Consider the following 57,671-nt stretch of genomic DNA (forward strand, 5'->3'; position numbering starts at 1 on the left):
CCCGTGAACGTCTCCACCCACACCGGCTCAGCCCTCAACACCCCACCCATACAGGCAAAATGCCCGCCGCAAAGCCTTCTGCAACACCCTTTAGGTTCTGTCTCTTTGGCTTCGCTCGGTGAGACGGAGGTTGGTCGGCGGCTCGGCGTGGTTGACCGCGTGAGCCCCGATGGATGATGTTCCGCATGATGATGCGACCTCCTCGCCGAGGCATAGATCCTGTCGTGCCCCCGGTCGCGACGTCCTGGCGCCGCATCGACGCCTGGTTGTCCCGACATGCGTCGAAGGCTCTGGCAGACCTCAGGCCCCCGGCTTCGTGGCAGTCCATTCGGGAAGCCGAGGCACGCTTGGGGTTCCCGCTTCCTGCGGATCTCCGCGAGTCGCTGCGGTGCCACGACGGAGATACATCCCTGCTGGGTGTGCTCCCCTGCCGGAGGCTGTATTCGGTGTCGGAGATCATCGAGATCCGGGAGATGCGGATGGAGATATGGGAACCGGACGACCCGGACCAGGCGCAGACGCCCTGGTGGGGTACAAGGTGGGTCCCCATCTCCGGAGGTGACGGAGACGACCACTTCATCGATGCCGGGGAAGGGATGTGGCGCAACCACCTCGGCGATGCTGTTCACGATGACCAGGCATGTTTCCTGGGGTGGCCCAGTCTGGGTTCATGGCTCCACGAAGTGGCGCAAGCCATGGAGCATCACGGTCAGTCGTCCTGGTTCGGCGCGGTGACCGCCCCCACGGTCGACAGCAGTGGAGACATCGACTGGTGGAACTGAGTCCTGCCTCATTGATCACCTTCGCGTCCAGATGAGGATGCCCGCGAGGTGGAGCGCGGCCTGGTAAGCGATCGCGAGCTTGTCGGTTCGCATGGCCAGGCCGCGCCACTGCTTGAAGCGGTTGATGCATCGTTCGACTGTGTTGCGCTGCTTGTATGCCTCAGCGTCGAAAGTGGGCGGTCGGCCGCCGGCCCGGCCGCGCCGGCGACGGTGGCCGGCCTGGTCGCTGGGCTGAGGGAGGACAGCAGGTATGCCGCGCCGGCGAAGGTGGTTCCTGATCGCGCGGGATGAATACGCGCGGTCGGCCAGGACGGCATCCGGCCGCGTCCTTGGTCTCCCGGGCCCACTTCGCGGAACGCGGATGCCGGCCATGACGGCCTCAAAGGCCGGTGCGTCACCTGCCTGCCCCGCGGTGACGCGGACGGCCAGCGGCCGCGCATGACTGTCGCTGGCCAAGTGGACCTTCGTGCTCAGGCCGCCTCGGGAGCGTCCCAGCGCATGGTCTTCGGGTTCGGCCCGACCTGACGCCCCCTTTTCCAGGCACCGGCAGCGTGCTGGTGGGCTCGGCAGACGGTGGAGTCCACCGACACCGTCCAGCCGATGTCGTCAACGTCATCGGCCGCCGCCAGGAGCGCGACGAGGATCCGCTCCCAGGTGCCGTCCACGGCCCACCTGAGCAGCCATTTGTGAGCGGTCTGGAATGAGCCGAGCTCGTCCGGCAAGTCCCGCCAGGGTGAGCCGGTGCGGTACTTCCACGCGATGGCTTCAAGGGTTCGGCGGTGGTCGGCCCACCGCCGTCCCCGGACCGGATCGGCCGGCATCAGCGGCTCGATCCGGTCCCACATCGCATCAGTGAGGGTTTTCAGCACAGCCACTGATCGGGTGACGCTGGTGGTGTGCGCAACGCACGAGGCTCCCGTGCCGTTGGGGGAGGTGTTCGAAGTCTCAACCCACAGGCACAGGAGCCGCGTTGGTTCCGTATTCTGCCGCACTCGACCTGCCCCATGCCCTGGTCGAGTGGGTCACCATACTCATCGTCACCCGCGAGGGTGACCGCCGCTGCAAACTACCGCCGCACCAGCGTGCGCTGGTCGGCCTGGTGTACCTGCGCAAGCACGACACCCTCGCCCAGATCGCTGCCGGTTTCGGTATCTCCGTCGGCACCGCCCACGCCTACACCACAGCGGTCATCGACCTGCTCGCCGACCGAGCGCCCGGCCTGCTGCGTGCCTTGCGCGAAGCCGATCCCGGCTACGTCCTGCTCGACGGCACCCTCGCGGAGTGCGACCGGGTCCGCGACAGCCGGGCCGACTACTCCCACAAGCACCGCCGACACGGAGTGAACGTGCAGGTGGTGACCGATCCGGCCGGACGGCTGCTGTGGATCTCGCCCGCCTTGCCCGGCCGCGCCCATGATCTGACCGCGGCCCGCACTCACCGGATCAGCCGGATCTGCGAACGCCAGGGCGTCCCACTCCTCGCTGACCGGGCCTACATGGGCGCCGGCTCGTGGGTGACGACACCCCTCAGCCGCCCACCGGGCCGCGAGCTCACACCGACTCAGCAAACCGTCAACCGCGCGCTGTCCGCAGCCCGGGCCCCGGTCGAGCGTGGCGTCGCACGCCTGAAGTCGTGGCGGATCTTCCGCCGCTCCCGATGCAGCCCGAATCGAATGACGTCAATCGCCGCCGCCGTCCTCACCCTGGAGCGGCAACGCTGAAAGAGCTCAGTGACCTTTGCCCGTATTGCGGGCCCGCAGTCCGCTACGGGCCCGTGACGCGGTCAGTGCCGCGTCTCCCACCACAGGATCAGCAGCGTTATGGCGCCGCTGCCCAGCTTGTGGGCCACGCCTGAGGGAAGTGGTGCTGAAAAGGTGAAGGCGAATGGATGACAGCCATCTGTTAACCGGAGGTGGATGTTTGTCTCGTGAATTCATGCTTTTAGCCATTACGCTTCACATGCCACGGGCATGACACTTGACCCGTTCTACTACCAAAGCCTTCCAGGCGGTCGAGTGGGATCCTCACGCACCTGGGTGCTCAGCTGCACCGCCGCGTTGCGGGTCATTCAATCGGCTGCGGAGACTGAGGATGAACGGTGGCATCCCAGAAAGGCTTGCGGCGATGGGCGAATATGTGGAGCTTCCCGGCGTAAAGACGTGGTACGAGGTGGAGGGCGCTGGCAACCCGCTACTCCTCCTTCACGGCGGCTTCTGTACGAACGAGACCTGGGGGGCCCAGCGGGCCGATCTCGCCGCAAGGTACCGCCTTTTCCTCCCCGAGCGCCGCGGCCACGGGCATACACCCGACGTTGAGGGATCACTCTCGTACCAGGACATGGCCGACGACACTATCGCCTTCATCGAGTCGGTCGTCGGAGGCCCGGCCCACCTCGTCGGATGGAGCGATGGCGGGATCGTCGCCCTGCTCGTCGCCATCGCTCGCCCCGACCTGGTTCGGAAGGTTGTGGCCATGGGAGCCAACTTCCTCCCTGGTCCGGAAAGCTCTGTGGTGCCGGCGATGCTGGACCACATGTCGGCGGATGCTCCCGATATGGCAGCGTTCCGTGGGATGTACGAAGCCGCGTCGCCAGACGGCGCCGACCACTGGCCGATCATCGTGAACAAGATGGTCGACATGATCCGCACGCAGCCGACGATCTCCACCGACGACCTGGCCCGTATCAGCGCGCCCACACTCGTCCTCGTCGGTGACGACGACCTGATGACACTCGAACACACGATTGCCCTGTATCGCGCGATCCCGAACTCCGAACTGGCCGTAGTCCCGGGAACCTCTCACGCACTGCCGATGGAGAAGCCTGAGCAGGTCAACCGGCTCATTCTCGACTTCCTCACGAACGACCCGGTCCCAACGATGTTGCCCATCCGGCGCGCCACGGGGAGGCCATCAGACGGCAGTCCGGCATAACGCCAGGGGAGCCAACGGACGACGCCGTCCCGCTAGGGTCCGCCACCCCGAAGGCAACAGCAGTCTGGTGTCCGAGTCCTCGAGGTCTGGCATGGCGAGCCCGCCTGTCAGGGCGGGGCGCCCCTGGTGACTCCGCTCCTGCTGTGAGGGGCGAAGCCGGTTGTGCGGGGTGTCGGGGTGTGGCTGGGGTCCGGTGGTTGGAGGTGCGGGTTCCGCTGCTTCACCGGGCCCCAGCTATGGGACCTAGTGCCCGGGAAGGTGGTGATTACGCCGTTTGCCCGGGAGATGCCTTGAGGCCGGACATGCCTGTGGGCCCCGGGTGTTCCCGGGGCCCACAGGCTGGTGGCTGTGTGCTGGCGTTACCAGCGATACCAGCGGCCCTTGCGGCCGCCTGTGTCCGCGCTGCGCAGCACGAAGCCCAGCAGCCAGACGACCAGCCTCCAGCAGCGGCCGCAGGCCGGTGGCGATCTCATACAACCGTGCGGTCTCCAGCAGAGCTGGCTGCGCCTGGCGAAAAGGGCGTTGGGCCGCTGCGGGGACGGGCCGCGCAGGTGGCTGCCCGTGCGGGGCTACAGCCCTCGTCGTCGGGTCCTGCCGCTGTGAGGACCGGACAGACTTTTGTTTCTGCGCCCGGCTGGCAGACGGCGGCTGGGGCAGCGCAGCGGTGGTTCGGCCACGGCGCGACGGGGATGCTGACGGGCGGATGAGGACGCCTGGAGCCGCTCTGCCTCCTGCCACCGGTGGGAGGAGAGGATTTCCTTGTAGGACTGCAGGAGCGCCCGCTGCTGCCTGGTCTCACTGGGTGGCGCCCCTGCCGCTTGCTGCCAGGCCAGCGCGTCTGCGATGGAGATCGCCACGGTGCGCCGCATGCTGAACCACACGCTGACGGAGCTGAAGCGGGCCATCGATGGGCACTCCGTCGCGGCTGCGGCGCGGCGCACGGCCGGTAGTGCGGCGGCGGAAGTCCGCCTGCCAGTCGGCGCCGCCGCTCAGGCGCACCCGGTTCCTCGTCACCTTCACCCCCTCAACGCCCCCTGGAAGATGGGACATCCGTGTACGACTGCGCCGCAACGGCCTCTAGCCGGATGCGAGAGCCCTGACATACCCGAGGCCGGCCGGGGCCAATCCACACCTACCCAGCCCGCATACCTGTACAGAGATCGCACAGGCAGCCCGCTCTCGTCCGCAGTCACGCCGGGCCGGGCTGCACGCACCCGGTCATGTCCGGGCAGGTCCCGGCGACCGGGGGTGGTCGCCACGACGTGCGGACAGTACGCCCGCCGAGAGGGAGGGGAGGTGATCACTCCCCGTAGCGGTCCGCCTCTGTCGGGGCCGGGCGCTGTGCCGCCGTGCTCCCACCCGGCAGCATCCAGCGCCGACTGTGGCGCAGCTGTCACCCCCACCGCGTGGTAACGGCTGTTACCATGACGGTATGGCGAAGACACAGCTGGGCGCGCGCGTGGATGAGGACGTGGCGGAACTCGCGAAGAAGCGCGCCGCCGACCTAGGGCTGAGCATCGGGGACTACCTCGCCAGGCTGGTACAGGACGATGCCAGCGGCCTGCGCGCCCGAGCGGTGGACGCGGCCGCCAGCTTCCTGGCCGAACACCAGGCGGTCTTTGACGAGGCCGAACAAGCCCAGCAAACGCCCAGGGGAGCACGCGCGGCCTGATGAATCTGCACATCGACGTTCCCTGGATCCTGCAAGTCGCCGAGGCCGCCGGGGCGGACGATCCGGCCCCCGACGACTACGGCGTACCCGTCTCGGCGGTCGCCCGCCACCGCGCCGAACTGTTCGAGCAGCCCGTCTACGGCGGCCCCTACGCCAAAGCCGCCGCCCTGGTGCACACGCTGGGCCGGTGCCGCTGGCTGGAGCGCTCCAACATGGCCGTCGCCGCCGCGTCCGGTGTCATGTATCTCGAAGCTGCCGGAATCTCCGTCAAGCCCGGCCGTGAGGACGCCGTCGCCCTGAAGGACCTGCTCCTTGACCCCGCCTGCACCGCCGGGAAGATCGCCGCTCTGTTGCGGACCTGGCCCACCACCACCTGACGCCGCAGATCCTCCACCGTCCTCCGGGGCCGGTCGGCGGAAGCAGGTCGCTCGCCCAGGGCGGTGAGCGGCCTTTGCCCTGACGTGCTCGGCTGCGGGCCGAGGCGTCCTCCGGAGGAAACGTGTAGTTCACCGTCCTGCCCGCTCGCGCCCGGTGTCTGCTTGGCCGGGGCCGCGTTCTGGCGTTTCGGACGTGGCCACCGCCAGTCGCTGCTGGACGCGATCGGCAATGCCCGCAGGGACGCCTATTTCGCCCGCCGACGGCAGGCCGCCCGGGAAGAGGAGCGGCTCCGTGAGGGATGGGGAGCCGCGGAGCGGGAGGCGCGGCATCGCGATCTGTGCGTCCTCGTGGGCCCGGCGGATCTGATGGGTCAAGCGGCTTTGTCCCAGTGTCGGGGTGGGGCGTCGTCGTGGTCGGATTGCTGAGCGGCTTTCTCGCGGGCGCGCAGGAGTGCCCAGAGCGGGATGGCCAGGCCGGTGAGGTACCAGGGGATGAGCCAGAGCGCGGTCCACCAGGTGGTCTGTGGTTCGAGAATCAGGTCGGTGGCGGCTGTTGCCATACCGGTGGCCAGGCTCCAGCACGTGAGGTGGCCGGCGTGCTGGACGCCTCGGGTGAGCCGGTCGGAGGCGGGGTGGGTGAGGGAGGAGGGCAGGGTTCTGCCCGGTTCGCTCATCGCGGGGGAGTCCTTCGCAAGGGGATGGACAGCATCGGAAGGTGCCGGACGCCGTCAGTGTGCATGGGAGTGCAGTTGTGCCCACAGCACCCCCGCCAGCTAGCCACTGGCTCTGAGACAAGTTGTGCCGCTGTGGATTCGCGCTCAAAAGCTGGTAAGCGCTCTCTGCGCACTCATCGGCTAGGTCTGAACCTGACCGAAAAGTAGTCAGTTGCCGGTCGGGACGCACTGATTGATATGCAGTCGAAGTATTTCGGTCAGTGTGCTCGTCCGAATTAGTAACGGAATGGGCAATTCACTCGTCGAGTGCTGGCGGGTTGCTCCACCGTGTCCACATTCGCCCGGTCGAAGCGGTGGGGCTGATTCCAGCCCGCATGAGGCAGGTGTTGCGGGGCATAGCTGGTCGGTTTGTGTGCGTCTTGTGACAGGTTGTGTGGCTGAGGTGACCGTGTGGGTCACCGGTTCTGACTGTCTGTCTGATTTCCTGTGGGGGGAAGCTGATGCATTTACGTGCTGAGAGCACGTCGTTTCGGCGTGCTCGGAGAACGCACAGAACCGTTCTTACCGCGGCGATCACCACGGCCGCCGTGGTGATCGCCGCGGCGCCTGGTCTGGCGGCTGCGCCGAAGCTGCCGGAGCCGGAGAGCCCGTGGACGAAGCCGACCAAGGTGGAAGCTCCCGCAACACCGGCCGGGTCGGTCAAAGCACCGGACTCGGAGGCTGAGGCCAAGCCGTCCGCCGAAGTGGCGGCCTGGCGGGCAGCGCAGAAGATTCGCGCGACCAGCGGGAAAGCCAAGAATTCCGCCTCCCGCGCGGCGACCGCAGCCGAGGCCACGCCCTACACCCCGGAAGGGCAGGGCGAGGTGCCGTGGCACCGCATCATCGACACGCGCTTGAACGATGCGCTGGTGGCGCGGGTGAACGTCTCCAATGGCAATCTCATGCTGGCGGGCACCGATTTCGATATCGCCGGTGTCGGTCACAAGCTCCAGCTCACCCGCACCTACAACTCCCTGGAAGCGCCGTGGGGGAAGGTGTCGCAGCGCTGGTGGCAGGCCTACGAGCGGTACCTCCAGGCCGGTGACGGTGAGGTGGTCGTCTTCGACGCCACCGGCGCCGCCCTGCGGTTCAAAGAGACGAGTGCCGGTGGCTACACCACGCCGACCGGCTACTCCAAGGACCTGAAGAAGAACGCGGACGGCACCTACACCCTCACCGACCGCAAGTCCGGCAGCCGGGACACCTACGACGAGCACGGCACACTGACGAAGGTCACGGACAGAAACGACGGCACGATCACCGTCGACCAGCACGACGAGGGCGGCGAGCACAAGGGCTTCAAGCTGACCGAGACCCGCTCGGGCCGCTGGATCGACCTCGTGAAGACGAACGCCAGCCAGTGGCAGGCCAAGGACCACACGGGCCGCACGGCCGTGTTCGACCTGGACCCGGCGGGCAACCTGGCGAAGGTCACCGACACCGATGGCAAGGCCACGGCCTACGGGTACGACTCCTCACGCCGCCTGACGAAGGTGACCACGCCCGAGGGCACGATCACCCTGTTCACTTACGACGCCCACAACCGCGTCAGGTCCCTGCAGCGTGCCACCGAGGTGACGAGCGACGGCCACGTCGGTCCGACCTGGCGCTACGACTACACAGCCGCCGCCCCCTCCGACGCGGGCACCACGACGGTCACCGACCCCGACGGCGACGCCACGAAGTACCTGCACAACGCGGACGGCGAGGTCACCAAGGTCACCGACCCCCTCGATCACTCGCGCCACGCCACGTACACGGGCCACCTGGTGCAGAGCGCGATCGACGCGATGGGCACGGGAGCGGACGGCACCGGCGGCAACACCACGACCTACGGCTGGGACGGCCGCAACAACGCCGTCTCCCAGAAGCTCCCGCTCGGTGCGACGGCGTCCGTGACGGCGTACCAGACGATCGCCGGCACCGATCTGCCCAACGACTTCACCAGCGCGGACGGGCGTAAGGACACCTTCAAGTACGACACCAACGGCAACACGATGTCGGTGACCACCTCGGGCACGGCCGGCGGCACACGCGAGTACACCTACAACAAGGACACCCCGACCTGCGGCGGCTTCGAGGGCCAGCGCTGCACCGCCAAGGACGCAAACGGCAAGGTCACCTCCTTCGAGTACGACGCCAAGGGCAGCCTCAAGACGGTCACCCCGCCGGCGCCGCTGGGCAAAACGGACTACACCTACGACGCGCTGGGCCGGGTGGAGACCGTCACCGACGGACGCGGCATCAAGACGGTCTACGCCTACGACAACCGCGACCGCGTGACGAAGGTGTCCTCCACCAACGCCACGGTCACCTACTCCTACGACGGCGACGGCAACGTCAAGACCCGCACCGACGCCTCCGGCACCACTGGCTGGGACTACGACAAGCTCAACCGCGAAAGCATCCGCACCCTGCAAAACGGCGCCCAGACCGCCCTCGCCTACACCCCGGGCGGCGACATCGACTACTACACCGACCCGACCGGCAAGACCGACTACACCTGGGACAAAGCCGGCCGCTTGGACTACCTGACCGCCCCGGACGGCAAGAAGACCGACTTCGACTACAACGAGAACGACAAGCGCACCAAGACCGTCTACCCCGGCGGCACGACACAAGCCGTCGGCATCGACGACAACGGCCGCCCCGAAGCCGTCAAAACCACCTCCGGGACGACGACGCTGATCGACCTGGCCTACAGCTACAAGAACACCGCGGGCAAGGACACCACCAAGATCCGCACCCGCACCGACAACCTCACCAAGAACAAAACCACCTACGACTACGACTCCCAGGACCGCCTGCGCTACGCCCAGGAAGCCGACTCCGCCGGTGCCCGCAAGGCGTCGTGGCTGTACTGCTGGGACAAGGCCGGCAACCTCACCAGCCAGGACGGCAGCAAGAACGCCTGCCCCGGCGGCACCACCTACACCTACGACGACGCCAGCGAACTGACCGCCAAGAACGGCTCCACCACCGGCTGGTCCTACGACAAGCTCGGCAACGAGACGGCAGGCGCGAGCACCACCGCCCGCACGAACGAGACGTGGACGGACTACAGCCAGCTCTCCGGCATCACCGCGGGCGGCAAGAGCTACGACCTGGTCCACGCGGGCACCAGCAACTCCGAGCGCACCAAGCTGGGTTCGACCTGGTTCCACCACACCGCGCTCGGTCTGGCCTCCACGACGACGAACGGCGTGGACACCGGATTCATCCGCGAACCGGCGGGCACCTTGAACTCCATGACGACTGGGGGGAAGTCCTACTACTACCTCACCGACGCCACGGGCAACGTCCTCGGCCTCGTCGACGACACGGGCAAGCGCACCCACACCTACGCCTACGGCCCCACCGGCCTGCCCCGCGGCACCACCGCCGAGGCCACCCCCCAGCCCCACCGCTACACCGGCGCCTACCTCGACCCCACCGGCCTGTACAAGATGGGACACCGCTACTACGACCCCACCCTCGGCCGCTTCACCCAACCCGACCCGTCGGGACAGGAGACCAACCCCTACCTCTATGCCGCTGGCGACCCCATCAACCGGACGGACCCCACGGGACTGGGGTTCCTGGACAGCGTGTCGGGTGCTCTTGATAGCGCGAACGACTGGGTGGGAGCGGCCGTAGGGTGCATCGGCGCCGTCGGAATTGCAGCTGACACCGGAGTCATCGCCTACGCCAGCGCCGTCGGCGGTGCGGCCGGAGCAGGAGTCGGGGCGGCTGTAGGCGCTACTGCCGCTGTTGTAGGCAGCTGCGCGGTTGGAGCAGTCGCCGGGTACAACAACACGGACATCCTCCACTACGGGTAACACAGTGTCGTTGAGCTAGAGGTGTTGTTGGGTCAGGGAATAGGTCCCTGGCCCAACAATCCTTGTTCAGCTCAGGCAAGGTGGCGCTGCGATGAATGCAACCGAAAGGGAAATAGGTGAATGAGGCAATAAAGAAGACGCTGATCTTCTCTGTGGTTTTGATTGCAGGAGGACTGTGCGGGTGTGTCGCTGGAGCTGTCAAAGGGGACTCGCCATCGATCGTGTTCGGAGCAGTCGGCGCAGCATGCGGAGTCATTCTGGCGACCCTTTCCGTACTGGCTCGCCGGAAAACCCGCCCTTAGTACTCCAGCAGCGGTTCGTGTCCTGAGGTGCGTTTTCGGTAGTGGCAGCGGCGGGCGACGGCCTGGCGGTGTCTTCTCCAGGCGGACCGGTTCAGTGCGTGGGTGACGGGATTGCGGTCGGCTCGTGGACGGGGCAGGAGAGCGTCCAGGAGTCGCCGGATCTCTGCCACGGTGAGCGGGACGGGGGCTGATCCGTTTCTGCAGCCCCCTTTGCCTCGCCGTCGGCCTGGGCTTGTGCTGCGAGTGCGGTCAGGACGGCGTGGGCGAGCATGGCGAGGGTGATGTGCCGGTACCAGCCGATGTAGCGGCGGACCTCGTACTCGTCCAGACCGCACTCGTTCTTCGCGGCCTGGAAGCACTCCTCGATCGCCCAGCGGGAGCCGGCGATACGGACCAGCTCGCCGATCTCGACACCCACGGGTGCGTAGGCCAGGTAGTAGGCCACATCTTCGGGGTCGGACAGGCTGCGGCGGGCCATCACCCACCGGTGATGGGTCGGCCGGATCCGGATCGAAGATGATGTTGGTGGGCAGCTTGGCCCCGGCCCAGTCGTAGATCCGCGGGCCCTACGCCCCCTCACCGCAGGACAGCCGCTGCCAGGCATCATCGGGTGCTTCGTCGATGAGCTGGTCGATGCGCCAGATCCCGGCCAGGGATTTGATCTGCTGGGACTTGGGCACCGCCACCACGTAGCCGACGCCCGTCTGCTCGTAGCAGGCGCCGGAAGTGCCAGTCCTGCCCGTAGGCCTCATCTCCGGTCACCCACGACGCCTGGCAGGCCGGCGGCCATGCAGCGGCGGACGATGTCCCGGGCCAGTTCACCCTTGGTCGCGAAGCCTCGCTCGTCGGGGATCTTGGCCGCCCGGCAGCGGTCACGGTCGGACGTCCAGGCTTTGGGCAGGTAGAACTCCCGGTCCACCAGGGCCCCGCCTGAGCTGGTGGCGTAGGCGGCGAACACTCCGATCTGGCAGTTGTCGATCTTTCCTGAGGTGCCGGTGTACTGGCGGCCGACCCCGGCCGAGGTGGTGCCCTTCTTGATGAACCCGGTGTCGTCGATGATCAGCACACCGCCCGGTCCGAGCCGTTCAGCTACGTAATCACGCACATCGTCACGCACGGCGTCTGCGTCCCAGACGCTGCTATTCAACAGCCGCTGGAAGCCGTCAGGGGTGTGGTGACCCGCCCATTCCGCGAGTTGCCAGCCGTTCTTGCGGGTCGCTCGCCCCAGCAGATCACGGACGTAGTCCCGCATCCGCCACCGCAGATCTGCCCGAGCGAACCTGCCCGCCACCCGAGCAAACACCGACTCCAACTCGGGAGCCCAGCAAGCGACTTCAGTCATCCCCTCCATACCAGGACAACGACAACCGCCAGCTCAGGACACGAACCGCTGTTGGAGTATTAGACGTTGTCTCACGTGGCAAGTTCCTCGGCTTCTTGTGGCAGCTCAGGGCACTGGCCATGGCCAGACTTCGGCTCTTCCGGTTGTTGCAGTCCACGCACGGGATCTTGAGGCCGCGAGTAGCTCATGGCAGGCTCATGCCGCATGATCGATGAATTCGCGAAGGACAACCTGCACGGGAGACTGCGGCGGGACCGCGAGGCGCTGCTCTGGAAGCTCGACGGCTTGTCTGAATACGACGCCCGCCGACCGTTGACAGTGACCGGGAGCAACCTCCTCGGCCTGGTCAAACACGTGGCCAGCGTCGAGGCCAGGTACTTTGGCGAGGTCTTCGACCGCCCTTTCCCGGAACCGCTGCCCCGGTGGCAGGACCACGACGGCAGCGATCTGTGGGCGACTGAGGGCGAGACCCGCGATCAGATCATCGAGTTCTACCGGCGCACGTGGGAACACTCGGACGCGACGATCAACGAGCTTCCCCTCGATGCCCCCGGCCACGTGCCCTGGTGGCCGGATCCCCATTCCAACACGAACCTGTTCGCCGTCATGGTCCACGTCCTCGGCGAGACCAACCGGCATGCCGGGCACGCCGACATCCTGCGCGAAGGCGTCGACGGCCGAACCGGGATGCGCCCTGAACATGGGATGCAGATCGATGAGGAAGCCCGCGACGCCTACTACGCGAAGATCGAGCAGGCCGCCAGATCGGCCGCATCGGCCAGAGCATAGAGGTCTGTGCCACGTGACTTGAGGTTCGAGCGGCATGATGGCGGCTGTGAGGGCTGATCTGGCGAAGCGTCTGGTTCCTGATGAGCTCTGGGAGCTGGTCGCCCCGCTACTGCCGTCGTTCGCGGCTCGACCGCAAGGTGGCGGGACCGCTCTGCGTGATCGAGCGGGCGGTGTTCACGGCTGTGGCGTACATACTGACGAGTGGGTGTGCGTGGCGGTATCTGCCGGAGTCGTTCGGTGTATCGCCGGCCGGCGCGCACCGTCGGTTCAGCGTGTGGACCGAGGCCGGGCCGTGGCGCAGACTGCACCGGGCGGTGCTGGACGAACTCGGCGCCAGGGGTGAGTTGGACTGGTCGTCCGTGATCGTCGATGCCGCGTCGGTGCGCAAAAAAGGGGTACTGCTTGAGGCTCTTGCCCTCGCGGCGGCAGCAGCACGCACGCCTTCCATCTCATCCTCGGTGAACGAAGCCGCCGCCCGGCTGGCCGTCAAGCTCCAAGACGGCAAGCGGGAGCGCGCCGTCGCCCGTCCCGGCACGCTGCGCGACGGCCGGAAGAAAAGCCGCTGTCGTCCGGGGCGTGCCGCTGGGAGACTGCGGGGATGACCACGCAGCGGCTGCCGTTCCCGGTCCCGGACGAACGCGCCCACCTCTTCGTCGACAGCTACGCCGACATGCACGACCTCGTTGAGGACCTGGTCGTGCCCGCCGCCGCTCCCGAGGCCGCAGCGACCGTCCTGCGCACGGCCCGCGAACTGCTGCGCCAGTCGTACTACTGCTACGAGTTCTCCACCGTGGCGGTCATGCACTCCCTGATCGCGGTGGAGATCGTGCTGCGCGACCGCATCCCGGAGGCGGGCAAGAAGCCGCTGCACCAGCTCATCAAACAGGGCGCGGCCGATGGGATCCTGACGGCCCGGCAGGCGGAGTACCTCGACTATGGCCGGCAGATCCGCAACGGGATGGCGCACGGCCAGACCACGCACGCGGTGATGCCACCGGCCATGGCGGTGCCGATGGTGACGACCTCGTTCGCGATCGTCTCCGAGCTCTGCGCGGCTGTCCTCTGACAATGATGCTGGATCGTTTGCCGTCGGAGTTGGACCGCTGGTGCCGGGCGATGAGGAGCCGGAGGCTATGCGCGGTGCCCGGTGGCGAAGCGGACGAAGCCGGCGATGCGCGGGCTGAACGTCAGCGCGCACTCCTCGCTGAGAGCCGAACGCACGCCCGCCACCACATCAGCGTCCGGCGCACCAAACACCTCGAAGCGCTCCACCTGGCAGTGCTTCATCACCTCTTGGATGTACGGATCCGCCAGCTTCCAGTGGAGGCGGACCGCGTCGGAGTCCTGATAGAGCTGGAAGCTGTGGGCGACCATCCGCTCCTCGTCCACGAAGGTCTCCACCATCAGCTGAGGACCGTGCTGCTCTGCGAACGCAACTGCCCTGGTGACGGCGTCGCGGAAGCCCTCCAGGTGACCTTCGGTGATGCGCATGGTGTTCCGGAAGAGGAGACTCGTCGAGTCGTGAGTAGTCATAACTCGACACTCGCCCCTCAACCTGGGTTGAGGTCAAGCATGGATTTCCCCCAGCATCCTCCTCGACCTCGTAGGCATCGCTCAGGTCAGGCCAGGTGCCGACAGTGACGCCACCGCTGTGGCCTCTCAGCTCCCGGTCCAACTTCGCTGTCACGCACCGAGTGGCGGTCCAACTTCGTTGGCAAACCGTCCAGGTTCAACGGCAGAGGACAGCGGCGCCCACCGGATGATCACGGCTCGGTGACGGCGCTCGGTGGAGTGTCACACCGTTGACTTTCGCCACACCTCTAGCAAGTGACGGCGGGCTTTTGTCCGGAGTCCCGCGCCACTGCGTGAGGAGTCTCGTCATGACGTACGCCAGTAGCGCCCGGAAGTCCGAGCCGGAGCCGCGACCGACCTGGACAAGGGATGCCGAGCGGCCTTTGGGCGGCCAGGAATCCAGTGCCGTGAACGGTGCCGCGAACGATTCCAACGTCGTGCCCATCACCGCAGCTCATACCGCACGCCAGGGGGCCTCCCGGCACGCTGACACCTCTCTCTCTCTTCCCCTGAGAGGTCGGGGAAGGGGAAGAAGTCCACTCCGGCCGGGACGGTGCGTGCCGATGCGCTGCGGATGCTGGGGTGCGTTCGGATAGCCACGGTCCGGCAGATGGCTCAGGTGATCACGGCGGAGGATGCCGACGGCCGGTCGTATGTGCGCAGGGCGATGAACAAGCTGGCGGAACTGGGACTGGCGGAGACGAACGGCAAGGACAGACGGCACCCGATCCGGAACCTGACCTCGGCAGGGCAGAAGGCTCTGGCCGACGGCAACGAGCTGCCTGCCCGCCCGAAGGCCGGCACCGGAGCGAAGGCGGTGAAGGCCGGGTTCGGTCCGCACGGCGTCGCGGTGACGGACACGATCCTCGCCTACGGAGGCCGCAAGCACCTGACCGACTGGCAGGTAGAGGTCAACCATGCCATCAAGGAGACCTGCCTCAGCTTCAACACCGACGCCGTCCTCGCACTGCCGACCAAGACCAGCAAGGTGCGCCTTTTCGAGCTCGACAACGGCACCATGTCCCAGGCCTGCCTCGCGAAGGAGGTCTGGGACTACGAGCGCTACGCCGGGCACCGCGTCCGGGAAGGCGCCCGCGGCACGATCGGCACGACGTACCCCTCTGGCAGCGCCACCGCTACACCCGCTCCCAGACCTTCCCGCGGCTGCACGTCGTCCTGGCAGGCAAAGAGGAGCACCTGCTCGACAACCGCCTGAAGGCCCTTGCCGACGACGTGAAGGGCATCGCCGTCGACGTCTGGGTGAACACCCTGCCCCGGCTACAGCGCGGTGAGCCCTGGTACGAGACAGGCGTCGACGACCCGTCCCGCGCAGGGAGCGCCACCCGGAGCCGATCGGCCGCTGACCCGGCAGTCCCATGGCCCGGGCCCGGCCCTCCCGCTGGAGGACCGGGCCCGGTGTCTGTCCGCCTCGGCGACGGCCCCGCTGCCGCACACCCAGCAGCCCGCCCCCAGCACACACCGGGCCGGACCCCAGGAGGAGTCGCATGAGCACCCCGGAAGAACGCCCCAACCCCGACGACGCACTCGCACGCGCCCATGCGGCCCGCGCGAAGATGGCCGCCGCGCTCAACGAGGACCAGGAGCCGAGCCCGATGAGCCCCTGGGATGGCAGCCGATCTGGAAGCGCTCCCGGAAGCTGAAGTCCAAGGCGGCGAAGAAGCAGGAGCTGCGCAAGCAGAGGCGGCGACTCCAGGACGCCGGGCGGCGCCGACTCGCCGCCGGGCAGTCGCGCCGACCCCGGTCCCGGCAGAACCGGATCGGCAACGCGGCCGCGCGCCGCGACGCCCGCGCCCTGTCCCGGATGCGGCACTCCAACGCCTGGCTGTGGTGACGATGCCGGACACCGTCCACTCGATGGAGCCCACTCGATGGACTCCACCGAGTGGAGCCCACTGAGTGGATCCCACCCGATGGGTTCCACAGAGTGGACTCCACTCTGGTGCGCACCACTCGACGATGCCCAGCACTTTGGCGCGCACCGGCACCCCTTCTCCAGGTGCGGCCGGGTTCGCGCATGACCCCTTGTCCAGGTCTGCTACCTTGGCGCGCGCCCCCTTGTCCACCTCTGCTACCCGGCCCATTTCTCCTTGCCGCAGCGCCTTCCGGCCGCCGTCCGGCGCGCGCACTACACGACAGTGAGGCGTGCCGGGTGCGAGCCGGCCGGTGCGGAGTGTGCACCGAGGGCCTGGCCCACGCGAGCGGTGGACGGACGGCATCCGGGCGGTGGGACGGACAGTCCGCCACGTCGGCCCGAGAGCGCCGCGGCGGCGGGAGGCAGGCGCACAGGTCGGCCGTCTCACAGGGTGCTCAGCGCCTCGCTCGGGGTCATCCGGGACGCGGTGATCGAGGGATAGACACCCGCCGCAATCCCCACCAGCACGGCGCCCCCGCAGCCGCCCAGCACCGCACCGGGCGGCACCGCGGGCGGCCAGCCCTGGGAGAGGGCGTAGCCCACCACGACGAGGACGCCGAGCAGGCTGCCGGCCGCGCCGCCGAACGCCGACAGGGCCACAGCCTCCACCAAGAACTGGTTGCGGATCTGGCCCCTGCTGGCGCCCAGCGCACGGCGCAGTCCGATCTCCCGGCGGCGCTCCAGCACGGAGATGAACATGGTGTTGGCGACACCGACACCCCCCACGAGCAGGGCCACGGCGGCTAGTCCGAGGAAGAGCGCCGAAGCGTTGTTCTCGGAGGCGCGCTTCGCGGCGAGCACGTCGGAGGGGCGGCTGACCCGGACGGCCTGCGGGAGCGCCGGGTTGACGGTGGCGGGCAGTACGGCCCGGACGTCCTCCAGGGCCTCCTCCCGGGCGTTGACGTAGATCACCGTGGGATGCCCGTCGAAGCGGAGCCGGTCACGGGCCGTCTCCCAGCCGACCAGCGCCGCCCGGTCCAGTTCGGGAGCGAGCGGAACGGGATCGAGGATGCCGACGACGGTGAACCACGTGCCGTTGACGGTGACCATTGGCGTGCCGAGGCCGGCGCCGAGCCGGGGCACGCCGAGCCGTGAGGCGGCCGTCGAGCCGAGGACGACGGTCGGGAGCCGGTCGGACGCCGGACCGAGGAAACGGCCGTGGCGGAGATCGCCGTGCACCGCCTTGAGCAGGTTGTGCTTGGCGGCCAGGACGGTGATGCCAAGGTAGTCGTCGGCGTCCGCGCGGTCGGAGCGCCGTATGACCGTGTTGGTGTTGGCGACCGCGCTGGCCACGGTCACCGGACCGATACGGTCCGCCATGTCCACCGACTTCTCGGGCAGCCGCACGGGCGGGTTCTGGTCGGGCAGGGGGACCACTTGCAGCATGTTGGTGCCCAGGGCGGACAGCTCGCGCATCAGCGCCTTGTGCCCAGACGCCGGGATGCCGGTCACCACGATCATGGTGGCGATGCCGAGGGAGATGCCCAGGGCGGAGAGCACGGACCGCAATCTGCGGGAGCGGACGCCGGCGACGGCAAGCATGACCACATCGGCCGGGGTCAGCCGCACCGGCCTGCTGAGCGCAGCGATGCCTCCCGCCTTTGGCCGGGCGTCACCCCGGGTGCCGCCGGGACGTTCGTCCGCGGTGCGCGTGGGGGTGCGGGTGAGTGGGGTCCTCATCGCGGGCCCTCCGTCGCGGTGTCGGCGGCCAGACGGCCGTCGAGGATCTCGACCCGCCGGGGCAGCGATGCGGCGATGTCCCGGTCGTGGGTGATGATCGCGATCGTGGTGCCTTCGCGGTGGAGCGTGTGCAGCAGTTCCAGCACGGCGTTTCCGTTCGCGGTGTCCAGCGCCCCGGTCGGCTCGTCGGCCAGGACCAGAGCGGGTTCGTTGACCAGGGCGCGGGCGATGGCCACCCGCTGCTGCTCGCCTCCCGACAACTGGTGCGGAAGATGGCCGGCGCGCTCCGCGAGGCCCACCCGGTGCAGTGCTTCGAGGGCCAGAGCGGGTCGCCTGCGGCGCGGCACCCCGGCGTAGAGCAGGCCGGTGGTCACGTTGTCCGCGGCGGTCAGGCCGGGGGTGAGGTGGAACTGCTGGAAGACGAACCCGAGCCAGCGGCCCCGCAGAGCTGAGAGGCGGCGGTCGGGCAGACGCGCGATGTCCTGCCCGCCGATCTCCACCGTGCCGCTGGTGGGCCGGTCCAGTGTCCCCATGATGTTCAGCAGCGTGGACTTGCCCGATCCGGACGGGCCCACGATGGCGAGGAGTTCCCCCCGGTGCACGGTCAGGGACACCGCTTCCAGGGCGGTGACCCCGCCCGGGTAGACCATGCCGGCGTCGCGCACGGTGAGTACCGGGACGTTCAAGAGGTCGCCACCACTTTCATGCCCTCCCTCACGCCCGGCCCGCTGATCTCGGCCATGCCCCTGGCCAGCAGACCCGTCCTGACGGCCACGAGGGAGCCGCCGGGACGCTGCAAGCCGTAGCCGCCCTCGGCCAGCGCGAGCAGCGCGCTGACCGGTACGGCGAGGACGTTCTTCCGTACGCGGCCGGTGAATTCCACCTGGACCGTGGAGGAGGACAGACGCCGTACCGTCCCGGCGTCGTCGACCTCGATCGTGACGTCCATGCGGCGTGCCGTGCCGTCGCTCTCGCCGCCCTGCGGATTGGTGACCACGCTGCTGATCTGGGTGACCTCGCCTTGGGCCGAGGACTGGTCGGGGAGCGTCACCCGCACCCGGGCGCCGCGGGTGATGGCTCCGATGTCGCGGGCGTCCACCGGAACCGTCACCACCTTGCGGGTCGCCGTCACCGAGAGCAGGTTGCCGGCCGCCTCGTCACCGGTCTGAGCCTGCACGGCGCTGACCCGCACCGCGGACGTGGTGACCACCACGTCGCCTGGGCCGAGAACGCCGGTCGCGGGGAGGTTGGCGGATGCCTGCCAGCGCTTGACCACGGCGATCAGCGCGTCCGTGAGCACGGCGTCGCCCTCCTCGACGCGCTGCGACGCGGGGGTCGAGGAGCCGGGGCCGGGCGGGGCGCTCTTCGGCGGGTCCGAAGACCGCCGCGCGGCTGCACCGCTCGGGGACGCGGCGTCGGCCGCAGTCCCACTGCCGGATGGTTGCGGCTGCTCGGGCGGGGGCGGCGAGGCGGCGGGCTGCCGGACGACGGTGCCGACCGAGGGCTGGCGTCCGATGTCGTATCCGAGAGCTTCGAGGTTGTCCGCGACTGTCCTGATGTCGGGGCCGACCAGACCGGGGGTGTCCAGACTGCGGAACAGCGGCGTTTCGCCGAAGAAGACCACGGCTGGACGGTCGTCCACCCGGTACAGCGTTCCGCCGCGTTTTACGGTCGCCCCGACGTCCGGCAGCCAGGTGACCAGGCCGCCGGCCGTGCCCTTGATCTGCCGGACCGGGCCGTACCCGAGTTCGCCACTGAGCGTCATGGAGTTCGACAGGTCGGTGCGCACCACCGCGACCGTCCGGACCGGGACGTCCGCGCTGCCGGACGCGTGCTGCGTGTCGTCGCCGCGCATGGCCACCACACCGGCCATACCGGCGGTGCCGGTCACCGCCAAGGCCACCACCCAGGCGATCCGCCGCCGCACCGGACGGCACGGCCGCCGGCCCGCGCGCGGAGGGAGTGCACCGGGGGAGTCCGGGAGGTCTGAGGAGTCCGGAACCGTCACTGGCTGAAGCCCTTCTTCTGGCACTCGTCCTGAATCTTCTGCACGTCAGGTGGCACCACCTTCATGGGCAGGAAGGTGAACCCCCGGCCATCAGGCAGGGCCTTGACCTTCAGCCCGCGCTCGTTCATGCACGTGAGCCACTTGCGGAAGCCCTCGTCCCAGTCGGGGTTCTTCTCGGCGTCGAACTCCGGCGGCGGAAGCGGCGCCTTGGACCGGCAGGCGCCGTACTCGGCCGCGAAGCTGTTGGAGTCCGACATCCTCGTTTTGTCGGGCATCAGGGTGCCTTCCGCCGTGCGTGTCATGGGCACGCCCTCGTCCCGCAGGCACGTGAAGTAGATCTGCTCCAGCCGGTTCTCCTCCTCCGGTGAGGTGTCCAGCCGCAGCTGCGGCCGGCCCGCGTCGGGATCCGAGGGGGACACCGACCGTTTCCCCGCCTCGCGCGGGTTCTGCGCGTCACCCGAGCGCGAGACCGAGGCGACGCCGGTTTCCTTCTCGCTGTCGCCGTCCCCGTCACCGCAGCCGGTCAGTCCCAGGAGGGCGACACTGGCCACGGTCAGTGCCAGCGCTCGGGTCCAGCCGGTGCGGTCACGCGGGGAGCGGTCCAAGAGATTCGTCATGCGGCAGATGCTGATCGGCGGATATGAAGATCCCGCCAAGCTGACGCCAGGAAGCGACCAGGCCGCTGGGGCGCGGCCTAGAGTCGCAGCCATGTGCGCGCACGTACTCGTCGTCGAGGACGACGAGAAACAGGCGGAGGTCGTCCGCAGATACCTGGTCCATGAGGGACACACGGTCACCGTGGCCCACGACGGGCACACGGCGATCGAACACGCCCGGGCCCGCCTGCCCCAGCTCCTGGTCCTCGACCTCATGCTGCCCGGGCTCGACGGTTTGCATGTCTGCCGCATGCTGCGCCGAGAGTTCGACCGCCTCCCCGTGCTCATGCTCACGGCGCGGTCCACCGAGGAGGACCTGCTCCTCGGTCTCGACATCGGGGCCGACGACTACATGACCAAGCCCTACAGCCCCCGGGAGCTGATGGCCCGCATCCGCAGTCTGCTGCGCCGTGCCGCACCGGTCGCGCCGGAGAACGACGTCCTGGGCGTCGGTGCGCTGACCGTGGATCCGAAGCGCTACGAGGTGCGGTACGACGGGAAGCCGGTGAGCTGCACCCCGGGCGAGTTCGCGCTGCTGGCGGTGATGGCCGAGCAGCCCGAGCGGGTCTTCACCCGTTCCCAGCTGCTGGCCATGACCCGCGGGTCGGACCGGTACATCAGCGACCGGGTCGTCGACGTGCACATCGCCAACCTGCGCAGGAAGATCGAGCCGGATCCGCAGCACCCGGTCCACCTGGTCACGGTCTTCGGCGTCGGCTACAAACTGTCCTCCGGCACCGGTCACGACGGCGGCCGCCGGCCATGACACGTCCCACTGTGCCCTTGCGTCGCAGCCTCCTGGCACGTCTGATCGCCACCTCGGTCCTGGTGGCCGTCTGCTCGATCGCGGCCACGGCCTGGCTCGCCGTGCAGAGCACCACCCGGGCCATTCGCCAGGAAAACGGCCAGGCCATCTCCGACGACCGGATGATCCATGACACTCTCACCGCCCACGCGGCCGCCCACCCCGGCTGGAACGGCGTCCAACCCACCCTGCGCAGGCTGGCCCGGGACACGAGCCGCCGCATCGTGCTGACCACCGGCGAGCGCACGCTGATCGCCGCCTCCTCCCGGGAGGACTCCCCGCTGCCCCGGCATGCCTCGGCCGTCATCGACCCCCTGCGCGCGGACGCCGGGGCGGACACCGCGGGAAATTCCGCCACCGACGGCATCGACCCCCGGGCGACCGGACCCTATCTGCTCCCGGCGCACGAGGCCCGGGCGCTGCGCGCCGTCGCGGACGACGCCGTCGCCTGCCTGAACGCCGGCCGCGTCGCGGCCACGAGGGACGACACCCCCAGCGGCCGCCCTCGCATCAGGCTCGCCGCGCCCAGCCAGGGGGTGTACCTCGGCGAGGCATGCCCCGAGACGGACCGGCTGAACCGGCCCACCGCCACCGAACGCCCGGCCCTGCGCCACCTCAACGTGCTGGTCAACGAGTGTCTTGAACGCCGGGGACTGAGTGGAGGGGCGGAGGTCAGGCCCGACTTCACATGGCTGACCAAGTTGCCGCTCGGCAAGCACGCCGGGACGGTCGAGGAATGCGTCGCCCAGTCCCGGCGCGAGCAACTCGCCCGGTACGTCGCCCCCATGGCGCTGCTCTTCGTCACCACGCCCGGCGGGGCCGAGGGCCCCCAGTTCGATCTCTCCCGGGACAATGCCCTGCGTGTCACCGGCGTCACCGGCCTGGTCCTGGCGCTCACCGTGACGGTGAGCGCCGTGCTGGCCACACGTCTGGTGCGCCCGCTGCGCGCGCTGACCGACGCGGCGCGCCACAGCGCGCGCTCGCCGGTGCGCGTCCCGGTGACCAGGCACGACGAGACCGGCATCCTCGCGCAGGCCTTCAACGAGATGTCGGAAGGCCGGCTCCGCATGGAGCAGCAGCGCAAGGACATCGTCAGCGACATCGCGCACGAGCTGCGCACGCCCCTGACCAACATCCGCAGTTGGCTGGAGGCCGCAGAGGACGGTCTCGCGCCCGACCCCGACCTGATCTCCTCCGTGCTGGAGGAGGCGATGCTCCTCCAGCACATCATCGACGACCTCCAGGACCTGGCCGCCGCCGACGCCGGGAATCTGCGGCTGAACCTGCGACGGGTGGGGGTCCACGACGTCCTGGAGCAGATCGCCGCGGCGCACCGCGCCCGGGCCGACCGCGACGGGATCAGGCTGACGACCGACACCTGCACCGACACCGGCGAAGGACTGGTGCTGACGGCGGATCCGGTGCGGTTGCGCCAGGCCGTCGGCAACCTCGTCTCGAACGCCCTGCGGCACACACCACCCGGCGGACACGTCGGTCTCCGGGCGCGGCCGGAGGGCGGTGACATCGTGATCGTCGTCACGGACACCGGTACCGGGATCAGCGAGGAGGACCTGCCCAGGGTGTTCGACCGCTTCTGGCGCGCGGAGAGGTCACGCAACCGCCACACCGGCGGCAGCGGTCTCGGCCTGCCCCTGGTCCGTCACCTCGCGCAGGCGCACGGCGGCACGGTGTCGGCCGAGAGCACCCTCGGGGAGGGATCCGCCTTCACGCTCCGCCTGCCTGCCGACGGCGATCCGCGATGAGGCGGCGGAAGCAGACGTGACAGCGGCTCGCCGCCCCGAGGGCGTGCGGGCCGCTGTGAAGACGGCGGACAACGGCTGACCGGGCCAGATAAAGAGCACTCGCTCAGGACGCCAACCTCTTTCTCAACAAGCAGGGCGCGCGAGCCACAACTCGCCCGGCCCCGCCGGGGGCGTTCCGGGCCTGGACCGGGCGGTGGCCACAAGGTATTCGGCCGCTCGGCTGGCCGGTCAACCAGGACCGCCGGAACGGGACCGGATACGCCTACGCAGGCCACACTGAGGTTCGCGATGTCTCACGCTTACCGTGAACGAGCTCACCACCTGGAGTACATGGCGAGGGTCCGCGTGCGGAAGTGCTGCCAGGCCGAGGTGGAGGAATGTGTGACCGGCCCCGACGAAGCAGCGTGGGCAGGTCCCGTCGATCGGGAAGCCCCGCCGGAGCCAGATGTGACGCAGGCCACGGGAAGCCGGTGCGGGGTGCCGGACAGCTCATTGAGGTGAGTACTCATCTGCGTACCCGGGTACGGGCCGGGGAATCCAGCGCGTTCGCCGAGCTCTTCGACAGCTACGCCCGCGCTGTCTACAACCATGCTTTCCGATTGACAGCCAACTGGTCGACAGCCGAAGACGTGATGGCCGCGACGTTCATGGAGGCATGGAGGCTGCGCGACAAGGTCGACCCCGAGGGTGGTTCCCTACGACCCTGGCTGCTGGGTATCGCCACCAACACCGCGCGTAATCAGTACCGGACCAATCGGCGCTACCGGGCGGCGGCCCAGGCCGCCGCGGCGGCCGAGTTGTCCGTGCCTGATCATGCCGACGAGGTGGCCGACCGGATCGACGACCGGCGCCGACTGGCGGCGGCCCTCACCGCACTCGCCGCACTGCGCAGGCCGGAGCGGGAGGTCATCGCCCTCTGCCTGGGGGAGGGCCTGGACTACGAGGCCGCAGCCGAAGCGCTCGGAATTCCGGTGGGCACCGTCGCGTCCCGGCTTTCGCGGGCCCGCAAGAAGCTGCGCTCGATGACCGTGATCGAATCGACGCCTCCCGGCGCAGAAACGGGCCGCCCGGTGAGCGAGCTGTCACACCGTTCCGCCCAAACCGGCTCCGAAAAGGTGGGCGGAAAACGGGAAGGCGTCCGCCCCTGCCGACAGGTAAGAGGCGATAACGCAAAAACCATCCGGCCCGCACAGGAAGGAAACCGATGAACGCGAACACGTCCCGGCACAATTCAGCCGCGTGGGATGAGAGCGCACGACTGCTGTCCGGGACAGCGCGAGACCTGCCGACGGGCCGTCACCACATCCACAAGGAGCGTCTGATGGCCCAGATCCACGCCAAGCAGTTGGATGAGCGCACCGCGTCGGCAGCCCCCGCCAAGACGCGGCGCTTGCGGCTGCCGCGTCCGGCGATCGCGCTGCCCGCAATGACGGTGGCCCTGGCGGGAATGGTCACCGCCGCGATAGTGACAAACAACGGCAGCGGAGGCAGGGGCAGCGGTGTTGCCACCGGACCGGCCCTGACCACAGAAATCGGCGCCGCGTCGACCAAGGGAGTGCCCCAGTTGCTGGACCGCATCTCGCTGGCGGCGGCCCAAGGGTCCCGCCCGGCCGTCAAGCCCGGCCAGTACATTTACATCGAGTCCAAGATCGCCGATACCTTCCTGAAGACGGTCGACGACAAGACCACCCTGGCCAGCCACGAGTTGCACCGCCGACAGGTGTGGAACTCCCCGGACGGCAAGAAGGGCTGGCTCATCGATCCCATGGTCAACGAGAACCCCAAGGGCGAGCCCCTCAGCCTCCCCGACGAGCAGGGCAACACCCCTCAGGCATACCTGAACAATCCGTCATACAACTACCTCACTGAGCTCCCTACCGATCCTGACGAACTGCTGGCCAGGATCTACAAGGAGACCAAGAGCCACGGCAGCTCCCCCGACCAGGAGGCCTTCACCACCATCGGGGATCTGCTCCGCGAGAGCTACCCGCCGGCGGAGCTGTACCCGGCGCTGTTCAAGGCCGCTGCGAAGATCCCAGGTGTGGTGGTCGTCGACGAGGCGGAGGACGCGGTCGGTCGGCACGGCGTCGCGGTGGCCCGGCTGGACGAGACGAGCGGCGCGCGGGAAGAATGGATCTTCGACAAGAAGACCCATGTGTTCCTGGGTGAGCGTTCCGTTCAGGTCAAGCAGTTGAACGGATCGGAAGCTCCGGTCAAGCCCGGCACGGTGAACTTCACCAGTGCCGTCCTCAAGCGGGCCGTCGTCGACGACATCAAGCAGACCCCGGCACAGGGCGGCTGACCGCATCCCCAGGCATCGCTCACCGTGAAGGCCCTGACCCGTCCGGCGGATCAGGGCCTCGCTTCTTCACTCTCCTTCACTCATTCCTCTGTCGCTACCCCTTACTGATCGTTTCAGAATGAAGTTCGTTGTGAGGCTTGGCGGTTGGGTGTTCTGTCGGCAGGATCTGTTGGGTGTCTGCTGATCTTGTGCCTGATGACCTGTGGGAACGTGTGGCCCCGCTGTTGCCTGCTCGTCCGTCTCGGCGGCACCGGTATCCCGGGCGGTTGCCGGCGGATGACCGGGACGCGCTGCGGGGGATCGTTTACGTGCTGTGCAAGAGCGTGAGCTGGCGGGATGTTCCGGCTGAACAGGTTGGCTGCAGCGGTGTGACGGCCTGGAGGCGTCTGCGGGACTGGACCGAGGCTGGTGTCTGGCCGCAGCTGCACGAGGTGCTGCTGGCCGAGCTGAGGGCCGCGGGCCTGCTGGACATGGACGACGCGGCCATCGACGCCTCCCATGTCAGGGTCTAAAGGGGGGCTCACACCGGACCTTCGCCGGTCGACCGGGCACGTCCGGGCAGCAAGCACCACCTGATCAGCGATCGCCACGGAACCCCCTTGGCTATCTCGCTGACCAGCGGAAACCGTCACGACGTCACCCAGCTGATGCCATTGCTGGACGCGATACCGCGCATCCGCGGGGTCCGCGGGCGCCCGAGGCACCGGCCGGGCCGGCTGTTCGCGGACCGCGGCTACGACTACGACAAGTACCGCCGCCTCCTGCGGGCCCGCGGCATCACACCGAAGATCGCCCGCAAGGGCACGACCCATGGCTCCGGTCTGGGCAGGACCCGCTGGGTCGTCGAGCGAACCTTCGCCTGGCTCCACCAGTTCAAGCGCCTCCGGATCCGTTACGAGATACGTGCCGACCTCCACCTCGGCCTGCTTCAACTCGCTTGCAGCATCACCTGCTTGAGACGACTCCGAACCTCATTCTGAAACGATCAGTTAGAGGTCCTAACCAAAGGCGTCGGACGTGAAGGTAGGTGATCAGGCAGGTGGCGAGGCCGAGGAATGCTTCGTGGATGTCGTCGCGTCGTTACCAGCGGATGCGTAGGCGGCGGAAGCCGTGGAGCCAGGCGATCGTGCGCTCGACGACGTAGCGGAAGATGCCCAGGCCGGTACCGTGAGGCTCGCCTCTCTTCGCGATCACGGGACGGATTCCGCGCCGCCAGAGCAGGCGGCGGTACTTGTCGTGGTCGTAGCCGCGGTCGGCCAGCAGCGCGTCGGGGCGTCGTCGGGGTCTGCCGACCTGGCCAGCGACGGCGGGATCTTGTCGAGCAGCGGCTCGAGTGGGGTTGACGTCGTTGCGGTTGCCGCCGGTCAGCGACACCGCGAGCGGGATGCCCTGTCCGTCGACGATGAGTAGTGCTTGCTGCACGGCCGTGCGCGGTCGACCGGGCTGGGCCCGCTTTTGGGCCCCCTCGGGCGGCCCGCACGTGCGAGGAGTCGATTACCGCCCGGCCCCAGTCCAGCTGGTTCTTCGACCGCAGCTCGTTCAGCAGCAGCGTGGAGCTGGTCCCAGACGCCGGCCTCGTTCCAGGCCGCAAGGCGCCGTCAGCAGGTCATGCCCCAGCCGAAGCCGAGCTCCTGGGGCAGGTACTCCCACTGGATGCCGGTGTGCAGGACGAAGAGGATCCCGGACAGGGCCTGCCGGTCCGGCACCCGCGGTCTGCCCGCGGCCTTCGGGCCCGGGTTCGGTATCAACGGCTCGATCAACGACCACAGCTCGTCCGACACGATCCACGGCCGCGACTGACGGTTTCCCATACCCAGACGTACGAGCAGAGAGGCCGGCAGTCTCATGATCAGCAGCTTTTGTTGGAGCCAGTCAGAGCGGCAGATGGCCAACCGGATGGCGCTGACGGGCATCTACGCTCGGTCATCCCGGCCGGAGTGTGCGAAGGTCACGGTCACCTGTTCGTGGACCTCCTGCGGCGGTCAGGATCGGATTCCCCGTCGAGTGGACCTGCGCCGCCGCGGAATCCGCTGCACCCTTTCAAACGAGCTGATCCGGTGCGTAATCGCAGCACGGGGCTTCCACGGCGGACGGCGCGATGCGACAAGCTTGCGGTCCGCATGAGGCGACCATCCTTATGGATGCCGAACAGCATTGCGCTGTTGCAGAGGCCATGACCCGGGCAGCCCATGATCACAGCCATTCGTTGCGCCGTATTTCGACCCGGCCGCCTACCGGGGATGCCCTGCGGTCGAGTGCGGGGTCAACCGCCTCAAGAGGTATCGCGCCGGCGCCAGTGAAGGCGCGTTTCAGCTTGTTTCCCGCGCTGGGACGGCTGTTCACCGTGGACGATGAGCCCGGCCTCCGGGCCGCCGCAGCGACCGGCGTAGGCGGCGAAGCGGTCGGCGGTCGGGAAGGTGCTGCCGTCGCCGACCTCATCAGGATCCTGGCTCCGGTATTACGCCGACTCCCGGCATCGACGTCAGGACCTTCGAAAGAGGGTGGGCACCGGGAGTTTCTCGATTCGCCCGGCCGTCACTGTCTGCTCGTCCAGGGGCGGCGAGGATGTCCTCGATCAACGGCTCGCCCCGCCTGAGCGCTTTCGGCAGCAGAAGGACGATCAGTAGCTGACGGCCTGCCCTGCGGATCTGGCCGGTGCCCCCGAACCGCTCCGGCAACGTCAGGGCGGGCAAGTGCTCAGGCGAGGCCGCAGGACCCGTTCCAGCGAGGTGGATCAGCGTGGGCAGGCGGTGCAGCCTGATCGCGACCCAGATGGCTCCGCCGGCCAGGTCGTCGTCGGGCGATCATCTCCAACTCGGCGATCGTCTCGGCCTCCCCGTCGATCACCGAAAGCGTGTGGGTCACGTGTGGGCCGCGTTCGCGACGATGAACGCCTGAGGAAGCGGGTTGCGTCATCGATGCGGACGACAATCCCCGGCTCCGGGTCTGCGCGGAATCCGTGCACTCCCCTCTATGGCAACTTGCATCAACCGCGACCTCGCCCGCTGGGGGTCTGCCTGACACGCGGAGGCGGACAGGAGTCGGCCCGTCGATCGGGAACCGGCGGGCCGAGGCGAACGTGAGTCAGCGCAGGAGGTAGGCACGGTCGATGGTCTGCCGCACCGTGTTCCCTTGTGTGTCGGTCAGGTGGACCTGCAGGGACACCGAGCCGGAGCCTCGCGGGTGGTGCAGGACCAGCCGCCCGTCGCCGGCCTGCGTCACCGGCCGCCAGGTGCCGGCCTCGTCATACGAGACCTCGAACTTCAGGGACTGCACACCGCCCGACGCCGCCGCGCCCTGAAGGGCGTACGGGACCTCGAAGCGGGTGCCGGCAGCGGCGGTACCGTCCGGCGCCAGCTGTGGGGAGAAGCGGACGGCGGACAGGGGCAGGCGGCTCTCCTGGTCGTCGGGCACGTGCGCGGAGCGGAAGGTCCACTCGGCGGTGACGCGCGTGCTGAGGGGAGAAGTCGCGAGGGGGCGGGACACCTCGGTGGTCAGGCGGTAGGCGCGCTCGTCCTCGGGCAGGACCAGGGCGTCGGAAGTGGTCAGGGGACGGTCGGAGGTGAAGATGTCCTCGCCGTCCGCCGTGAGGGAAGTGCGGGCTTTGGCGTAGGCCGACTGGCCGGAGTGGCCGGCGCCGTCACCGAACAGTGGCAGGTTGGCGCGGAGGGTGTTGCCCTTCCTGACCGCTCCGGTCCGCAGGTGCCGGGGCACGTCCTCGCTGATCAGGACCGGACCGAACACGCCGAAGTTCATCCGCAGCTGGTGGCGGTCACGGGTGAAGGTCATGGGAGCCGTCATCAGAGTGGCGTCCCAGACAAGTTCGCCACCGTCCCCGCCGGGCGTGTACTGGTGGAAGTCGTACTCCCATCGCACGTCGCTGCCGCGCAGCAGATACTCCGTCCGTCGCGCTGGCAACGCCGTCTCGGGAGTCTGGACGCCCGTCCAGCCCAGGCCGTTTAGCGTCCACGGCCCGGCGACCAAAACGGCCGTACGCCCCGCGGCGGGTGCTCCCGCGGTTACCGTGACCTCGGAGAGCTGCGAGCGGCGCACCTGCTCGTTGAGCCCGCTGAAGGACCAAGCCGGACGGTTCCAGGCCAGGCGGTAGGTGGCGGAAGGGCTGCTGAAGACCTCCGCGATCAGCAGGGGAGCCTCATTGAGCGGTACCGCCGGTCCTGTCCCGGCGAATCGGTACTGTGCCGAATCCGGGGGCAGGCGGTAGGAGCTGCCGTATCCGAAGGGGCCGTTCACCTCGTACAACACGTGCCGCTCGATGCTCACGGCCCGTGAGTCCGGGGTGGTGATGTCGATCGGTCCAGCGGTCCTCGCGTCCATCACCACGGTCGCGTCCGCCGTGAGTTCGAAGCGGGGGCGGAACAGCACGGCGGCACCCCCCTTGCCCTCGGCGTCCGCGTACATGGTGCCTTCCAGCGCGTAACGGCCGCGCGGCAGCCGGATGGTGACCTCGCCGTCCGCGTCGCCGACGGTCCGCCAGACGGAACCGGTTGCCGCCTCCGTCCCTTTGACTGCCGTGTGGGCGATGCCGGTGGGTGCGCCCCCGTTGTCCAGGTGGCGGATCGTCAGGTCGTACGACTCGACCTCGCGCTCCGTGCCGAGCGCGGTGCGGGCGACCGGTTTGCCGTCGGCGGTGGCGAGCAGAGCGCCGCCGAACGTCCCGTCGCTGTCCCCGGCCTTGGTGTCCGCGGTCACCGTGGCGGTCGCGGTGCCACCGGCGGGGACGACGAGGCGTGCGGGCGTGACCTTGAACATGCCTTCGGAGACGGGCTTCCCGTCCATGCCAGAGGCCTGTGCGGAGAGGTCGAGTGTGACGGACTGCCCGCCCGAGTTGCGGTAGGTGACCTCCCTGTTGATCAGTGGGTCGTCGCGGTGCGGCCATCGCTGGACGCCAAAGTCGAGGGCGGCGGGGGAAGTTGTGACGCGCTGTTCCACAGCAGCCGCCACGTCGATCCGGCCGCTGCCCTGGAGGTAGGCGGAGTGGCCGGGGGCGGGCTTCGCTGACGCGGTGAGCGTCGCCTTCAGGCGTTCGCCGTCCCATTGCGGGTGGCGCTGGGCGAGGATGGCGGCGGCTCCCGCCACATGGGGGGTGGCCATCGAGGTGCCTGACATCGACACGTAGCCGTCACCGGCAGGATCGCCTTCTCCGCCTTCGGCCGCGCCGGCCGCCACGATGCCCGTGCCCGGAGCGGTCACGTCGGGTTTCAGGCCGCCGCTCGCGGTGGGGCCCTGGCTGGAGAAGGGAGCCAGGGTGTCGGCGCGGTCCACGGCGCCCACGGTCAGCGCCGCCGGCGCGCTGCCCGGTGAACCGATGGTGCGCGCTCCGAACTCGCCGTCGTTGCCCGCCGCGATCACGAACAGTGTTCCCGTCTTCGCCGAGAGCGTCTGGACGGCTTCCTCCATGGGGTCGGTGCCTTCGGTGTCCTCGCCGCCGAGACTGAGATTGACCACCTCGGCGCCCTGGTCGACGGCCCACTGCATGCCGGCGATGATGCCCGACTCGGTGCCCGATCCGTCCTCGCCGAGCACTTTGGCGTTCAGCAGGCGCGCCCCGGGGGCCACACCCCGGTGCTTACCCGCCGATGCGGCACCGGAGCCGGCCACAGTGGATGCGACATGGGTACCGTGACCGTGACGGTCCACCGCGTCCCGGTCGTCGGAGAAGTTCCGCTCGCCCGCGATCCGGCCCTTCAAGTCCGGGTGACCGGAGTCGATCCCGGTGTCGAGCACGGCGACGGTGACTCCCGTGCCGTCGTACCCGTCCTTCCACGCGGCAGGTGCGCCGATCTGCGGCACGCTGCGGTCCAGCACGGCGCGCCGCTTCCCGTCCAGCCATATTCGCTGTACGCCGGGCGCGGTCCGGCGTGCCGTGTCCGCCGACTGGTCCGTGAAAGTCTCCCAGACAGCGGTGGCACCTGACTTGCGCACACTGACAGCGGCACCGTTGACGGCCGGCAGCCGGCGTTCGACCGTGGCGGCACGCGCCATTTCCTCACTCGGAGGGGCCTCGCCCTTGCTGTAGGTCACGATCAGCGGCAGGTCGGACCGGTGGCGGTCGCCAAGGCCCATGTCGGCCAGGCCGGTGACGTCGAACAGCCGGGCGTCGATGTGCCGGCGGGCCAGCAGCAGTTCGGCGTCGAAGGGTATGACGTGCACATGGCCGTCGACGCGCTGGGTTTTGAACGCCACCTTCTCGCGGCCTTCGGCGGGCTCGACCGTCACTCGGTGGCGGTTGTCGAGGGTGACGCGGTCACCGGTCACCAGGGTGACGGTCCGCAGGGTGCCGGTGCTGTCTGTTCGGGGAGCCGGGTCCGCATGTGCCGGTGGGTTAGGTCCTGCGAGTAGAGCTGCGGGCAGGCTCACCGTCAGTGCCGCCAGCGCGGCTGTTCTCATTCTTCTGCGCACGGGGAAGCAGCCTCCTTCGAGGGGATCGGACGGAGCCGTCAGGGCGCTTACCGTTCCGGACCGCTTCCGGTGGTTCGGCGCGAGGCCGGCGGTGCGCGTGTCGGCGCACCGCCCGGGTATTTCCTCCGTCACCGTGGACTGTCCGCTCGGTCGACGCCCCTTCCCGTGATCCGCGTCACTGCGAACGGCGGCCGCCCGGCGCGCGAGGCTCGATGCGGGCCATGACGTGCTCGCACTGGGTGCAGTCGTTGACGTTGTCGGCGGTGATCGTGGTCGCCAGGGGCGGCCCTGTCCGTCGCCGGCGAGGTGGATCTTCGTGGTCAGCCCGCCGCGGGACCGGCCGAGCGCCTCACCCGGCCAACCCCCCCCTTTTCGCGCCCCGGCCGCGTGCTGGTGAGCCCGCACGGTCGTGGAATCCACGCACACGACCGTCCAGTCGACTGCGCCGACAGCATTGGAGTGCTGCTGGACGTGGGCCAGGAGCCGCTCCCAGGTGCCGTCGGCCGACCAGCGACGGAAGCGTTCGTAGACCGTCTTCCACGGCCCATAAGGCTCGAGCGGGTCCAGCCAGGCCACACCAGTGGACAGCTTCCACAGGATGCCGTTGACCACCTGACGGCGGTCCCGCACCGGACGGCCCATCCGCGGCGGAGCCAGCAACGACTCGATCACCGCCCACGACTCATCAGTCAACTCATGACGACGCACCACGAACCGACCAACGCCCCGACCGCTTTGCGGACACAACCTAGCTTGATCTTTAACCTGGGATCTCGAACGGCGTCTCGTACTTGATCACTCGGGTTGGTAACTGCCGTATGCGCAAGCGGCCTTCGGCTGACCATGTGCTCGACCAAGGAACGCACACACCCAGCACGAAGGCCGTGGGATGAGTCTGTTGCACCCTGCTGTCCGGCAGGAACCGTTCGCGGAACTGTCACGCTTCCCGGGCGAGTTCTATGCCTGCCTGACCAAACGTTCGGATGCGCTGTTCGAGCTGGCCGACGCGGTGCTGTGTGCGGATGGCCCGGTCCGCTCGCTGGTGGAGTTGTCGCTGGTGGGCGAGCACCGCCGTGGACACGGCGGGCTGTATGACGCCTTGGCCGCGGGGCGGTGGACATCGCCCGGCTGCGACGGGCACTCCTCGCTCGGGCTGGGCACGCTGGAGCGCGCGCGCCAGGCCGGTCTTCCGGGCGACTGGCCACGGTGGCGCTGCCGCGGGCGGCGGACGGCCGGCTGGTGCTGGCCGCCGACATCACCTGCTGGCTGCGCCCCGACGCCCACACCTCACCGCAGCGGATCCTGTGCCACACCTACGGGCGCGGCAAGGACCAGCACATCTCCGTCCCCGGCTGGCGCTACTCGGTGATCTGCGCGCTGGAGACAGGCCGCAGTTCCTGGACCGCGCCGCTGGACGCCCTGCGTCTGGCGCCAGGTGACGCCGCCACCGTGACCGCCCGGCAGATGCGCGAGCTCATCGAGCGGCTGATCGAGGCCGGGCAGTGGAAGGACGACGACCCGGACATCCTCATCGTGGTGGACGTCGGATACGACGTGCCCCGCCTGGCCCGCCTGCTCAACGACTTGCCGGTGCAGGTGCTGGGCCGGATGCGCTCGGACCGGGTCCTGCACCGGGCGGCCCCGCCCCGCGAGCCGGGCACCCGGGGCCGTCCGCCTCGCCACGGCGGCGAGTTCGTCTTCGGCGACCCGGCCACCTGGAACACTCCCGATGCGGCGACGGTGACCGAGACCCGTCTGTACGGCACCGCAGCCGCCAGGGCCTGGGACCGGCTCCACCCCAGGCTGACCCACCGCTCTGCGTGGGTCTAACGTCGTCCTGGCAGGCAAAGAGGAGCACCTGCTCGACAACCGCCTCCAGGCGCTCGCCGACGACGTGAAGGGCATCGCCGTCGCGGTCTGGGTGAACACCCTGCCCCGGCTACAGCGCGGTGAGCCCTGGTCCGAGATCGGCGTCGACGACCCGGCGCCGCCAGCGCTACCCCGAGCCGCCCGGCCGCTGACGGCGCGCGACGCCGGGCACGCCCCCGCACGAAGGTCGGCTGCCCGACGTCCGGCCCGGTGGGCGGAACGGGCACCGAAGACCCGGCTACGCCGGCAAGAGCGACGGCAACGACTGACGGATCGGGAGCCCTGACGCGATGACGCGCCTGTCCATCGCGGCGTGCCTGGGCGAGGACTTCCTCGCCCAGGCACTGCACCGCGAACACCGCCACGTACCCGGTGCCCTCGATGTCGCCGGGCTGATGTCCTGGGACGACCTCAACCAGATCTTGGCCGGCCACCGCATGGAGCCGCCGCGCAGGCGGCTGTCCCGCGACGGCGAGACGCTGCTGGTCGGTGGCTACACCACGCCGGTGGCCACCCGCCGGCACACGGTGTGGCACCGCCTCCATTCGGCCGAACTGCACGCCCGGCTGAAGGAGGGCGCCTCCCTCGCCCTGGACAGCGTCGACGAACTCCACCCGCCGATCGCCCGCCTCTGCGAAGCGATCGAGCGTGAGCTGCACACGCGCGTCCAGGCGAACCTCTACGCCTCATGGAGCGCCACCGAGGGGTTCGGCATCCACTGGGACGACCACGACACGGTCATCGTCCAGCTGGATGGCGTGAAGCACTGGCGGATCTACGGCACCACCCGCCCCTACCCGCTGTACCGCGACATCGAGGACCCAGGCGAGGCGCCCACCGAGCCGGTCGCCGACCTGATCCTGTGGCCGGGCGACGTCCTGTACGTGCCGCGCGGCGTGTGGCACACGGTCTCCGCCGACCAGGGCACCCGCTCCCTGCACGTCACCTGCGGCCTGCAGACCCACACCGAGACCGACCTGATGACGTGGGTGTCCGAGCAACCGTTCACCCACGAGGACTCAAGCCGATGTGGCGCACCCGCTGGTCTGCTCCCGATCCTCAGTGGGGCGACGTGACGCACCCGCCGGTCCTGCTCGTTTTCAACCAGGTCGGCAAGCGGCCCGCGCTGAAGCAGATGAAGAACGCAGCCGAACTCACCCGGGAGCACTGGCAGGGCCAGTGGGCCGAAGGCGGCTTCCGCATCTACAACCAGAAGATGCCGATCGTGGCGACCACGCTGGAGCTGCTGCGCGAGCACGGCCCGGCCGGTCCCGCGTTCTGGCGCTTCGGCCGCGAGGGCCGACAGAACCTATGGGAGGCGATCGGCAATCCCCGCCGGGACGCCGCCCTCGCCCGCCGTGCTGAAGAGCGGCGGCGCCGCCAAGCGCAGGAAGCAGCCGAACGCGAGGCTCAGCGCCCGGTGTGCACGGACTGCGGACAGAAGTTCACCGACGACCGGTGGAAGGCCAGCATCGCGGTCGACTGGGGTCGCGGGGGCAGCCACTCACACCTGTGCGGCGACTGCAAGACCCGGGCGCTCGAAGCGGAGCGGCAAGCCGAAGGGGCTGAACACGAGCGCCAGGAGCAGGAGCGCCCGGAGGAGGCGCAGGCCTCGAAGGCTGGCGGCTGGCTCGGACGCTGGTGCAGCTGCCCCCGGCAGCGCGGGGGCTTGCCCAGGACCACCTGGGCAAGCCCCCGTTGTCGGTGGCGGCTGCAAGGCTGGAGGGCATGGACAGCGACGATGAGCAGCTGCTGCGCGGCCGGATCTACGGAGCCGACCACGACCACCCGGGCCCGAAGCCGGGACGCAGCTACGCCGAACTGGTCGGCGGACCGCTGGACGGACTGCTGCTCGACATCACCGGCTGGAGGCCGGAGGAGATCGACGACGGTGTCTCCCTCCTCACCGAGCTCGGGCAGTTCGGCCCCGGCGGGCGAGCTTTGTACGATCCGCGCCCCGGCGACCCGGCCCGCTGGGACTGGGCAGGCGACAGCCCCTGCCCCCCCGCCACTCGGGCGGGTGAAGACACCACAGCGGCGGAACCCGCTCGGCAGTCCAGGCGTAGTGCCGTGCATGGATCCCATCAACGAGGCACATGTGAGCGAGTCCGGCCTCCTGGTCATCGACGTCGCGGCTGCCGACGACGCCACCGCCCGCGCTCACCTTCCAGCAGCTACTCGCCGAACGGTGGGCAACAGCGACAGCAGAGCGGACGACGCGGGATGCAGGGGAGCCCGGCGTACGGCTGCGCTGCTACTGGATTTGCGCCAGGAGCTCACCGTCGCCGACCAGCCGGCCCGGCCATGGGGTCGATCACGGCCCGGCCCTGATTCATGAAAGGTGCGGCCTTCTCCATCACGACCTCCGGCTGGACCAGGACGGCCTCGAGGGTGCGCTGTGTTCCCCAGCCTGCCGAGAAGGTTGATGGGCGGCGCGGACGCTTCGGGGATCGGGCGCGCTCAGCCGGTTGCGCGTCGGCGGGACCGCCGCGCCCGGCCGTCGTCAGCGCGGCGGTGACGTCACGCGGCCGGGGACGTGTGCGTACGCCGCACACGGCCCCCGGCCGCGGGGGATGTCGGCGGGGGAGAGGTCGGGGCGGGCATGGTGCAGGCGTGCGGCGTGGCGCCGCCGGCCGGAGGCGTCGCGAGCGACGTCGACGCCGACTTCCACCACCAACCCCGGGGGGTCACCTCAGGCCATGGCCAGGAGGGCCGAGATCAAGGCCCTGAGGCAGACTCGTTCGGCCTCTTCGTCGGGCAGTGCGAGGTGCTGCATCGTCAGTCCGTCGAAGCCCGCGAGGAAGAACCTCGCGATCGTCTCGGCGGGCTGGGCGAGCTGGTGGCCGGTGCGCTCGGCGGTCTCGCTGATCAGCTTTGCCGTCACCGCCAGGACCTGGGTGTAGTGGCTGTGCAGTGCCTCCTTCAGGTGCGGCGTGCGCAGGGCGAGCATGTTGAGTTCGGTCAGCAGTTGATGGGCCTCGGGCTGTTCGATGACCGTGCGCCAGTACGCTTCGGCGAGGGTGACGACGGTTTCCTCGAAGCTCGCGTCCGTGGGTGCGGCCCGCTCCACCTGGGCGACCAGGTTGTCGGTGACCTGCTCCATGACGGCCCGGTAGAGGTCTTCCTTCGTGCCGAAGGTGTAGTGCACGGTCGCCTGTGCCACACCCAGCTCGGCGGCGATGGCGCGGGTGCTGCCGGCGGCGACGCCTTCCCTGGTCATCAGGTCGATGGCGGCCTTGATCAGCTGGGGGCGGCGCTCCGCCGCGGATACGTGAGCCATGGCTCCACCTTACGCGACTCAGTCTTGTGATCAGGTCACTCGACAATATGCAGCCGCCTCCTGGGGTCGGCGCCCCGGAAACGCGCCCTCCTGGCCGCCGCGGGCACCGTGCTCGGGGTCTGCGCACTCGTCCCCCTGTGCCTTGCCTGCGCCGGACGCCTGCGACCGGGGGCGGCCGAAGCGGTCCTGGCCCGTAGCAACGTCTGCAACTACACGGGTGTGCTCGCCGGGCGGGGCCGCCAGCAAAATCCACGGGTCCACGGGTCCACCGGCCACTTCCGACTCGCCTACGCGATACCCGCCGCGCTCGTCCTCGCGCTCCTGGCGACCGCACGGTCCTTCAACCACCGGTTCACATCGCAGAGCGCGGTCAGCCGCTGCCTGGCTTTCCCGTAGGAACGGTGATGCCCTCGGGCGATGCTCCAAAAGCGGCCGTCGTCTTGGTGCAGCGGGTCCCGCGCGTGTCACAGCAGCAGGCGCAGTAGTCGTTCTTTCCAGGTGGTGAAGGGTGGGTAGGCGAGCCGGAGCAGGTCGGGGAAGAGTGGTTTGTTCAGGACGGCCTTGGTGTGGCTGAAGGTGTCGATGGAGTGTTCGCCGTGGTAGCGGCCGAAGCCGCTTTCGCCGATGCCGCCGAAGGGCAGGCTGGGGACGGTCAGATGGGCGTTGGGGACGTCGAAGGCCAGGGCGCCGGAGGAGGTCTGCGTGGTCAGGCGGTGCTTGCTGTGGGAGGAGGCGGTGAAGGCGTAGAGGGCCAGGGGCTTGTCGCGTTCGGTGATGAAGGAGATGGCGGTGTCCAGGTCGGGGACGGCGACGATGGGCAGGACGGGTCCGAAGATCTCCTCGTTCATCACCGGGGCGCAGGGGTCGACGTCGGCGAGGACGGTGGGGGCGATGTAGCGGCTGTCGCGGTCGTGGTCTCCGCCGGCGACTGTGCGTCCGTCCTTGAGGAAGGCGACGAGCCGGTCGAAGTGGCGGGTGTTGACGATCCGGCCGTAGTCGGGGCTGGTGGCCGGGTCGTCGCCGTACATCTCGCGGATGGCTGAGGCCAGGTGTGGTTCGAGGGCGCCGGCCGTCTCGCCCACGGCGAGGACGTAGTCCGGTGCGACGCAGGTCTGGCCGGTGTTCATGAATTTGCCCCAGACGATGCGGCGGGCGGCTGTGGCCAGGTCGGTGCCGGGTTCCACCACGGCGGGGCTCTTGCCGCCCAGTTCCAGGGTCAGCGGGGTGAGGTGGCGTGCGGCGGCGGTCATGACGATCCGGCCGACGGTGCCGTTTCCGGTGTAGAAGATGTGGTCGAAACGCTGTTCCAGCAGGGCCGTGGTCTCGGGGACGCCGCCCTCGACCACGGCCACCGCCTGCGCATCGAGGTGGAGCGGCAGCAGTCGGGCTAGGGCCGCGGAGGTGGCGGGGGCGAGTTCGCTGGGCTTGATGGCGGCGCAGTTGCCCGCGGCCAGTGCGCCGACCAGGGGCGCCAGTGCCAACTGCACCGGGTAGTTCCACGGGCTGATGATCAAAACGGTGCCCAAGGGCTCCCGAACCAGCCGGGCGCGGGCGGGCGCGAGCGCGAGCGGAACACCGGTCCGACGCGGACGCGTCCACGCGTTCAGGTGGGCGAGCGTGTGGTCGATCTCGTTGACGGTGAACCCGATCTCGGTGGTGAACGCCTCCGTCGGACTCTTCCCGAGATCGGTTTTGAGAGCCTCTCCCAGCTCCGGTGCGTGGTCTGTCAACAGGCTTCGCAAAGCGCGCAGTTGGGCGCGACGCCAGGCCACGGGCCGCGTGCGGCCGGAGTCGAAGACGGCACGCAGTCGGGACACGGTGGCCGCGGCTTCAGTGCCGGGCGTCTGGGTGGTGTCGATGCCGTCCATGTCAGCGGCATTCAAGGATGGCGGCCGTGGTGGCGAAGGCGTCGGCGGTGACGAGGTCGAAGTCGCCGTGGTCGCTGCCGAGTCCCTGTGCCACCAGCGCGGCGGCGGCGCAGCCGAGCACGCCGCACTCCCGTAGTCCGCGTCCCAGGCCGAGTCCGCGCAGGAAGCCGGCCGAGAAGGCGTCGCCGCAGCCGGTGGTGTCCACCACGTCGACCGCGAAGGCCGGGATCTCGATCACGTCGTCCTTCGTGACCACCAGCGCACCGCGTGCTCCCCTGGTGACTGCGACGCAGCCGACCCCTTCCGCGAGGAATCTGCGCGCACCGTCCTCCAGCGTTGCTGCGCCGGTGAGGCCGAGCACCTGGTCCTCGTTGGGCAGCAGGTAGTCCAGCTACGGCAGCGCGAGCGCGATCCAGTCGAACAAGCCGCTGTCGCCGCAGACGAGCAGGTCGGCGGAGGTGACCACACCCGCGGCCCGTGCGCGAGCGAGAATCTTCGCCGCATCCTCACCGCCCATCAGTTCGGGTGCGCCCATGTGCAGATGGGTGGCCCCGGCAATCTCCGTGTGGGGGGCGTCGTCCGGCCCGTAGGCGATGTTCGCGCCGAGGACGTGGAAAGCGGGGCGGCTGCCGTCGGGTCGGATGGGCAGCACCGAGGCCGAGGTCTGGGTGTCGTCGCGGCGCAGGACGAGAGAGGTGTCCACGCCGTGGCCGGCCAGCATGCTCAGCAGCAGGTCGCCGATCGGGTCGGTGCCCACCGCGCCTGCGGTGCGCACAGCCGCTCCCAGCTTGGCCAGTATCAACGCGGTACCGGCAGCCGTGCCCGCCGGGCCGAACCGGATCTGGTCCACCAGGGCCGCGCCCTGGCCTTCGGGAATGCCCTCGACGGGTCGGACCTGCACGTCGAACACGTGGGCACCGAGAGCAATGACTGTCTGGCTCATCGGGTGCTGTCCTCTCCTCTGGGACGGGTGGTGCCGTAGCCGCGCCGCAACGCCGCGGTGACGACGGCCGTCTGCTGGTTGTCATCCAGGACCCGCGGTGTACCGATCTGGGCGGCACGCAGGTAAAGCCCGCACAGCCACTCCAGTAGCAGCGCGTTCTCCATGGCCTGGGCGAGTGTCGGCCCGAACGCGACGGCGCCGTGGTTGGCCATCAACGCCGCCGACCTGCCGTCGAGCGCCGCCAGGACATGCTCGGCCAGCTCCGGGGTGCCGAAGACGCCGAACGGCGCCACACGTACGGAACCACCGAGCAGCAACTGCTGGTAGTGGACGCACGGAAGTTCGTCGAGCACCAGGGACAGTGCGGTGGCCTGGGGCGAGTGAGTGTGCACCACCGCGCCGGGACTGTACCGCTGGTAGATCCCCAGGTGCAGCTCCAGTTCGGAGGTCGCGTCCAGGTCCCCGGCGAGCATCCCGCCGTCCGAACCGACCACCGTCACCTGTTCAGGCGTGCACTTTCCCAGGACCGTGCCGGTCGCGGTGATCGCGATCCGATCGCCGTCGCGCACGCTCACATTACCGGCCGTGCCGATCAACAGTCCCTCGGTGGCAAGGCGATGGCACGCCACCGCCACAGCGCCACGCTGTTCTTCGACAGACTCACGCGTCGCCGACATGTCAACGTACCGTCGTCGAGCGCTCGGACCGGAGCAGGGTGTTGAGGTTGGCCATGGAGGTGCGCATGCCGGCGCGCATCGCGGGCTGTTGTATGGAGTCGAGGAGCAGGCCCAGTGGACCGAGGCCGATGGTGTACTCGACCTGGTAGAGCATCTCCGTCGCCTCCCGGCCGTCGGCGCTGTGGACCGGGCGGAACTCGAAGGTGTTGGTGACGTCCTGGAGCGGGGCGAAGCCGGTGCCGGTGTCGACGCGGCGCTTGAGGGGTTCGATCTCCTGGACGGTCCAGACCGAGTTGGTCTTGAGGGGGCCGAGGGTGCGGTTGTGTTCGGAGTAGGTCTTGCCGACGGTGGCGACGCCGTGGTGGTCGGTGACCTCGATGGCTCCGGCGACCCACTCGGCGTACCGGTCGGTGCGGGAGATGACGTCCCACACCCGCCCGAGGGGGGCGTCGATGACGGCGGTCTCAGCTACGACGAAACGGTTCATGGCAGGGTTTCCTTGCTGGTCGGTGGTTCTCGCGTTCAGTGCTGGTGGAGGAGTTCGTTGGCGGTGTGGCGGCCGGAGCGCACGGCGCCGTCCATGTAGCCGTTCCAGTAGGGGGAGAACTCGGCGCCCGCGAAGTGCACGCGGCCGTGGGGGCGGCTCATCCACTGGCCGAAGTCGGTGAGCACGCCGGGGGCGGCGACGGAGGTGGGGCCGCCCTGGGTCCACTGCTCGGCGGTCCAGTCCTGCTCGACGTAGTCGACGGTGTCGAAGGCGCGGTCCCCGACGACCTGGGCGAAGCAGCGCAGGACGGCGCCGCGGCGCTCGGCGGCCGGGCGGTGGGCCCACTTGCGCCATTCCCGGCCGCCGAGGAAGCCCATCAGGACGCCGGGTCCGCCGTCGGGCGGGGTGTTGTCGAACATCTCGCGGATGGGGGAGCCGCCGCGCAGCAGGCCCATGCCGGACAGCCCGTCCTCGCGCCAGAAGGGCTTGTCGTAGACGGCGACGCACTTCATCAGGGTGCCGAACGGCAGCCGCTGGAAGAGCTGGTCCTGCTGTGCGGGCAGGAGCGGGTCCCACACGATCCGCGAGGCCACCAGCGGCGGTACGGCGACGATCACCCGGTCGGCCCGCCAGTCGCCGGCGTCGCAGACCACGGTGACGCCGGTGGAGTCCTGGCTGATGCGCCGCACGGGCGCCGACAGGTGGACGCGGCCGTCGAGTTCCTCGGCGAGGCGCTGCGCGACGAGCTGGGAGCCGCCGACGAAGCGGCTGTCCTGGGCGCCGCCGGTGGTGCCGGTGCCGCGTTCCATGGTGCCGGGGTGCGTCTCGTTGCCGAAGGTGGAGACGTACCAGAGGCTGAACAGGGCGGAGGCGTCGCGGGCTTCGCCGCCGTAGGCGGAGTTCAGGAACATGTTGATCATGTCGACGGCGTCGCCGGTGATCTCGGCCTTGCGCAGCCAGGTCTCGTAGGTCATGCCGTCCAGTTCACGGGCGTTGGGGGCCCGCCACGGTGCCGCCGGGTCCACCTTGGCCGCGGCCTGGCCGATGCGGGCCAGGGCGATGCCCATGTCGGGCAGCGCGAACAGGTCCGGCGGGGTGTGCCCCGTGAACCGCTTGGCCTTGCCGTCGTTGACGTAGACGGTCTCGCCGGGGACGGCGGCCTGGTAGGTGTCCACCCCGACCTCCTTGGCCAGGGCGAGGATGTGGTCCTGAGTGGGGCCGACGAACTGGCCGCCGATCTCGGTGACCTGTCCGTCGCCGAGGTGGTGGTTGAGCAGCCGGCCGCCGACCCGGTCCCGGGCCTCCAGCACGGCCACCGACTTGCCCGCCGCCACCAGCTCCCGCGCCGCTGTCAGACCGGCCAGCCCCGCACCGATCACGACCACATCCGCCCTGCGGACCTGGTGTGACCTGGTGGTGTCCCGGTCCTGCGTGCTGCTCATGATCACTCCTTGTCATGGGGGCGGTCCCGGCGCTGCCTGAGTGCCCGTAGGGAAAAGGGGGGACAGGCCCATGACCTGGCTTTCCCGAGGGTGGTGCGCTCCGGTGACCACCACCATACACACGACATGGTCGAGTGACAATGTCGGAAGCTTTAGTCGAATGATTTTGTCAACCGACATGAGCAGTTGATAAAGTCGGTGGCGAAGCAGCTCGGATGCCGCCCGGCGGCACCTCCACGCCTCATGCCCGTAGCCGCTCAACGGCGCAGGGCCGACCCGTTCCGCCTTTCGTCCCGCGTCCGCGTCAGGACCACCGGGAATGCCTCACCGACCTTGGGAGTTCGCCATGGCAGTCCTGCTCCATCGGCTGGGCCGCAGCGCCTACCGCCACCGCAAGCTCGTGCTCGGCATCTGGCTCGTGGTCCTGGCCGCGCTCATCGCTTGTGTCAGCGTCTTCGGCGGCAAGCTCGACGACCGCTTCACCGTGCCGGGGACGGAGTCACAACGCGCGCTGGACACGCTCGGCAGGACACTGCCCGAAGCCTCGGGGGTGAACGCCCAGATCGTCTTCACCGCACCCGAGGGCCGCCGGGTCACCGACGCCCGCTTCACCGCGGCCATCGCCACAGCTGAGGCCGCGGCCTCGAAGGCACCCCAGGTCAGCGCCGTCATGGGCCCGGCCGTCACCGGCGCCGTCTCGGCCGACCGGAGCACGGCGATCGTGGAGGTGCAGTACTCCGTGCAACGGGCCGAAGTAAGCGCCTCGTCGCTGGACGCCATAGAGCGGGCCGCCCACGCGGCCCAGGAGAACGGGCTGCGGACCTCCGTCGGCGGCAGTGTCTACGGCAGCAACGGCGTTCACATAGGCCCGTCCGAGATCATCGGTGTCGCCGTCGCCGTGCTCGTCCTCGTCGTCACCTTCGGCTCCCTGCTTGCCGCGGGCATGTCGCTGCTGACCGCCCTGATCGGCGTGGCCGTGGGACTCGCCGGACTGCTCGCCCTCGCTCCGGCGGTCAGCATCTCCTCCACCGCCGTCACCCTCGCGCTGATGCTGGGGCTGGCCGTGGGCATCGACTACGTCCTGTTCATCCTCTCCCGCCACCGCCAGCAACTCGCCCGTGGCACCGAGCCGCAGGAATCCGCGGCGCTGGCCAACGGTACGGCCGGTAGCGCCGTCGTCTTCGCCGGCAGCACCGTGATCATCGCCCTGGCCGCACTCAGCGTCATCGGCATCCCGTTCCTGACCGTGATGGGCCTCGGTGCCGCCGGAGCCGTCCTCGTCGCCGTCCTGGCCGCGATCACCCTGGTCCCGGCCCTCGCCGGATTCGCCGGCGCCCGGCTGACCCCGAAGCCCGGCAGCCAGGCGGCCCAGCAGGCCACCGACCCGGACGGATCCGCCGGACAGACCACCCTGGGCGCCCGCTGGGTGAAGCTCGTTGTCGCCAAGCCCCTGCTCACCGTCCTGGCCGTCGCGGGCCTCCTCCTCACACTCGCCCTCCCGGCCGCCGACCTGCGCCTGGCCCTCCCGGACAACGCCTCTGCCCCGGTCGGCTCCACCGAGCGCAAGGCCTACGACACGATCAGCGACAAGTTCGGCCCCGGCTTCAACGGCCCGCTCCTGGTGCTGACCGAGACAGACGGCCGTCCCGGCGCGCAGGCGGGCTCCGAGGTCGCCCGCAAGCTGCGGGACCTCAAGGGCGTCAGGGCAGTGCTGCCGGCGGTTCCCACGCGCGACTCGGCGCAGACCGTCATCCAGGTCGTCCCCGAGACCGGCCCCGACAGCGTCCGCACCGACCGGCTCGTCCGCGACATCCGTGCCGCCGCCCCGGAACTGCGGGAAACCACCGAAGCGAGGGTCGCCGTCACCGGTACCACCGCCGTCAACATCGATGTCTCCAACCGCCTCAGCGCCTCCCTGCTGCCGTTCATCGCGATCGTCATCGGCCTCAGTCTGATCCTGCTGACCATGGTGTTCCGCTCGCTGGTCATCCCGCTCAAGGCCGGCGTCGGATTCCTGCTGTCGGTGGCGGCCTCGCTCGGCCTGGTCGTCGCCCTGTTCCAGTGGGGCTGGCTGGCCGACGTCCTCGGCCTGGCCCACACCGGTCCCGTCGTCAGCTTCCTGCCGATCATCCTGATCGGCGTGCTCTTCGGACTCGCCATGGACTACGAGGTCTTCCTCGTCTCCGGGATGCGGGAGGAGTGGGTGCACACCGGGGTGGCCCGCCGCTCGGTGACCGACGGCGCGCGGCACAGCGTCCGGGTCGTCACCGCGGCCGCCCTGATCATGGTCACCGTCTTCGCCGGCTTCTTCCCCCTCGACGACGCCCTGATCAAGCCCATCGCCTTCGCCCTCGCCGTCGGCGTGGCCATCGACGCCTTCGCCGTCCGCCTGACCCTCGTCCCGGCCGTCCTCGCCCTCGCCGGACGCCACGCCTGGTGGCTCCCCGCCTGGCTCGACCGTTTCCTGCCCGACCTCGACGTCGAGGGCACCCGCCTCCAGAAGGCCCCGGAGGCGGAGCACAGGGAGCCTGAGCGGGTCTCCTGAACCGGCTGCGCACCCGGCGGATCCGCCGGGTGCGCGCGTGTCCTGGCTTGGAGGGGGCGCCACATCCAAGCCAGGGTCTCGCCCTACCCGGGCACACCGCGACAGCGGTCGCCTCGTCGTGCCCGTCACGACCCACCACCACGTTGCAGACGGCGGGCGTGTAGGAGTCGCCGGCCTTCGTGAACGCCCGCCTTGGCCTGGGGGGCAGGCGCGGGCCGATGACGGACGCGAGTGCCGTCGTCAGCCGCTGGGACAGCGCCACCCGTCCGTCAGGGAGCCGTACGGCGAGCGCCTTCGGATGCCGGACTGTGCCGGTGAAGCCGACCACGGTGGCGTCGACTGTGTCCGCGTGTCTGACCTTCGCCCACACACGGCCGGCCTTGTAGGACGACGGGAGCGGCTTGGCCACGATTCCCTCAACGCCGGTGCCTTCGAGCGTCTCGAGCCAGAGCAGGGCAGCGAGGCACACGTGCGCCTGATCGGTCGGCGCACCCGCCGGCGTGGCCCGAAATGATCACCAAGCCCGCGCCCGCACACGCTGCTACCTCCCCCTCGCGCCAAGAGACCCGCATAACCACGGAGCCCGAAGCCGCTTGGTTCAATCTGCGATTTTGGCTCGCGAATCGTGCGAAAAACATTGACGCAGTTCACCGGAACCCTATGATCCAGTCGATCGACACTTCGACCTTCGTTCGGCATACCGAACGCATCAGGGTCGCACCCCGTTGGATTCCGGACAGTCTCTGACGGGCGCACCGGTACCGCCAGTTCAAGGGATGACGAGGTTCGCATGCACGTAGTTTCAGCCGCAAACACCCGTCTGCGGTGCTCGTGGCTACCGTTGCTGCCCCGGCCGCCTTGGCGGCGACGCTCCCCGCCAGCCCCGCTCAGGCGGCCACCACCAGCGCCGTGCGCGGCCGCCGACATCCGCCCCGGCTCCTCCCGTACGGGAGCCTTCTCTACAGCACCGACGGCACCGACTTCACCCGCTGGGGCCCGCGTTCGCCATGGGCGACACCTGGCAGTTCCTCATGGGCTGCCGCTTCGCCCTTCCAACTGCGCCACGCGGACACTCGGCGGCTCCGTCCGCATCGCACGGTTCGCGCTGCCCACACCCCGAGCGCGGCAACGTCCCTCTCCCCGCATCTGACCGGCTGCTCAGTCCCCGAGCCGCAGCACCAGGAAGGACCACACCATGTCCAGTACCGACGTCCACAGGCCAACGGCTCCCCCGACCGCGGTGAGATCACCCGCCACCGGTACGAGACTTGCCCGGGCAACGTGGGTGCTGATCCTCATGTTGGCGTTCGCCGTCCTTCCTGCCGCGGTGCATCCCACGGCGGCCAGGGCCGACAACCCGATCGTGCAGCACGTCTACACCGCCGACCCGGCCCCGCTGGTGCACAACGGACGGGTCTACCTCTACACCGGGCACGACGAGGACGGCTCCACCTCCTCCTTCGTGATGAAGGACTGGCGGGTGTTCTCCTCCGCCGACATGGTCAACTGGACCGACCACGGCACACCGCTCAGCCTGGACACCTTCAGCTGGGCGGGCGCCAACGCGTGGGCGGGCCAGGCCATCGAACGGGGCGGCAAGTTCTACTGGTACGTGCCGGTGACGGTCCGGGCGACCGGCGCATTCGCCATCGGCGTGGCGGTGGCGGACAGCCCCACCGGACCGTTCCGGGACGCCCTCGGCCGCCCGCTGCTGGAGAACACCGAGTTCGACCCGACCGTCTTCATCGACGACGACGGTCAGGCCTACCTCTACTGGGGCAACCCCAACCTGTGGTACGTCAAGCTGAACGCCGACATGATCTCCTACTCGGGCAGCCCCACCAGGATCCCGCTCACCACCGCGGGATTCGGCACCCGCACCGACAACCCCGACCGTCCCACGCTGTACGAAGAAGGGCCGTGGGTCTACAAGCGGAACGGTCTGTACTACCTGGTGTATGCGGCCAGGTGCTGCCAGGAGTTCATCGCCTACTCCACGGCACCCAGCCCGACCGGGCCGTGGACCTACCGTGGAACAGTCATGCCCGCCCAGGGCAACAGCTTCACCAACCACGCGGGCATCGTGGACTTCAAGGGCGGTTCGTACTTCTTCTACCACAACGGCGCCCTCCCGGGCGGAGGCGGCTTCACCCGCTCGGTTGCGGTGGAGAAGTTCTCCTACAACGCCGACGGCAGCATTCCGACGATCAACATGACGAGCGCGGGTGCCCCGCAGGTCGGCCCACTCGATCCGTACGTCCGCCAGGAGGCCGAGACGATCGCCTGGGGTTCCGGGATAGAGACCGAATGGTCCAGTGACGGCGGAATGAACGTCGGCTGGATCGAGAACGGCGATTACATCAAGGTCAAGGGAGTGGCCTTCGGGGCCGGCGCCTCCTCCTTCGCCGCACGCGTCGCCTCGGCCACCAGCGGCGGCACCCTCGAAGTGCGCCTGGACGGTCCGAGCGGGGCGATCGTTGGCCGTTGCGGTGTGCCGAACACCGGTGGCTGGCAGGCCTGGAGAACGGTGACCTGCCCAGTGAGCGGCGTGACGGGAACCCGTGACCTCTACCTGACGTTCAGCGGCGGCAGCGGCTTCTTGTTCAATGTCAACTGGTGGCAGTTCACCCGCGCCGCGTAACCGCACCGCGTTGACGTGCTCCTCGGGCTGCAGCCCGGGAATTCCGGCCTTCCCGTCCGTTGCTGTGCCGCTACGTGACACAGCAACGGACGGGAATCCGTGGCTTCCTGCTTCGTCACGCTGTGCTGTGTTCCCCAGCCCGTCGAGTCGTGTCCATGCCCTGCCTGGAGCGCAGGAGTGGTGGTGAGCCGTTCGATCTGCTCACGCAGAGTGTCGGCTCGTGCGGCGGTCTCGTCGTGTGCGGTCTCCAGCAGCCGCAGGAGTTCGCTCACGTTCACGCGGCGAGCTCCACGTCGTTCCGCCAGGTGGGTAGGGGTGGTGAGGCGGCGGAGCATGCCGGCGATGCAGGCCCAGTAGACGCGGTAGGCCGCGTCGTCGGGTCGGTGGTCGTAGTCGCGGGCGAGGCGCCGGTGCAGCAGGAGGGTGTCGTTGACTTGCTCGACCACCCACCGCTTCGGTTGCGGGACGAAGCCCTTGGACCATGGAGGAGAGCGCCGTGGTCAGCCGCTGGGACAGGGCAACGCGTCCGTCGGGTAGCCGTACGGCGAGAGCCTTCGGGTGCCGGGCCGTGCCGGTGAAGCCGACCACGGTGGCGTCGACTGTGTCCGCGTGCCTGACCTTCGCCCACACGGCCGGCCTTGTAGGACGACGGGAGCGGCTTGGCCACGATCCCCTCAACGCCGGCGCCTTCGAGCGTCTCGAACCAGAGCAGGGCTTCCTCGAGGTCCGTGGTCGACCACACCGGCACGATCGGCGGACCGACCTCGGCGAGCACGTCCAGGAGGACCTGGCGGCGCTCCACGTAGGGACGCGGCCGAAGGTCGGGGAAGCCCGCCGCAGGATGGGCCAGGATGTCGAACGCCACGTACGTCGCCGGGTGTTGGTCGGCGAGCTCCCTGGCGCGGCGGGGGCGGGACAGCACGCGGGACTGCGCCGCGGCGAAGCTGATGTGCACGCTGCCGTCGTCGGCGGTGAGGCCGCGTGCAACTCGGCCAGCAGGATGTGGTGCAGCTTCTCGAAGACGCCGGCCTCGTGCCACCGGCCCAGTCGGCGCCAGCAGGTCTGTCCGGAGCCGAACCCCAGCTGCAGCAGTTGCCAGCTGACGTCGTTGTAAAGCACATACAGGATGCCCTGCAGGCACAACCGGTCATCCACCGGCTTCGGACCGGGTGCCTTCTGTGGCCATGGCGGCAGTAGCGGCTCGATCAACGCCCAGAGGTCATCGTCCACAATCCACGGTCGAACACTCACGCCCTCTCAAACGGCCGAATCGTCGCACCGGTCACGCCCGTCCCGCTGCGGCAGCGGCACGCGCATCTACGACTGCCAGGGCGATTCGTCGGTGGCCGGGACGCCTTCCAAAGGAAGGCGATCGCGGTAGTACTCCGACTCCAACCAGTCCTCCTTCACGAAGACCAGCCGCGACATCCGCACGCCGCCGACCTCCTGTGAGCGCAGCAGAACCCCCAGATCGGTCAGGGCGAGGGAGTGATCGAGGGTGTACAGCAGACAACTCCCGTGCTCGTCGGCGTAGTCAAGAAGGCACTGGTGTGCCTGCTCGGGATCGCGGCCGGCCAGTGCAAAGCCGGCTAAGGGCTGTCCCGTAACTCCTGGTCACGGGTGAGATGATCATGGTGTGACTGGTGTGATCACGGCGTCGGAGTCGTCCTGGATAGCCCCGTTCACCGGGCTGAGCCCGCGACAGTTCGGCAAGCTGATCACCGCGCTGCGGCGTGAGGGTGCGGACCCCGTCCGCAAGGGCCGACCGTGGAGCCTGCCGCTGGAAGACCGGGTCCTGCTGGTCGCGGCGTACTGGCGGACCAACCTGACCTTGCGCCAGCTCGCGCCTCTGTTCGGCGTGTCGAAGTCGGCCGCTGACCGCATCATCGACCACCTCGGCCCTGCGCTCGCGCTCCAGCAGCGCAAGCGGTTCCGCAAAGACACCGTGCTGATCGTGGACGGCACCCTGGTTCCCACCCGCGACCACACCGTCGCCGAGCAGTCGAAGAACTACAGGTACTCGACCAACCACCAGGTCGTCATAGACGCTGACACCCGGCTCGTCGTCGCCGTCGGCCGGCCGCTGCCCGGCAACCGCAACGACTGCAAGGCGTGGGAGCTGTCCGGCGCCAAGGATGCCGTCGGGAAGACCACGGTGATCGCGGACGGCGGCTACCGGGGCACCGGCCTGGTCGTCCCGCACCGGCGCGAGAAGGGTCAGGCCGAACTCCCGGCCTGGAAAGAGGAACACAACGCTTCCCACCGCAAGATCCGGGCCCGCGTCGAGCACGTCTTCGCCCGCATGAAGGGCTGGAAGATCCTGCGCGACTGCCGCCTCAAGGGCGACGGTGTCCACCACGCGATGCTCGGCATCGCCCGCCTGCACAACCTGATCCTCGCCGGGTGACGGAGGAAGATGCAGGTCATCCCCCATGACAGAGATCATTTACGGGACATCACGCCCGCCCCGGTCAAGCTGAGCGTGAAGGGCCACGCGGACGGCGGAACCGGCAACAAGCACATCCTCGAGGCCGTCAACCTGCGCGACGCAGGCGACAAAACTGGGTACTACCGGTTCCTGGTCTGGCCGCAGTCCGTCGACAGCGCCAGCGGCAAGACCAGCATCCTGAGCTGGGACCGGAACAAGCTGGAGGACGCCTTCCAGATCGGCAGCGTCTACTACCGCTACACCGCTCCTCTGGGAGCCAGCTTCTCTGTCGCGCCGGGGGGACCACCCGACGTCAAGCTGGCCGTCGGCGGTCCCGTCGGATACCCCGGGGTCCACCTGTCGACCGACGACGGGCCCAGCGGTGAAGAACTACAACGGGCAGCTGTCCCAGGACGGCCAGACACTCACCTTCTCCAAAATCAACCTGGCACTGGCGGGGAAGTCCTCCACGTCCACCGCGTGGGTAGCGGTCAGGGCCACCGACCCCGACGCCACGGGCCGCACGACTTTGACGTTCCAGGTGGGAAGCGAAACGAGCCAAAGCACCCCCGCGCGGCCGCCGAGGCCCTCGGCATCGCGCAGCGCACCGTGGAGCGCTACGTCAAGGACCAGATCAAACGCCCGCGCGCCGACCTCGCCCAGCGCCTGGAGGATGGCCGTACGGGCCCGCTGGCGGCCCCGCATCCGCGAGCACGCCAGGCGTCAGGCCGCCGCCACCACCGGCCTCGTCATCGACACCCGCGCCCGGTTCGGCTTCACAGCCGCACCCGGCACCACCGACGACGCCCGGCTGCGCCACCTGACCATCGCCCTGCCCCCGCAGTACGCGGCCCGACTCTTCGACGCCCAAGAGGCCGGCGCCAGCGAGCAGCAGCTGCGCAACATAGCCGCCGAAGGCCTCGGCGAGGCCTACTTCCGCGACGGCGGCCGACGCGCTCACGGCCTGGAAGTGGAGTTCACCGACGTCGAGCACCTGGAGTTCGACCTTAGGTGTGGCGTCCCTTCATCCCCGCCCTGCCGCCCCAGCTACGGCACCGAAGGCACTGGGGATCAATCGCCAACTGCCTCGCTACCCCGAGACCGTACCCATTACGCCCAGCTCAAGCCGCTCCTGGCGGAGTACGCCGACCAACTCGCCAGCACGATCGACAGCAACCAGACAAGTGTTTGAGGTCCTCATCGAGAGCCAAGGGCGAAAAGCAACAGTGCTTATATAAGTGCTGTTACGATGCGCGGCATGGCCGAAACCCCCGCGCTCGACCCGACGCAGCAGAGCCTCTGGCGGTCCCTGCGTCTGCTGCAGGCGTCCATGGACGCCGACATCGCCCGGATCTACTCCGAGCAACAGATCGAGGGCCTCAAGCCCAGCTTTGTCATGGAGTTGCTCCGGCTTCACGCCTGCGGACCCATGACCATCGCGGAACTGGCCGAGTCGGTCCAGCGCACACATTCGGCACTCAGCCAGAAGGTCGCCGCGATGCGCACGGCCGGCTGGGTTCAGACCGTCGTGGGCGACGACGCACGCACCAGGAAGGTGACGCTCACCGACAAGGCCCGCCGCGTCGTGGATCGCCTGGCGTCGGAATGGCGGGCCACCGAAGCCGCCGTCGCTGACCTGGAAGCCGAGATTCCCTACCCGCTCTCCCAGGTCGTCACCGATATCGAGCGGGCTCTGGAGCGCAAGAGCTTCCACGACCGGATCGTCGAGAAGCTGGCGGAGGATCCCGCATGGGGCTGAAGCGCACGCTGATCGACGTGACTCCCTTACGGTCGTCACCACCGTTCAGGCGGTTGTGGATCGGCCAGAGCCTGTCTGGTTTCGGCAGCCAGATGACGCTCGTCGCCGTCATGTTCCAGGTCTGGCAGATGACGAAGAGCCCCACCTGGACGGGTGCCGTCGGGCTGGCCCAGGCGGTTCCGCTCATCGCGCTCGGACTGTTCGCCGGATCGCTCGTCGACCGGGTGGACCGCCGGAAGTTCTACCTGCTCACGACCAGCGGACAGGCCGTGTGTTCGCTCCTGCTCGCGCTGCAGGGCGTCCTCGGACACGTTCCTGCCGCTGGCGTGCTGGGGCTCGTTGCACTTCAGTCGTGCTTCGTCGCAGGCGGAGGCCCGGCCTCGCGTACCTTCATCCCGCACCTCCTGCCCAAGCAGCAACTGGCCGCAGGACTGGCGTTGAGACGAATTGCCTTCCAGGGCGCCATGCTGCTTGGTCCCGCGCTCGGCGGATTGATCGTGGGCGGGCTGGGAGTCGGCGCTTGCTATCTGATCGACGCCTTGACGTTCGTCGCCGCGTTCTACGGTGCCTTCGGCTTGCCGCAGATGCCCCCGGGAGATGAGCCTGCACGGCCCGGCCTGCGGGGGGTGTTGGACGGCCTGGCCTTCTTGGGCCGCACCCCCGTCATTCGCGGGGCCCTGCTCACAGACCTGGCCACCACCGTGTTGTCGATGCCCATCAGCCTTTTTCCCTTGATCAACGCCGAACGTTTCGACGGCAACCCGCGCACCCTCGGACTATTCCTCACAGCCATCGCTGTCGGCGGCGTTGCAGCGTCACTCTTCTCCGGAACGTTCACCCGGTTGCCCCGCCCCGGCCTGGTGATGCTTGGCGGTTCCGCCGCTTGGGGCGCAGCGTTGACGCTGTTCGGCATATCACCCAACCGATGGGTCGGTTTGGCCTTCCTTGTCATAGCCGGCGCCGCCGACACCGTCTCCGTCGTCTCCCGGGGCACCGTCGTTCAGATGCACACACCTCACGAGCTACTTGGCCGCGTCAGTGCAGCTGAACAGATCGTCGGGCAAGCCGGGCCCGACATCGGCAACATGCGCGGCGGCCTCGTGGCAGATACAACCTCGGGAGCAACAGCCCTCGTCAGCGGTGGCCTGCTTTGCCTCGGCGCCGTGGCCGTGGTGGGCGCCACGACGGTAGACCTGCGCAGCTCCTCCGCGTCCCCCTCTGCTGCTACAAACGCCTCGGCAAACTGACCATGTAGGACACGGTGTTATCCGCAGCCAGAGTTGTCCAGCCATTGTCTCAGCACTGCGGCCACAGCGTTGTCCTCAGCGGACTCCCCCCTGAAGGGTCCCCAAGGACGTGTCCGTCTTCCCACTCCACCCACCCGGTTTCACGAAGTACACCGACCATATCCGGGCTTGTCCAGCTCAAGGAGCGAACAAGTAGACCGACCCGGCTGCATCTAGCGAGCGTAGAAGCGTCATCCAGTCCGCTCCAGTCGGGTTCAACTCAGCATCGAGCAGCAGGAGACCCACCGGCGAACACCTATCTGCAGCACGCACTCGACCTCGTGATCGAGGGCGTCCTGACGCAGCTGCCCGCGCAGCTGATCACTGCCGCGATAGCGGCTGCGACAGCCACATGGATGCGTGCGCGGAAAGGAGCCGAGCGGGGGTGGTGGGAACACTGGCGGACCGTGACACCGATGGCAGCCCTCAGCCGATCCAGGAAGCACGAATGAGCGCAGCAACCCGCATGCCGACCTCGACACTGCCCCAAACCTCGGCAAGCGCTGAGTCCGGAGCCCGGCTTCAGGGGGTCGCAGCGTCCAAGACGCTGCGACCCCACCATCACTTGGGCGCCGGCTGGGGCTCCTCCAGCACTTCGGCGACCTTCCGCGCGAGCTTCGTCACGTGCGGTGGCACTCCTCTGAGGCGCCCCTTGAGCGCCGGGCCGGCGGGGGTGGGCCGCCCTCGTACCGGGTCACACCAGTGAGCGCCGTGCCCCGCGGGCCAGGGCGGCGGCCTCGCCACGTGAATCGACCTTCAGCTTCTTCAGGATGTTGCGGACGTGGTATTTCACGGTGTGCTCGCTGATCTGCAGCGCTTCGGCGATGTTCCGGTTGCGGTGTCCCTCGGTGATCTGCTGGAGAACCTGCAGTTCGCGCGGGTTCAGGGCGTGCAGGGCGTCGGCCAACGGGGCCTGCCGGGCGGTGAGTGGCAGTTCGACGGTGATTTGCGTGCCCCAGCCCGGCACCGCGTCGAGGGACACCTCGCCGCCGAGCGACGCGACCCGGTCCGCGAGCCGGTGCATGGTGAGCGCGTCCGCCGCGAGCCCTCCGGCCCCGTCGTCCCGGAGGGAGATCAGCAGCCCGGTACCGGTGAGTTTCCACTGGACGCGGATACGGCCGATCCCGTCCTGTTCCAGCATCAGCAGCACGCCGCCCCGTGTGACAGCACGCGCGGCGTGGGCGATGTCGCTGGGAAGCAGACGCGTTCGCAGACCGGGATCCGGAGGAACGAGTTCGAGGGTCACCTCGCTGTATCTGGTGAGAGGGGCGAGACGTTCTTCGAGGCGGGCGAAGACCCCTTGCCCGGTCTCCTCGATGAGGGACCGGTCGAGATCTCCGGCGGCGCGCAGCTCGGTGAGGGCGCAGACCGCGATGTCCGCGGCCGTACGCCGGGCGGCTGCGTCGTCGAGCGTGCGGGAGCGCAGCGCACCGAGGAGTGCGGACAGTGCGGCCGCGTGCGCATCGGTCAACTCTGCGATGACCCTGGCCCGTTCCTGGGCCGCTATTCGGTTCCCGGCCAGCGGTACGGGGTGTGCCTGCGCCGCGTACCCGGACAGCTGAAGGGAGATGATGTCCCACAGCTGCTGCACCAACTGCCGGACGCCGGGCGCCGGTTCGTGGCTGTCCGCCGTCACGACGGCCAGCAGCGCCCCGGAGCGCTGGTGCGGGGCGGAGGCCACGGACAGCACGCAGCGCTCCTCCCCACCGATAAGGGCGACGGCGAAGCGCGGCACACCGATGTCTACCGCGCCGGCCAGCCGGGCCAGTTCCGCGCTGGAAATCCGGTCGGCGACACCTGGCTCACCGACCCTGCGCATCGGCGAGCGGGAGCAGTCACCCGTGAGGACGGCCAGCGCCTGGTGCGGCAGCGGCCCGGCGAGGACCGCGGACAGCTGCTCGGCGGTGCCTTCCGGCGGCACCTCGAGTACGGATTTCGCGGCGCCGAGCACCTGCGCCGGGTCCGACCAGTCACCAGCTTCCACGACCACCCACCCTAATGAGCGTTCGCCGCCGTCGGCCTGCTCTTTCGAGCAGTCCGTTCCGGTCGGAAGGACGGGTACCTGCCGCACTTCCCGGCGCAAAGCTGGACCCGTCGCATCCACCTGTGGAGGAGTAAGAACGTGAAGGCACTTGTCACCCCGTCCTACGGCCCGCTGGACCAGCTTGTCGTCACCGATGTGCCCGATCCCCGTCCGGGCCCCGGTGAGCTGCTCGTGCAAGTGGAAGCCGCGGGCCTCAACCCTCTGGACGGCGCCCTGGTGACCGGCGCGATGCGCGCCAAGAGGCCGGTCGAGCACCCCTTCGTCGTGGGTATGGACGCCGCCGGAGTCGTGAAGGCCGTAGGCGAGGGCGTCACGGGCTACGAGATCGGCGATGCCGTGGTGGCCTACACCCACTTCCACCCGAGCACCATCGCCGAGTACACGACGGTCGCAGTGGGCCCGAACGTGGCCAAGCGGCCGACGGGCTTAGACGCGGTGCGCGGTGCCGCGCTGCCCGCCACGTCCCTGACCGCGGAGTGCATCATGGCGGCGGCTGAGGCCGGGGCCGGCCGGACGATCCTGATCATCGGGGCCACCGGCGGCGTCGGTTCCTTCACCGTCCAGTTGGCTGCGCAGGCGGGCTTGAGGGTGCTGGCCGCGGTTACCCCCGCCGACGCCGATTACGTGCGCTCCCTCGGTGCGCACGACGTCATCGACTACACCTCGACCGATCCGGTGAAGGAGGCCCAGCGGCTGGCCGGCGGACGGCTGGACGTCGTACTGGATCTCGTCAATCGCGGTCCCGCCCTCCTGGACACGGCGGACGCTGTGAAGGACGGCGGTCGGCTGCTGTCCGCACTGATGGGCCCGGAGACCTTCGAGCGTGACATCACCGTCGTGTACGTGCGGATGTCGGCGCCCGAAGGGAAGCTGCAGAGTCTCGCCGAGCGCGTCGCCGCGGGCACCTTGTCCGTCGAGGTCGCGGCCACCTACCCTCTTGGCCGGGTCGAAGTCGAAGATCTCGTGCTTGACCAGATCGATCGCGTTCTTCTTCATCATGTCGACGTGCTCGTCCACCCACTTCTTGAGGGGCGGCGCCGCCGTGTCAGTCAAGTCCACGCACGCCCACAACGGCGTCCACGTGGAGCACGAGCTGGTCATCGACCAGACGGTCACCGTAGACCAGACGGTCACCGGCAACCTGAACGCCCTGCTGCCCGCCGTCCGGGCCAACCTGAACAAGTACCTGTTCATCGTCGACATCGGTGAGTTCTTCAAGAAGGTCCAGGTCACCGGATCTTGCCGGGTCAACTTCGAAGAGGAGCTACCCGACGGCACCAAGCTGAAGGACCCGCTCCAGGCCGTCCAGCTGGAAGCCGGCTATCCCGACTTCGCCAGGCCGACCGAGGACGGCCACGTCAACTTGACCATGCGGACCGCCGGGAAGCACTACGTCCCCGGCGAGACACAACCCAGCGGGCCCGAAAGGCCAGCTATCTGGGATGAGAGGACAGCGAGGGACTTCGTCAGCATCTCGTTCCTGCGCCTGGACAACCCTGTCGAAGGCTGGCCGTCGGACCAGGTGCGATTGCGGAAGACACTGATCTTCGACGGGCAGGATCCCCGGGTCAACCTCTCGCAGGCCATCGCTCCCGATGATCGGTCGATCGCCGTGATCGAGGAGGACGACGACGTCCACGCGCCGATCCTGACGGCCAGCGCGGTCGGCTATGTCTTCGTACGCTTCATGGTCGAGGCGTTCCCGCTCCCGCCCAATGTCCTCCTCCAGATCACCCCGACCATAGGCCAGGACACCTACGCGCCGATCGTGGTCACCTCGAAGAACGACATGAACGTACTGTGGGAGGTGTACTCCGACAAGTACGGTGCCGAGACCGAGTTCACCTACACCATGAACGTTCGCGTTCGGGGTCCGCGCTTCTTCGACCCCCCGGTCGTCTTCTCGACCCCCGAGCCGGTCCGGGTTCCCGTGCCGCCGGGTCTCATCAAGTACATCCCGCAGCTCATCACCCCGATACCGACGCCGCCCCCGGACCAGATCGAGACCATCGACCGGTACGTGCTCGCGGCTACGACCGCCAACGCGTGATCACTGGGCCGCACGCGCCCGGCTCCGGACGGGCGGACGCACCGTCCGGGACGGACCCCGGCGGCCTGGGCACCCGTATCCCGTCCGCTTTGGACGGCTGCTCGGCCGGCCGGGCGGCGTTCGCCGGTGGTGACGGGACCACCATCATCGTGGATGTCGACATCACCGACGACCGCCTCACGCTGGCAGCGACCAGCGTTGACGTTCCACCGGCCAGACGAACTCCCTCCACCGACAGGGGCGTGTGCGATGCCAGAGGACGCCTTCCCCGTAGGGCCAGTTTTCGGGCCCGACTCGCTCGTGATCGACATCGACGGCGGCGGGCCGGGAGACCCGGCTGTCGGCGTCCGCATCCGGCCCGATGCCCATAACACGGGCCTCGCAGCCGCTGGCGAACCCACCCGGTACTACTTCGAACCGCCGCGGGTAACCATGGCGACGCGCTCCGGAAGCTCCGACCTGAGCTTCTCGGCCACCGTCATGCTCCA

Annotated in this window: 38 protein-coding genes and 14 pseudogenes; 28 read left to right on the forward strand and 24 right to left on the reverse strand. The window is 69.0% G+C overall.

Features of this window, described 5'->3' with window-relative positions; all coding sequences use genetic code 11:
• Window positions 1-191: 191 nt before the first annotated feature.
• Complete coding sequence (locus ACIRDU_RS35500) at window positions 192-782, forward strand: SMI1/KNR4 family protein (RefSeq protein ID WP_403587904.1); 591 nt, start codon at window positions 192-194, stop codon at window positions 780-782.
• A 15-nt stretch (window positions 783-797) separates the two neighbouring features.
• On the opposite strand, the gene ACIRDU_RS35505 is transcribed toward ACIRDU_RS35500, so the two are convergent.
• A protein-coding gene (locus ACIRDU_RS35505; protein WP_403587907.1) for an IS5 family transposase occupies window positions 798-1,627 on the reverse strand; the annotation gives its coding sequence in 2 pieces (ribosomal slippage) (window positions 798-1,306 and window positions 1,306-1,627; 831 coding nt in all).
• Between the two features lie 125 nt (window positions 1,628-1,752).
• On the opposite strand from ACIRDU_RS35505, the gene ACIRDU_RS35510 reads away from it, so the two are divergent.
• A complete protein-coding gene (locus tag ACIRDU_RS35510; protein ID WP_403587680.1) occupies window positions 1,753-2,502 on the forward strand; it encodes a transposase family protein in 750 nt (249 codons plus the stop codon).
• A gap of 403 nt (window positions 2,503-2,905) precedes the next feature.
• The gene (locus ACIRDU_RS35515) at window positions 2,906-3,712 is read left to right on the forward strand and encodes an alpha/beta fold hydrolase (RefSeq protein ID WP_403587909.1); all 807 of its coding nucleotides are present in this window, start codon (window positions 2,906-2,908) and stop codon (window positions 3,710-3,712) included.
• A gap of 359 nt (window positions 3,713-4,071) precedes the next feature.
• Here ACIRDU_RS35515 and ACIRDU_RS35520 read toward each other — a convergent pair.
• Window positions 4,072-4,149 (reverse strand): annotated as a pseudogene (locus ACIRDU_RS35520) (hydrophobic protein); the annotation flags it as partial.
• Between the two features lie 995 nt (window positions 4,150-5,144).
• On the opposite strand from ACIRDU_RS35520, the gene ACIRDU_RS35525 reads away from it, so the two are divergent.
• Complete coding sequence (locus tag ACIRDU_RS35525; protein ID WP_403587683.1) at window positions 5,145-5,384, forward strand: hypothetical protein; 240 nt, start codon at window positions 5,145-5,147, stop codon at window positions 5,382-5,384.
• Complete coding sequence (locus ACIRDU_RS35530; RefSeq protein ID WP_403587686.1) at window positions 5,384-5,761, forward strand: fic family toxin-antitoxin system, toxin component; 378 nt, start codon at window positions 5,384-5,386, stop codon at window positions 5,759-5,761. The genes ACIRDU_RS35525 and ACIRDU_RS35530 overlap by 1 nt, the downstream gene beginning before the upstream one ends.
• 371 nt (window positions 5,762-6,132) lie before the next feature.
• On the opposite strand, the gene ACIRDU_RS35535 is transcribed toward ACIRDU_RS35530, so the two are convergent.
• Window positions 6,133-6,435 (reverse strand): hypothetical protein, encoded by a 303-nt coding sequence (locus ACIRDU_RS35535; RefSeq protein ID WP_403587689.1) that lies wholly within the window; start codon window positions 6,433-6,435, stop codon window positions 6,133-6,135.
• A gap of 587 nt (window positions 6,436-7,022) precedes the next feature.
• Here ACIRDU_RS35535 and ACIRDU_RS35540 point away from each other — a divergent pair.
• A complete protein-coding gene (locus tag ACIRDU_RS35540; protein WP_403587692.1) occupies window positions 7,023-10,292 on the forward strand; it encodes an RHS repeat-associated core domain-containing protein in 3,270 nt (1,089 codons plus the stop codon).
• Window positions 10,293-10,685: 393 nt separating this feature from the next.
• Here ACIRDU_RS35540 and ACIRDU_RS35545 read toward each other — a convergent pair.
• Window positions 10,686-11,936: pseudogene (locus tag ACIRDU_RS35545) on the reverse strand (IS701 family transposase).
• Between the two features lie 204 nt (window positions 11,937-12,140).
• Between ACIRDU_RS35545 and ACIRDU_RS35550 the strand changes: the two are divergent.
• The 3 genes from ACIRDU_RS35550 to ACIRDU_RS35560 all read left to right on the forward strand — a co-directional run bounded on the left by ACIRDU_RS35550 (window position 12,141) and on the right by ACIRDU_RS35560 (window position 13,791).
• Entirely contained in the window at window positions 12,141-12,725 is a 585-nt protein-coding gene (locus ACIRDU_RS35550) for a DinB family protein (RefSeq protein WP_403587695.1), read from the forward strand.
• Between the two features lie 155 nt (window positions 12,726-12,880).
• On the forward strand, window positions 12,881-13,327 hold the full coding sequence (locus ACIRDU_RS35555; protein ID WP_403587698.1) for a transposase: 447 nt from the start codon (window positions 12,881-12,883) through the stop codon (window positions 13,325-13,327).
• Window positions 13,324-13,791, forward strand: a complete 468-nt coding sequence (locus tag ACIRDU_RS35560; protein WP_403587701.1) for a hypothetical protein — start codon at window positions 13,324-13,326, stop codon at window positions 13,789-13,791. The genes ACIRDU_RS35555 and ACIRDU_RS35560 overlap by 4 nt, the downstream gene beginning before the upstream one ends.
• Window positions 13,792-13,856: 65 nt before the next feature.
• Here ACIRDU_RS35560 and ACIRDU_RS35565 read toward each other — a convergent pair whose 3' ends face one another.
• Window positions 13,857-14,258 carry a hypothetical protein gene (locus ACIRDU_RS35565; RefSeq protein ID WP_403587704.1) on the reverse strand — a complete coding sequence of 134 codons (402 nt, stop codon included), beginning with the start codon at window positions 14,256-14,258 and terminating at the stop codon, window positions 13,857-13,859.
• Window positions 14,259-14,907: 649 nt separating this feature from the next.
• Here ACIRDU_RS35565 and ACIRDU_RS35570 point away from each other — a divergent pair.
• Window positions 14,908-15,513: a replication-relaxation family protein gene (locus ACIRDU_RS35570; RefSeq protein ID WP_403587707.1), complete on the forward strand. Its 606-nt coding sequence runs from the start codon at window positions 14,908-14,910 to the stop codon at window positions 15,511-15,513.
• A 289-nt stretch (window positions 15,514-15,802) separates the two neighbouring features.
• Window positions 15,803-16,149 (forward strand): annotated as a pseudogene (locus ACIRDU_RS35575) (hypothetical protein).
• 465 nt (window positions 16,150-16,614) lie between these two features.
• On the opposite strand, the gene ACIRDU_RS35580 reads toward ACIRDU_RS35575, so the two are convergent.
• From ACIRDU_RS35580 to ACIRDU_RS35595, 4 genes are all read right to left on the reverse strand, one after another.
• Window positions 16,615-17,910, reverse strand: coding sequence for an ABC transporter permease (locus tag ACIRDU_RS35580; RefSeq protein ID WP_403587710.1), 1,296 nt, complete (start codon window positions 17,908-17,910; stop codon window positions 16,615-16,617).
• Entirely contained in the window at window positions 17,907-18,560 is a 654-nt protein-coding gene (locus ACIRDU_RS35585) for an ABC transporter ATP-binding protein (protein ID WP_403587912.1), read from the reverse strand. Before ACIRDU_RS35585 ends, ACIRDU_RS35580 begins: the two co-directional genes overlap by 4 nt.
• A gap of 32 nt (window positions 18,561-18,592) precedes the next feature.
• Entirely contained in the window at window positions 18,593-19,801 is a 1,209-nt protein-coding gene (locus ACIRDU_RS35590; protein WP_403587713.1) for a hypothetical protein, read from the reverse strand.
• Window positions 19,802-19,914: 113 nt separating this feature from the next.
• Window positions 19,915-20,535 (reverse strand): hypothetical protein, encoded by a 621-nt coding sequence (locus ACIRDU_RS35595; RefSeq protein WP_403587716.1) that lies wholly within the window; start codon window positions 20,533-20,535, stop codon window positions 19,915-19,917.
• 91 nt (window positions 20,536-20,626) lie between these two features.
• On the opposite strand from ACIRDU_RS35595, the gene ACIRDU_RS35600 reads away from it, so the two are divergent.
• From ACIRDU_RS35600 to ACIRDU_RS35620, 5 genes and pseudogenes are all read left to right on the forward strand, one after another.
• Window positions 20,627-21,340, forward strand: a complete 714-nt coding sequence (locus ACIRDU_RS35600) for a response regulator transcription factor (protein WP_351364805.1) — start codon at window positions 20,627-20,629, stop codon at window positions 21,338-21,340.
• An 11-nt stretch (window positions 21,341-21,351) separates the two neighbouring features.
• Complete coding sequence (locus ACIRDU_RS35605) at window positions 21,352-23,142, forward strand: sensor histidine kinase (RefSeq protein ID WP_403587915.1); 1,791 nt, start codon at window positions 21,352-21,354, stop codon at window positions 23,140-23,142.
• A gap of 497 nt (window positions 23,143-23,639) precedes the next feature.
• Window positions 23,640-24,350, forward strand: a complete 711-nt coding sequence (locus tag ACIRDU_RS35610) for an RNA polymerase sigma factor (protein ID WP_403587719.1) — start codon at window positions 23,640-23,642, stop codon at window positions 24,348-24,350.
• Window positions 24,347-25,444 carry a CU044_5270 family protein gene (locus ACIRDU_RS35615; RefSeq protein WP_403587722.1) on the forward strand — a complete coding sequence of 366 codons (1,098 nt, stop codon included), beginning with the start codon at window positions 24,347-24,349 and terminating at the stop codon, window positions 25,442-25,444. The genes ACIRDU_RS35610 and ACIRDU_RS35615 overlap by 4 nt, the downstream gene beginning before the upstream one ends.
• A gap of 173 nt (window positions 25,445-25,617) precedes the next feature.
• Window positions 25,618-26,424 (forward strand): annotated as a pseudogene (locus ACIRDU_RS35620) (IS5 family transposase).
• A gap of 100 nt (window positions 26,425-26,524) precedes the next feature.
• Here ACIRDU_RS35620 and ACIRDU_RS35625 read toward each other — a convergent pair.
• The 4 genes and pseudogenes from ACIRDU_RS35625 to ACIRDU_RS35640 all read right to left on the reverse strand — a co-directional run.
• Window positions 26,525-26,869: pseudogene (locus ACIRDU_RS35625) on the reverse strand (transposase); the annotation flags it as partial.
• 173 nt (window positions 26,870-27,042) lie between these two features.
• Window positions 27,043-27,255 (reverse strand): transposase, encoded by a 213-nt coding sequence (locus ACIRDU_RS35630; RefSeq protein ID WP_403587725.1) that lies wholly within the window; start codon window positions 27,253-27,255, stop codon window positions 27,043-27,045.
• Window positions 27,256-28,528: 1,273 nt separating this feature from the next.
• Complete coding sequence (locus tag ACIRDU_RS35635) at window positions 28,529-31,720, reverse strand: S8 family peptidase (protein ID WP_403587728.1); 3,192 nt, start codon at window positions 31,718-31,720, stop codon at window positions 28,529-28,531.
• Window positions 31,721-32,048: 328 nt separating this feature from the next.
• Window positions 32,049-32,611: pseudogene (locus ACIRDU_RS35640) on the reverse strand (IS5 family transposase); the annotation flags it as partial.
• 142 nt (window positions 32,612-32,753) lie between these two features.
• Between ACIRDU_RS35640 and ACIRDU_RS35645 the strand changes: the two are divergent.
• From ACIRDU_RS35645 to ACIRDU_RS35665, 5 genes and pseudogenes are all read left to right on the forward strand, one after another.
• Window positions 32,754-33,688: pseudogene (locus ACIRDU_RS35645) on the forward strand (transposase); the annotation flags it as partial.
• Window positions 33,689-34,023: 335 nt separating this feature from the next.
• Window positions 34,024-34,809: a JmjC domain-containing protein gene (locus ACIRDU_RS35650; RefSeq protein ID WP_403587731.1), complete on the forward strand. Its 786-nt coding sequence runs from the start codon at window positions 34,024-34,026 to the stop codon at window positions 34,807-34,809.
• 652 nt (window positions 34,810-35,461) lie between these two features.
• Window positions 35,462-35,731: pseudogene (locus tag ACIRDU_RS35655) on the forward strand (hypothetical protein); the annotation flags it as partial.
• Window positions 35,732-35,753: 22 nt separating this feature from the next.
• A pseudogene (locus ACIRDU_RS35660) lies at window positions 35,754-35,948 on the forward strand (DUF6207 family protein); the annotation flags it as partial.
• On the forward strand, window positions 35,869-36,159 hold the full coding sequence (locus ACIRDU_RS35665; protein WP_403587917.1) for a DUF6207 family protein: 291 nt from the start codon (window positions 35,869-35,871) through the stop codon (window positions 36,157-36,159). The pseudogene ACIRDU_RS35660 and the gene ACIRDU_RS35665, both read left to right, overlap by 80 nt.
• A gap of 266 nt (window positions 36,160-36,425) precedes the next feature.
• Here the strand turns inward: ACIRDU_RS35665 and ACIRDU_RS35670 are convergent, their stop codons facing one another.
• The 6 genes and pseudogenes from ACIRDU_RS35670 to ACIRDU_RS35695 form a co-directional block, all read right to left on the reverse strand.
• Window positions 36,426-37,013 carry a TetR/AcrR family transcriptional regulator gene (locus ACIRDU_RS35670; protein WP_403587734.1) on the reverse strand — a complete coding sequence of 196 codons (588 nt, stop codon included), beginning with the start codon at window positions 37,011-37,013 and terminating at the stop codon, window positions 36,426-36,428.
• 464 nt (window positions 37,014-37,477) lie between these two features.
• Window positions 37,478-38,881, reverse strand: coding sequence for an aldehyde dehydrogenase family protein (locus ACIRDU_RS35675; RefSeq protein WP_403587737.1), 1,404 nt, complete (start codon window positions 38,879-38,881; stop codon window positions 37,478-37,480).
• 1 nt (window position 38,882) lies between these two features.
• Window positions 38,883-39,824: pseudogene (locus tag ACIRDU_RS35680) on the reverse strand (carbohydrate kinase family protein).
• Window positions 39,821-40,501 (reverse strand): class II aldolase/adducin family protein, encoded by a 681-nt coding sequence (locus tag ACIRDU_RS35685; protein ID WP_403587740.1) that lies wholly within the window; start codon window positions 40,499-40,501, stop codon window positions 39,821-39,823. Before ACIRDU_RS35685 ends, ACIRDU_RS35680 begins: the two are co-directional and overlap by 4 nt.
• A 1-nt stretch (window position 40,502) precedes the next feature.
• Window positions 40,503-40,988, reverse strand: coding sequence for an SRPBCC family protein (locus ACIRDU_RS35690; RefSeq protein WP_403587743.1), 486 nt, complete (start codon window positions 40,986-40,988; stop codon window positions 40,503-40,505).
• 35 nt (window positions 40,989-41,023) lie between these two features.
• Window positions 41,024-42,430: a flavin monoamine oxidase family protein gene (locus tag ACIRDU_RS35695; RefSeq protein ID WP_403587746.1), complete on the reverse strand. Its 1,407-nt coding sequence runs from the start codon at window positions 42,428-42,430 to the stop codon at window positions 41,024-41,026.
• 346 nt (window positions 42,431-42,776) lie between these two features.
• Here ACIRDU_RS35695 and ACIRDU_RS35700 point away from each other — a divergent pair, with 346 nt between their 5' ends.
• Entirely contained in the window at window positions 42,777-44,975 is a 2,199-nt protein-coding gene (locus ACIRDU_RS35700; RefSeq protein ID WP_403587749.1) for an MMPL family transporter, read from the forward strand.
• A 1,158-nt stretch (window positions 44,976-46,133) separates the two neighbouring features.
• On the opposite strand, the gene ACIRDU_RS35705 is transcribed toward ACIRDU_RS35700, so the two are convergent.
• Window positions 46,134-46,274 carry a hypothetical protein gene (locus ACIRDU_RS35705; RefSeq protein ID WP_403587752.1) on the reverse strand — a complete coding sequence of 47 codons (141 nt, stop codon included), beginning with the start codon at window positions 46,272-46,274 and terminating at the stop codon, window positions 46,134-46,136.
• On the opposite strand from ACIRDU_RS35705, the gene ACIRDU_RS35710 reads away from it, so the two are divergent.
• Window positions 46,273-47,616, forward strand: a complete 1,344-nt coding sequence (locus tag ACIRDU_RS35710) for a glycoside hydrolase family 43 protein (protein ID WP_403587754.1) — start codon at window positions 46,273-46,275, stop codon at window positions 47,614-47,616. The genes ACIRDU_RS35705 and ACIRDU_RS35710 overlap by 2 nt on opposite strands.
• Before the next feature lie 274 nt (window positions 47,617-47,890).
• Here ACIRDU_RS35710 and ACIRDU_RS35715 read toward each other — a convergent pair.
• The 3 pseudogenes from ACIRDU_RS35715 to ACIRDU_RS35725 form a co-directional block, all read right to left on the reverse strand.
• A pseudogene (locus ACIRDU_RS35715) lies at window positions 47,891-48,098 on the reverse strand (IS5/IS1182 family transposase); the annotation flags it as partial.
• Window positions 48,099-48,253: 155 nt separating this feature from the next.
• Window positions 48,254-48,655: pseudogene (locus tag ACIRDU_RS35720) on the reverse strand (ATP-dependent DNA ligase); the annotation flags it as partial.
• Window positions 48,634-48,867: pseudogene (locus ACIRDU_RS35725) on the reverse strand (transposase); the annotation flags it as partial. The pseudogenes ACIRDU_RS35725 and ACIRDU_RS35720, both read right to left, overlap by 22 nt.
• Before the next feature lie 385 nt (window positions 48,868-49,252).
• Here ACIRDU_RS35725 and ACIRDU_RS35730 point away from each other — a divergent pair.
• From ACIRDU_RS35730 to ACIRDU_RS35745, 4 genes and pseudogenes are all read left to right on the forward strand, one after another.
• Complete coding sequence (locus ACIRDU_RS35730; RefSeq protein WP_403587756.1) at window positions 49,253-50,023, forward strand: transposase; 771 nt, start codon at window positions 49,253-49,255, stop codon at window positions 50,021-50,023.
• Window positions 50,024-50,605: 582 nt separating this feature from the next.
• Window positions 50,606-51,053, forward strand: a pseudogene (gene tpg / locus ACIRDU_RS35735) (telomere-protecting terminal protein Tpg); the annotation flags it as partial.
• Between the two features lie 249 nt (window positions 51,054-51,302).
• Window positions 51,303-51,803, forward strand: a complete 501-nt coding sequence (locus ACIRDU_RS35740) for a MarR family winged helix-turn-helix transcriptional regulator (protein ID WP_403587759.1) — start codon at window positions 51,303-51,305, stop codon at window positions 51,801-51,803.
• Window positions 51,794-53,050, forward strand: coding sequence for an MFS transporter (locus tag ACIRDU_RS35745; protein ID WP_403587763.1), 1,257 nt, complete (start codon window positions 51,794-51,796; stop codon window positions 53,048-53,050). Before ACIRDU_RS35740 ends, ACIRDU_RS35745 begins: the two co-directional genes overlap by 10 nt.
• A 733-nt stretch (window positions 53,051-53,783) precedes the next feature.
• On the opposite strand, the gene ACIRDU_RS35750 is transcribed toward ACIRDU_RS35745, so the two are convergent.
• Entirely contained in the window at window positions 53,784-55,073 is a 1,290-nt protein-coding gene (locus ACIRDU_RS35750) for a LuxR C-terminal-related transcriptional regulator (protein WP_403587766.1), read from the reverse strand.
• A gap of 138 nt (window positions 55,074-55,211) precedes the next feature.
• Here ACIRDU_RS35750 and ACIRDU_RS35755 point away from each other — a divergent pair, with 138 nt between their 5' ends.
• Window positions 55,212-56,342, forward strand: coding sequence for an NADP-dependent oxidoreductase (locus ACIRDU_RS35755; RefSeq protein ID WP_403587768.1), 1,131 nt, complete (start codon window positions 55,212-55,214; stop codon window positions 56,340-56,342).
• The last annotated feature ends 1,329 nt before the right edge of the window (window positions 56,343-57,671 follow it).

It is taken from the genome of Streptomyces sp. NPDC093598 (assembly GCF_044764825.1).
Lineage (GTDB): Bacteria > Actinomycetota > Actinomycetes > Streptomycetales > Streptomycetaceae > Streptomyces.

Bases quoted from the DNA above. Each gene is read 5' to 3' on its own strand.
- ACIRDU_RS35500 (WP_403587904.1), top strand. From the start codon at position 192: ATGCGACCTCCTCGCCGAGGCATAGATCCTGTCGTGCCCCCGGTCGCG.
- ACIRDU_RS35515 (WP_403587909.1), top strand. From the start codon at position 2,906: ATGGGCGAATATGTGGAGCTTCCCGGCGTAAAGACGTGGTACGAGGTG.
- ACIRDU_RS35525 (WP_403587683.1), top strand. From the start codon at position 5,145: ATGGCGAAGACACAGCTGGGCGCGCGCGTGGATGAGGACGTGGCGGAA.
- ACIRDU_RS35530 (WP_403587686.1), top strand. From the start codon at position 5,384: ATGAATCTGCACATCGACGTTCCCTGGATCCTGCAAGTCGCCGAGGCC.
- ACIRDU_RS35535 (WP_403587689.1), bottom strand. From the start codon at position 6,435: ATGAGCGAACCGGGCAGAACCCTGCCCTCCTCCCTCACCCACCCCGCC.
- ACIRDU_RS35550 (WP_403587695.1), top strand. From the start codon at position 12,141: ATGATCGATGAATTCGCGAAGGACAACCTGCACGGGAGACTGCGGCGG.
- ACIRDU_RS35560 (WP_403587701.1), top strand. From the start codon at position 13,324: ATGACCACGCAGCGGCTGCCGTTCCCGGTCCCGGACGAACGCGCCCAC.
- ACIRDU_RS35565 (WP_403587704.1), bottom strand. From the start codon at position 14,258: ATGACTACTCACGACTCGACGAGTCTCCTCTTCCGGAACACCATGCGC.
- ACIRDU_RS35570 (WP_403587707.1), top strand. From the start codon at position 14,908: ATGGCTCAGGTGATCACGGCGGAGGATGCCGACGGCCGGTCGTATGTG.
- ACIRDU_RS35580 (WP_403587710.1), bottom strand. From the start codon at position 17,910: ATGAGGACCCCACTCACCCGCACCCCCACGCGCACCGCGGACGAACGT.
- ACIRDU_RS35585 (WP_403587912.1), bottom strand. From the start codon at position 18,560: ATGGTCTACCCGGGCGGGGTCACCGCCCTGGAAGCGGTGTCCCTGACC.
- ACIRDU_RS35595 (WP_403587716.1), bottom strand. From the start codon at position 20,535: ATGACGAATCTCTTGGACCGCTCCCCGCGTGACCGCACCGGCTGGACC.
- ACIRDU_RS35600 (WP_351364805.1), top strand. From the start codon at position 20,627: ATGTGCGCGCACGTACTCGTCGTCGAGGACGACGAGAAACAGGCGGAG.
- ACIRDU_RS35615 (WP_403587722.1), top strand. From the start codon at position 24,347: ATGAACGCGAACACGTCCCGGCACAATTCAGCCGCGTGGGATGAGAGC.
- ACIRDU_RS35630 (WP_403587725.1), bottom strand. From the start codon at position 27,255: ATGGGAAACCGTCAGTCGCGGCCGTGGATCGTGTCGGACGAGCTGTGG.
- ACIRDU_RS35650 (WP_403587731.1), top strand. From the start codon at position 34,024: ATGACGCGCCTGTCCATCGCGGCGTGCCTGGGCGAGGACTTCCTCGCC.
- ACIRDU_RS35670 (WP_403587734.1), bottom strand. From the start codon at position 37,013: ATGGCTCACGTATCCGCGGCGGAGCGCCGCCCCCAGCTGATCAAGGCC.
- ACIRDU_RS35675 (WP_403587737.1), bottom strand. From the start codon at position 38,881: ATGGACGGCATCGACACCACCCAGACGCCCGGCACTGAAGCCGCGGCC.
- ACIRDU_RS35685 (WP_403587740.1), bottom strand. From the start codon at position 40,501: ATGTCGGCGACGCGTGAGTCTGTCGAAGAACAGCGTGGCGCTGTGGCG.
- ACIRDU_RS35690 (WP_403587743.1), bottom strand. From the start codon at position 40,988: ATGAACCGTTTCGTCGTAGCTGAGACCGCCGTCATCGACGCCCCCCTC.
- ACIRDU_RS35695 (WP_403587746.1), bottom strand. From the start codon at position 42,430: ATGAGCAGCACGCAGGACCGGGACACCACCAGGTCACACCAGGTCCGC.
- ACIRDU_RS35700 (WP_403587749.1), top strand. From the start codon at position 42,777: ATGGCAGTCCTGCTCCATCGGCTGGGCCGCAGCGCCTACCGCCACCGC.
- ACIRDU_RS35710 (WP_403587754.1), top strand. From the start codon at position 46,273: ATGTTGGCGTTCGCCGTCCTTCCTGCCGCGGTGCATCCCACGGCGGCC.
- ACIRDU_RS35705 (WP_403587752.1), bottom strand. From the start codon at position 46,274: ATGAGGATCAGCACCCACGTTGCCCGGGCAAGTCTCGTACCGGTGGCG.
- ACIRDU_RS35740 (WP_403587759.1), top strand. From the start codon at position 51,303: ATGGCCGAAACCCCCGCGCTCGACCCGACGCAGCAGAGCCTCTGGCGG.
- ACIRDU_RS35745 (WP_403587763.1), top strand. From the start codon at position 51,794: ATGGGGCTGAAGCGCACGCTGATCGACGTGACTCCCTTACGGTCGTCA.